Here is a 57,671-nt window from a genome sequence, read left to right as displayed (position 1 = left end):
TTGCAAACGTCTGTAAATTATTGCGATGTACTGTTCATTGCTTTTCGATATTCCGTAGGGGCCATTCCACAAACCTTTTTGAATACTTTGCTAAAGTAATTTGGATCGTTATAGCCGACCTCATAGGCGATCTCTTTTAAGCTGTAGGCTGCTGTACTCATCATTTTTTTAGCTTTCTCTATTCTGCATTCCGTTAAGAAGTCGATATAGCCAATTCCGATCTGCTCCTTAAACAGCTTGCTAATATAAAATGGACTAAGCCCAACTTCGCCTGAGATCATTTCAAGCGAAAGCTCACGATGAGAGTTCTCTACAATAAATTGCTTCATTTTGTGAATCACATCGATATGGGGCTGTTTTCGATTACACTCACAATCCTCCCTCAACCGCAGCAGCAGTCGTTCCGTTTCCAATCTGAGCTCTTTGAACGTATGTATCTGAAATGGATAGAATGGAAGCTCTGTCTCTATTCCATATTCACTTATTTCATAAAATACAAACCATATCCCCTCGAGCATATGCTGTTGCGCACGATGAAGCTTCATACCACTTGCTTCTAGCTGATCAATGACCTGAAGTATAGAGGAAGTCAGTGCATCCCACATCCCTAGTCTTAGCTGCTCCTGTATTCTCTTCTCCTTCTCCCTGCTCCATAGCTTTACGGAGGCTTGGTTATCTCGATGAATGTCAGCATAATAGCTGTACTTCGCCGTTTCATTGCTTGCTGCAGCGGCTAGCAATGCTTCCTGATAGGAATACCGTACCTCATTAAGTGCTTGTCGCGGCTCACCAATTCCAATGCAGATTGACTGCTGCTGCATTCTAAGTTCGGTCATCGAGTTAAGCTCATGAACGATCGAAGCCGCTTGTGAACGAAACGATCGATTTCCTTCAAGGAAGCCGATAATAGGCAAGCAGCCACCTGACATCGCACCAACCCAGCCATTGCCTAATTGTCTAAACTTCAGCTTAACCGCTTGCAGTAATTTTTCAGGCGAATCATATGAACGCAATCGAATGACTAGCACGAACACGTCAGTATTCCATCTCATCGATTCTCCTAATAGATTAATCATTTCATCCAAATGCACTTCATGAACATGGTCGTACAGCAATTGTGTCACGATATCTGCTTCTACAATCGGTATCATTTTATCGAGCTTTTGATGCATCACTGCATGTCGTTCCTGTTCGGCCCGCTCCTGCTGTATCTGCTCTAGCACACGACCTACAACCGCTTGGATCTCAGCGATTTTGCTGGGCTTTAAGATATAGTCCTTCACACCAAGCTTTATTGCTTGTCTTGCATACTCGAACGTATCATAGGCAGTGACCATAATATAGCGAATATGCGGGTAGCTTGCTGATATACATTCGATTGCTTCCAGACCATTCATGACTGGCATCTTAATATCCATAATGATAAGATCCGGCTTAAACTGAGGGACGAGTTCTACCGCAGCCTGCCCATGCTTTGCAAGCTCAATAACAGCATCGGGATAGGCACGCAGCAGTATTGCGCGCATCCCCTCTCGTTCAATCTGCTCATCATCAACAATAAGAATGTTAAGCATCACTGTTCCCTCCTCTATACTTTGGCAATAATAGCCTTACGGTTGTGCCTTGTCCTTTATTGCTATCGATCTCAATCACATTCTCTTGACCATAGAATAGACGCAATCGCTTTACGACATTACTAAACCCTATGCCTGTTGAATGTCCGTCCCTTCTCGGCTCGGCTTCCTCAAGTATTTGCTGAATCCGTTCGGCTGACATGCCCATTCCTTCATCTTTAATCTCCACAAGAATACGATCGCTTGCTTCTCTAATATGTAAAGTAATCGTTCCTCCGTGCTCTAGTGGCTCTATGGCATGGATGACTGCATTCTCTATAATGGGCTGTAAGGTTAAGCCTGGTAGCTGGATGTATAGACAGCTCTCATCGATATGCTCAATATAGCGCAATCGTTCCGTAAATCTTGTTTGTTGGATAAGCATATACTCTCTTAATATCATCACTTCTTCATATAGCGTAACTGGACGATCAAGTCTTTTTAAGCTGTAGCGAAGCAACCTAGCTACACTTGCAATCAAATCGCTCGTCTCCTCCAAGCCTTCGAGGTACACTTTTTTTGATAGTGTATCAAGCGTATTGAATAGAAAGTGTGGGTGGATTTGACTTTGGAGGCTAAGCAGCTGACTTTCCTGCAGCAGAAGCTTATTCGATTGCAGCTCCCTTTCCAGCTGAGCCTTATGCTGTATCTCTGAAAAGAGATTGTTTATATTAACCCGCATTCTATCAAAGGTTTTTGCTAGAAAGGATATTTCATCGTTGCCTGCAATCTCTACCGACGTATCGAATCTACCGCGAGACAGCTCTCTGGCAGCTTGTGTTAGCTTATAGATAGGTCTTGTTATGCTGTATGAGAATAAATAAGTGAATAACAGCAGGATGCACGTAATCATTGCAATCATCGATAAGCCAAGCTTGTTTAGCAGCTCAGACTGCTTAATCATATCGCGATAAAACTGATCATATGTTTTCAGCTCTGTATCGAAAAGAGTTAACGTCATCTCAGATATATAGGTAGATAGGCGCGTCGCATCTGTGAAATCATTTATTGATTCTTCCTTCTTGTTTTCATGTAAGGAGCGTATAGAGCGATCCGTAGAATTTATCAAGCTATCAATTAGATTCAAATAGTTCGTTAAAGTAAATAGATTCGCATCATTTTTCAGCTGAGCAATTTGCTCCTTCGCTTCTGTCAGCATTCTGCGCTCATTGTCCAGCACATAAAGCTTGTCGTTTGATGGAGTTTGTATGTAATTGTTTAGTGTGGTGACTAGCTCCCGGCTCAATGCACTAACCTCATTCATTTGAAGATAACGCTGAAGAATATCATTATATTGATTTTGCATTTTTTGATTATAGTACGTTAATGCGACCCATATGACGACCATACTGCAGACAACGACAGCTACGAGTGTATAGATCTTTTTTTGTATCGTATTCATCCTATATATCCTCAGCTTTCAGCAAACGTATATTGGTATAGTAGCCTTGCGTATCCACTGGAAAAACCTCACGGTTCAGCCATTGCACCATTTTCTCAACGCTTTGATAGCCCATTGTTTCTGGTGATTGCTCGATAAGTCCGCTCAGCTTCCCTTCCTTAAGCAGCGAACGGCTTTCCGCACTATCGTCAAATGAGTAAAGATAGAAATCAGCAATTCTTGCGCGCTTAGCAATTTCCTGGACCATAGCACTTGCATTATGAGAGGTTATAGAAACAAAAGCATCTAGCTTCGGTTCTCGATTCATAATATCGTTCGTAGCGGCAATCACTTCTTCGCGTGAATCACCGGCAATGACGATAAACGGTTCTATTGCTGCTCCTTTATTCAGCTCGGTTAATATGCCAGAGAGACGTTTACTTTGGTAATCCTCTTCTTGATCAGAAAGCATTAGTACAACCTTACCTTTAGCCTCTTGCCCAATGTCAGCTAGCAGCTGCTGTCCGATCATTTGTCCAGCACGCTTATGATCAGAGCCGATATAGGTTCTCCTTAAGCTTTTTTCAATCGAGACATCATTGGCAATCGTAAATACTGGTATACCGTTACCCGCCGCTTTGACCGTTGTTAATTTATTAAATTCATCATGATCAAGCCCCTGTACGATAATGCCATCGACTTTAGAGGCAATGGCGATCTCCATTTTGCGTAAGAAATCTACTTGATTCGTTCCATAGCTGCCCCACACCGAAAGCTCTACTTGATAATCATTCGCAGCTGCTTGTGCCCCCGCTTCTACCTCATTCCAAAACGGGGTGTCCATTTGCTGTGTAATAAGTACGATACGATAAGCGGAGGCTTGCTCCTGACTAAGCTCATCTGGGGCAAGAAGATCGTACCTAAAGATTTGAATTAAGATGGAAAGTGTAAAAATGAACATTACTGCACTAGCGCATGACAAAACAATTATGATGAATTTCCTCATTGCTTCCTTAGCCTCCCCTTGGGTTAAAGCGCTTACATTAAAGTGTACCAGAAACATACAGTTATTGTTAATACGGTAAATGTTTTACTCGACATCATTGTAATGTAATAGAGGCCGCGGAGAATTCGTTCTCACTTCTCTACGTAATGAGCAAGCTGCTTTAAGCCTCATACATTGCATTACTCAGACATTTGTATCTCAGTAGCGAATAAATTGTACTCATCCTTGGCAAACACTACAGTGAATGTGATTAGCGTATTCAGCGAAGCGCTAATAATCAAATTCAATATTAATGCATAAATTGCGGCATTATATATTTACTCATGAATAGTGTTTTTTTGATCATAAATGTATTTTTGCATGGCGAACCGTTCATGTTACAATACAAAAAAACTCAAATTCAACCGTGCAAAAGAAAGGATGCTTCCAATGAATACTATGCCGAAAATGGAAGAGCGTTTACCTCATTTAGTTGAACAGCTAGATGGATGGATCGAGAAAAGCAAATCATTATGTCAGCACGGAAAAGTAGCGTCCTATATTCCAGAGCTTGCAAAAGGCAATCAAGCTGCACTCGGTATTCACCTTATCGATGGATATGGCAATGAAGCAATGGCCGGTGATGCTTCGACTGTGTTCACACTGCAAAGCATATCCAAAGTGTTTTCCTTACTGCTTGCTCTTATGGACCATGGTGAGCAGCTTGTATTCGATAAGGTCGGGATGGAGCCAACAGGTGACAGCTTTAACTCGATGCTGAAGCTGGAGCTTGTCCAGCCCGGCATTCCGTTCAACCCACTTATTAACGCAGGCGCAATTGCTATTTCCTCTCTTATTACTGGAGCTTCTCAGCAGCATAAGCTGGATCGCGTGCTCGATTTTTTCAGATTAATATCAGGCAATGAGCAGCTTAACTACAATGAAGCGGTGTACCAGTCAGAGCTGCAGACAGCTGATCTGAACCGTTCGATGGCGTATTTCCTTAAGGATAAAGGTGTGATCGAGCAATCGGTTGATGACGTGCTCGATGTGTACTTTCACCATTGCTCGATTGATGCGACATGCAAGGACTTAGCGCGTATGGGTCTATTACTAGCTTACAACGGTTATGATCCGATTCGTGGCAAGCAGCTCGTTCCGAAACGGTATGTGCAAATTGCAAAATCATTTATGGTGACATGTGGTATGTATAATGCGTCAGGGCAGTTTGCGATCCAAGCTGGCATACCTGCAAAGAGTGGTGTGTCTGGTGGCATATTGACCCTTATTCCTGGTGCGGTTGGAATTGGCGTGATCGGACCCGCGTTAAACAGTAAAGGAAACAGCATTGCCGGAGTTGATTTGCTAGAGAAGCTTTCCCAGCATTATGATTTAAGCATTTTTTAACGAAACAAAAACGGACGATCAGCTATAAGCTGACCGTCCGTTTTCACAAGTTTTTACCTTGTACATAGGCTTTGATATCTCTTATCATTGCTTGTGCTTTTTTATTACCCCAATAGCCGAGATGATATACTTTTGATCCGATGAGAATTTCTTTGGAGCCAATATTACTTATAACGAATCCGTTATGCGAAATATGAACGAACTCATTGCCTCCACCCTTAATCGAAGATCCTCCAAACAAAGTTCGCAGAGAGCGATGATACGAATAGTTACGCAAGATGTCCATAAATTGTTCGTAAGGCTGTGTCCCAGGTTCGATAATGATATCGGTTTTAAGATGCATGATCTCAACTGAACCAAACTCACCATATACGTTTTCAGAGTATTGGACATACATATCCACATTCTCATCAATGACCTTTGTAAATGATTGTGGCCAGTAAAATATTATTCCACTCGTTACAATTGCAGCTATACTTAAGAATAAAATTAACCTTTTTATCATTCATTCTCCAATCATCAATTACTTATATTTACGAAGCCTACCCTTTAGTCTATGCCTCGAGCAACTGCTGACCAAGCACAAGCTTGCGATATAAGCCTTCCTGCTTAGACAATTCCTCATGTGAGCCAATCTGAGAAATCTTACCTTTTTCAAGCACTACAATTTTATCCGCTTGTGTAATGGTATTAAGTCGATGTGCAATAACAAATGAGGTTCTGCCCTGCATTAGACGCTGCAATGCTTCTTGTATTTTGATTTCCGTAACGGTATCAATGCTGCTTGTCGCTTCATCTAATATGAGAATCGCCGGATTGGCAATTAATGCTCTTGCAATGGCTATCAGCTGCTTTTGACCTTGACTGATGCCCGTACCACCTAATTTAAGCTCAGTCTGATAACCATCCTTAAGTCGCATAATAAAGGAATGTGCATTGGCAAGCCTTGCTGCTTCATATACTTCCTCATCTGAGGCATCAAGTCGTCCATAACGAATATTGTCCAGTATTGTCCCCTCGAACAGAAAAGGATCCTGCAGCACAAACGCCATATGGCTGCGAAGGCTTTCTCGCGTATAGCTGGCTATGTTATGGCCGTCAATCCGAATCGTCCCACCTGTAGGCTCATAAAAACGAGATAGCAGTGAAATTAATGTTGTTTTCCCCGCGCCGGTTGGTCCAACAAAAGCGACCATTTCACCTGCTTTTACTTCAAAGCTTGCCTGCTGAATAATTGGTCTGCCTTCCTCGTACTGGAAGTTTACTCCTTCAAAGGTAACATCACCATTTACAGTCGCCAAATGCTTAGCTGCTTGCTCATCCTTCACTTCTATCGGCTCATCTAGGATTTGAAAGACGCGCTCTGCTCCTGCAATCGCTGATAGCAACGTGTTCCACTGGTTAGCTAGATCGTTAAGCGGTCTTGTAAACTGTCGAGCATACTCTGCAAAAATAATAATCATGCCGACTGTAACAGAATCTGTCCAAAGTGTAAGCAGCGCTCCAACGCCAACAATAAGCGCGAAGTTCATAGAATTAAGCCCGTTCATCAGCTTAGGAATAAATCCTGATATCGCTTGTGCCCAATAACCAGATAAACGAATTTTCTCATTGCGCTCCGTAAAACCAGCAATGACAGCCTCTTCCTGTGCAAACGCCTTTATAATTTTCTGTCCAGACAATGTTTCCTCAACAAATCCATTGAGAGAGCCCAAGCTCTTTTGCTGCATGCGGAACAATCGACTTGTACGGCTTGAGATCCATTTCATCCCGAAAAACATCAATGGGATAACGATAAAGGTCAGCAATGTTAATATCGGGCTAAGGCTGACCATCACCACGATTATTCCTGCTAGTGTTAACGTACTGGAGCAGATTTGAATAAAGGAGCTGTTCATCGAGGAGCTAATATTCTCAATATCATTACTCGCTCGACTCATTAAATCTCCTTGCTGCCGTTTTGTAAAGAATGAGATCGGCAAGCGATGGAATTGCGCAAATAAATCCGTGCGCAGCTTGTAGACGGTCTGCTGAGATACCTGAATCATCCATATGTTTTGCAGCCAAGCGGACAGCGCCTGCCCACCATAGATAAGTGCTGTAAGCAAGAGCATCATAAGTAATCCATCACGTGCTTCCATAATATAATGATCAATCATATGACCGACCATATAAGGTCCTAGCAGTGACAATCCAGTTGCTGCGACGATCATTAGGAGCACTGCAATTAAACGACCTCGATACGTTGCGAGATACCCCCATATCCGTTTGAGTGTATTCCACATTTGATCGGGACGCTTTACACGCTCTGGTGCACGACCAGGAGCACCACCAAGCCCAAGTCCCTTTGACGAGCTCTCATCACCAAAGCCTTCCTGTGCAAGGAACTCACTTGGCTTTGCATAGGAGAATGGAGCGATAAAAAACAGCTTTATTCTACCGATTAAGGTGCGGTGAGCTCGTGTTTGATATTGTTGTTCGTCCACTGTGCTTCACGCTCCTTTCCCCATTGCGATTCAACGATTTTTTGGTAAAGCGTAGATTGCAGCATAAGCTGCTCGTGCGTTCCTTGCATGATCACTTGTCCTTCATCCAGAATTAATATGGAATCAGCACGAACCGTTGTACTCATTTTTTGCGTAATGATCAACACCGTACAGGACAGCTTGCTAATTGCATCAAGAAGCTTACGCTCTGTTTCGACATCGAGAGCACTCGTGCAATCATCTAGCAGAAGAATAGATGGCTTGCGGACTAATGCTCTTGCAATACTTACACGCTGCTTCTGTCCGCCAGATAGATTCACACCTTTTTGACCAATCATCGTTTCATACCCCTGCGGCAGATCCATAATTGCCTCATGAATTTGTGCCTGCTTTGCTGCCCACACTACTTCCTCCATTGTAGCGTCTAGCTTTCCCCACCGTATGTTATCTGCAACCGTTCCTGTAAACAGCAATATCTCCTGCGGGACATAGCCAATGTTGTTGCGGAGCTTGTGAAGTGAGTAATGATCAAGCCGCTTCTGATCAATCGTAATTACTCCTGCATCGGGATCCACCATCCTCGGGATGAGCTGCAGAAGGCTGGACTTTCCAGAGCCGGTTGCCCCCATAATAGCCAGCATACTACCTGCCCTCGCTTTGAACGAGATCTGTGACAGCGTTTGCAGAGAGGATTCAGGATATGAGAAGCTGACATCTGTAAAGCTGATGTCACCATTAATCTGCGAGCTTGCAGACTGGCTCTTTGCATGGTCCTGCTCTTGATCAGCAGATTCAAACACCTCATCGATCCTTTGCATCGAAGCAGATGCCCTTGCAATCGTATTAACAATCATCGAAATCATCGACAATGCCCCGGTGATACGCATTGCATAGTTTACAATCGCGACGATTTCCCCAACCGATACATTGGAACCACTGTTTAATTGATCACGTGCTGCCCACAGCATCAGTAGGATACAGCCGTTAATTAATACAAGCACAACAGGATTAGATAGCTCGGCAAGAATCATCGTTGCAACGGTGCGTGCACGCAGCTCATTGTTCTTCTGTTGGAATTGCTTGCTTTCATAGCTCATTCGCCCAAAAACTCGAATAAGACGGACACTCATTAAGCTTTGCTGCATAACCTTATTGACTTGGTCTAGCTTTTCCTGTACTTTACGGAAAAGTTTATTGTTACGTACCATTAGCCAGCCAAGGAATACAGCTAGAATGGGAAAAGCAATAAGCAAATATATTGCCAGCTGCATGTTTAATGCCATCGCCATAATTAAGCTGCATATGACGAGGAGCGGCGCGCGAAGCATAATACGCATTCCCATAAATACAGCGTTTTGCACCTGATTGACGTCATTGCTAATGCGAGTAAGCAGTGATGCCTCCTCATGCTTGCCGAATACACTGCTGCTCATGCGCTGAATACTTTCATATAGCTTTTGCCTAACATCATAGCCGAAATTTTGACTTACATAGGCTGAATAAAAGGAGCCTATAATTCCAACACCAAATGCTAGAATGGTAGTTCCGAGTAATATGCCCCCCCATAAAAAAATACTTTCTGTCCGCCCAGCGACGATGCCTTCATCAATAACCTTAGACATCATGAAAGGCTGTGCAACCTCAACAACTAGCTCAATTAGCATTAAACTAACCGCAAATATCGCGTAGAGCTTATAGCTTGCTAAAAATCGTGAAAACGTTCGCAACAGCACTCCCTCCTTATATTGCTATTATAAGTCAAAACGGTAGAAAACTTGAATCTTTTTTTATAACTCTAAATATCTTAAGTTAAAGATTATTGACTCACTTAAAAAGCATCGGCTGCGGTCTCCCTGTTCCGATGCTTCTTGTTGTGGTACTTCTATTCATAATAGGTACGAAATGATATATCTCTACTATAGTTGCCAAAGCCTTTGCCGAACAAGGTTAACCCACCGACATGACGCGCATCTTCCTTGACGCCTAGCTTAAAGCTCCAAACATTACGATCGGCCTTCAGATCGTGAAGTGTTACGTCAGAAATTTGCTGACCATCGATCCAGCTGCCCGTGTCATCTATGCGCAATACTTTAAGTAAGCCATATTGATTGACCGGGTCTCCCCACCAGGATGGTGAAAATCTGCCTCGCTCTTCACCAAAGTCACCTGGACTTGTCCACACTCCTACTTCCGTGCCATTAATCTGAAAAAATATGTCTGATGGCCAGTTTTCATTATAGCCTGGTGCTTCCGATCCGAGCTCAAGTGAAATTTCGATTGCTATCATTTTTTGATTCGTAAGCAAATAGTTTGGTATTTTATATTCCAAGTACCCATGACCGAGCCATAAAATCCCTGCATTCACCCGCTCCGGAGTGTAGAAGTATCGCGGATCATCAAACTGCCCGATTACACGCTCCGGGGTCGCTAAGCCACATGTAGGATGTATATCAAATTCCGTATAATGTCCGATCGGTATCGTAACCTCATGACATTTATATTGACCGACGCTTTGAAAAGGAAACTCGATATGAATATCATGCACGGCAAGTGAACACATTTTATGTGTACCGCCATCCTTACGAACCATTCTCGTAGACACAAGTCCCGCCTTTTCAAGCTTCTTAACATGCATCGTCACAATTGCACTGCTTAGCTCTAGTGAGGCGGCTAGCTGTTTTACGTTCATCGAGTCATGCGACAATAGCTTAATCATTTCTAAGCGCACTTCACTTGCCAGCGCTTCATATAGAGGTAACCATTTCTTATCTGTATTAGCCTCAATCATTGCTATCGACCCTTCCCGTTCATCTTCTTAACCGACATATCAATTTTCGATCGATCAACTGTTATCGGTTTCTATTCTTAATAAAGGTTCAATACGCAGAGACTTCAGGACCGTGAAGATGGTACGTCATCAAGCTTCTGCTTTGTGAATTTCCTAATTTCAATATTAACAGATTTATCTATCTCTGTATGCAAACTTTATAATTCCTTAAAAAATCGTTAACAATAGGCTGACAATCACTTGTTACATTTAGTCCGATATATATCATTGGGAGGGAAATGAATGAACTTCAAAAGTGGATTATTAGCGATCGGTCTATCTGTTTCATTGTTAACAGCTCAAGTCCCAACGATCCAAGCCGAAGCTGGCGCACCTACATCGGAAGCCTGGCTGTCTTTTGCTGGACAAGGTGACTTGGAAGCGAGACTAATCGCACGTTATTCAAGTGGTGCTGCATTCGAGGAGGGAGGCACTGAAATTGTCGCCTATGATTCACTGCACCAACAAATGTATTCTGTTAATGGTGCCGAAAAAGCGTTAGATATTATATCTATATCGTCCTTATCCTCTGCAAAGAGCAAGAGCAACGCTATTCATGAAATACAGCTTACAAAGAGAATCTCTCTCGAGCAATTAAGCAAGCAAAGCTTATCATTAAGCGACATTACTAGCGTCGCTATCCATCCGTCGAACGAGTACGTCGCCATAGCAGCGCCTGCCGATCCCGTGACAGATGCAGGCTACATTATCTTCATTCGTCATGATGGAACATATCTTAATCATGTTCAGGTAGGTGTTCTGCCTGATATGGTTACCTTTACACCAGATGGCAAGCATGTGCTCGCAGCCAATGAAGGGCAGCCCAACGACGATTACACGATTGATCCCGTTGGCTCTGTCAGCATCATTAACGTTGAGCAAGGAGTTCAAAGCATATCAGCAAGTGCTGTTACGACAGCAGGCTTCGATAAAGTAGAGGCAGATGGCATTCGTATCGTGAAGCCAGGAGCAAGCTTCAGCGAGGACGCTGAGCCAGAATACATAGTTGTAGCAGATGACAGCAGCAAGGCTTATGTGGCGCTTCAGGAAAGCAATGCTATCGCGGTGCTTGATCTGAAGACAAAGCAAATTACAGACGTACATGATCTAGGAGTAATCGACCATTCGTTGCCAGGATACGCACTCGATGCCTCAGATAAGGACGGAGTAGCAAGTCTAAAAAACTGGCCTGTGCTAGGCATGTTTATGCCAGACGGTATGAGCATGTATACGGTAGATGGTAAAAGCTATATCTTAACTGCCAACGAAGGCGATGCTAAGGATTATGATGGCTTCTCAGAAGAGGCTCGTGTTAAGGATCTAGCTGATCGCATCGCACTTGATGCTTCCTATTATAAAGGCTTTACTCAGGAGCAGCTGGATGCCATGGCAGAAACGATGTTTGCTGATGAGCAGCTTGGCCGACTAAAAACAACGACAAGTGTAGCACTGAACAAGGACGGCAAGCAGGAAGCAATATATTCCTATGGCACGCGCTCCTTCTCCATATGGGATGCTGATACGATGGAGCTTGTATTTGACAGTGGTGATCAATTTGAACGCATCACCAAGCTAGCTAACCCTGCTGGCTTCAATACAGATAATGCTGAAAACAGCGTCGATAGCCGTTCTGACGATAAAGGTGTGGAGCCAGAGGCCGTAACCGTGGGTAAGGTAGGCGACACTAGCTACGCATTCGTAGGCTTAGAGCGTGCAGGTGGAATTATGGCATATGATCTGTCTAACCCTGCAGCTCCTGTGTTTGATCTTTACTTTTCTTCTCGCAGCTATGATGCGGATGAAGAAATCCCATCCGGTGATGTTGCACCTGAGGGCTTGACGTTTATCGATGCAAGCAACAGCCCAACAGGTGAAGCGCTGCTGCTTGTTGCGAACGAGCTTAGCGGCACAATTGCGATCTATGAATTAACGGAATCTGATCAAATTAGATTGCAAATCGTTGCCACAAACGATATCCACTCCCGTGTATATGAAGACGGTGGCATGGGCTACGCGAAGATCGCAACGATCGTAGAACAAGCTCGTGCGATCAATCCCAATACCATTGTGCTTGACGCAGGCGATACTTTACACGGCCAAACCTTCTCTACACTAGTAGAAGGCTCAAGTATTATTGAGCTTATGAATGAAATTGGCTACGCAGCGATGACTACAGGGAACCATGACTACAATTATGGCTCCGATCGCCTACATGAGCTTGGCGAGCAAGCAGCATTCCCGATTCTAGCTGCAAACGTTAAGAAGACAGACGGCTCTTACGCATATGAACCATATGTGGTCAAAGAAATGGATGGAATTAAGCTAGGTATTTTCGGAATTGCAACACCTGAAACTGTCTATAAAACACATCCGAACAACGTAGCTGGAATTACGTTCACAGACCCTGCAACTGCAGCGCAAGAAATGGTCAACACGCTGAAGGACAAGGCTGACGTCATTATTAATCTCGCACATTTAGGAACAGATGGCTCTACGATCGCTGCTAATCGTTCCGATGCTGTAGCTGAAAAAGTAGATGGTATTGACGTAGTTATTGATGGACATAGTCATGAGCTTATCAATCGAACGGTAAATGATGCACTTCTCGTTCAGTTTGGCGAATATGGAGAACAGGTTGGTATCATTACCCTCGTGCTGGAGGATGGCAAGCTTGTCGACAAGCAATCACATTATATTACTGCTGATGATGCGTCAACGTTGCCTGCACACCCTGAGGTAGCTGCGCTTGTTAAGAAAACGACGGAAGCTCAGCAAGTCATTCTTGATCAAGTGATCGGCAAAACCGATGTGAAGCTCATTGGAGAACGTGAGGTCGTTCGTACAGGCGAATCGAATCTTGGCAACCTGATTACGGATGCAATGGTTGCTTCAACAGGTGCCGATGCTGCAATCACGAACGGCGGCGGTATTCGTGCCTCGATCGAGTCAGGTGAAATTACTAAAGGTGACGTTATTACAGTTCTACCTTTTGGTAACTTTATCGTGACAATTGAAGTAACGGGACAAGAGCTGAAGGATGCACTCGAGGTAGGTGCTGGCGGTTACCCTGCAGCTAAGGGCGCGTTCACGCACGTATCTGGCATTACCTATAAAATCGATCCGGAAGCTGAAGCTGGTGATCGTGTTCATAGCGTCACTGTGAATGGCAAAGCGCTTGAGCTAAATCGTACGTACACCCTTGCAACGAATGATTTCTTAGCTGCAGGTGGCGACGAATATACAATGCTGGCTGACAATACGATCATTAATAACGCTGGAACACTTGATGAAGAGCTTATCCGATTCATTCAGAAGCAGGACACCATCTCACCTCAGGTTGAGCAGCGTATTATAGTAGAAGCGAAACAGAAAGACAGCAGTAAGCCTGCTGCCGGTGGAAACGGTAATGTAACGAATGAAACGGTTGCTGAGAAGCCAGCTAAACCGTCCAACAACGCTAACAACTCAAGTAGCTCAAACAATACTGGAAGCAACAACACGCAAGGTAAGCCTGCAGCGCAAGTGAATATGTACATCGTGAAAAAAGGCGATACGCTATCTAAAATTGCAAGGCAGCACAAAACAACGTGGCAAAGGCTTCAGCAAGTGAATAAGCTAAAAAATCCTCATCTGATTTATCCAGGACAACAGCTTATCATTCCTTCCCCATAAGCGAACCAATCGCTTATGCTCAAAAAGCCCCGCAGCTAACTACATGGCTGCGGGGCTTCCTTATTGGTGTCATTTAAGAAAATTTACTCTACGATAAAATGAATAGACGTGTTAAAGTCATAAGCCTCGCTTGGCTCAGAGCCATGAATGAGAAAGCTTGCGTGTGCAGTTATCGTATATCTTCCTTCGGGCAATTGATCATCTGTCAGCTCTTTTACAAAGGCGACATAGTCCGGATCATCCTGCTCCGAGAAACCGCCTGTAAAGGTGTAGTCAATTGTTACAGGTTGATCCTTCTTCAGCAGTGTAACGATATATGGCTGTGGCATTGCACCGTCTATCTCGATATTTCTAGTATGCTCCTTAATGCTGAAGCCAACAGGATACATCGCATGGCCGATCTCAATCTCCTGCTCCCCTTTATATACTAGCTCTGCATATACCTTAATCGGCTCATCTACCGCATACTTCAGCTTATCTGTCGTAATACTGAGCTCATAATCACCCTGTACGGCTTTCGTGCTTAATACGAGCTCTTCATCCGAGAAGCCTACTTGATCTATAACTTCCCCCTGCTCGCTTCCTTGCTGCTTATTTCCTCCATTTGTCGTACCATTGTTGCTATTAACAGCCTCATCTCCACATGCTGCAAGCAGCAGCGTCGCTAATAACACTATTATAAGCTTTTTCATTGCTCTCGCCCCTTCATGTCGCCATATCTACTAAACGAACGTATGGCTCCATTAGTTGCTATTCTGACGATAAAGGAATATTACCCCAAGCTAGCTAACTTTAGGCTAAAAATCAACTGGAATAAATCGTGCTCGTTCGTTTGGGGTTTGATTAGGTCCATGCAGGGCAAGCATGCGCTGACCATCAAAGGTATAAAATACCATCGCATGTCCGCCGTCATCTGTATATACAGGCTCCTTCTGATGCACCCAAGGCCCCGTCACCTTCCCGCTAGACGAAACCGCCAGTCCTTGCGCGTATCGGTTATCAATGAAGCTGGCCCACAGCAAGCATAGCTCGCCTGATTTGTTCTTAAACATAAACGATCCGTCTGTCACATAGATCTTCTCATAATCGAAGCGTGCATGCTTAAATGAGGTAGGCCAAGGTGCCTCTGATGCACGAAACAACAGCTGTGGCTCAGTTACTGCCTCGCTTAAATCTTCGCTTAGCTGGACGATGCACACCTCTCCGTCTCCTACCTGCTGCCACTCATGACAAAATACCATCCAAGGCTTACCTTCATCATCCACATAAAGGGAGCCATCCAAGCAGCACCACTCCTTCGGCGTCACTACTCCGTCACTGTGGAGCTTAAACGGACCGTATAAGGAATCACTTTTTAATACGGCTGTCCCTAGCAGATCATTCTCTCTTCTGCGGAACGTAGCAAACATATAGAAGGAGCCTTTATACTCGTACACTTCCGGCGCCCAAAAGTTTTTATCCGAGAAAAACCCTTCATAATTGCGAAATACTTCAAACGGTCCTTCCCAATCCTCCAAATTCGAGCTCACGTACATCTCAAAGCTTGTTCCTTCTTGCCATATGTTTTTATCGGTAGAGCCATACATATAATACTTTCCTTCGTCAGAACGAGGTACGATAAATGGGTCACGAATTTGAATCTGTGATAGCTTCTTCACGCGCTCAGCTCTCCTTTACTCTAGATAAGCTTAGGTTATATCTATATCGATCAAGTTTAACAAAATCAATAGATAGATTATTCAAATTAATAGGTTGGATGCACGACGCCTGGCTGTCGATGGCACACTAGACTGCCATCCTCCCATAGCCATTCCTCATTACCATTTATTGCGACCTCAACCGTTTTTCCATCATATTGAACCTCACCGCTAATCGTGCCGTATTGCATCCCGATCAAGCTTAGTAGCTCACCCTGTTCATTCAAGACGGCACGCAGTCCCGCAGGAAATACTGCATGAAGCTCGTCATTACGCCATATCTCGCAGCGCTCTTGCTCATTAACAAATTCATAGCGATGCCCGAAGGCTTGGCGGCGATATACGAGATTACCAGTAATCGATTCGCCATGATCTGAATCATACGGCAGAACACCTGTAAACCAAATCGTATGCTCCTTCGTCGGTAATATCCCGGATAGTCGTTCAATAAAATCGAGCACACAAAGGATGGCCGGCGAATACACCTCAGTAAAGCCTTCCGCCCCCGTCCACGGACTAATCGTTTGCGAAAACCGCTTAAAGCGAGTCATCGCTGCTACGATAGGCTGCATCGTCCACAGCTGCTCAACATAACGCTTATGATGCTCAAATGCATGCGCTGCACGTATAATCGCTAAAAAATTCGTTGGTCCTGCCCAGCTGTTGTAGCTTATATTCGGATCAAAGCGCGGATCATCCAGTGCAATCGATGGGAACGGGTATTTCGCAAAAAATTTACGACTATTCAACAAATACTTGCTTAGCATGCGTGCAAACATCTCGTCATCGACAGCCTCGCAAGCAAGCACGCGCAGCAGCACATCTGATTGCACACGAACGAACTGACCTTGACGGTCCACATCGTAGAAAAAGTCATCGACCTCATCATAGCAATGCTTGAATAGTGCCTGCCTCGTCTGCTCTGCTTTTTCATGCCAGATCTTCGCTTCTTCATGCTTACCAAGCTCATCCGCTATCTTAGACAAATATTTGCGCTGACAGTATACATTTGCTGTAAGATCAGGCGCGAGAAATGGTACAAGAGGAGAGTGTGGATTGCATTTCGTCGCATCATTCAGATGCGGTGTATCGGCTACATGCCAAAAGCGTGGAGATAAGTCATGCCCTGTGTCAAATGCGCTGAATGCTTCAATGCAGCCGGTTTGTCTCGTGTTACGATAGGTCATTAGCCATTCATCATATTTCACCATCGCCGCATACATTGTGCTTAGAAAGTCTGCCGACTGTCCATTCAATTGATAATAATGCCATACACAGCGTGCAAGTGGAGTGACAAGCTGAATCTGTCGATAGCTTGCGCCATCTTTAGTAATTTTGTATGGGAGCATTCCGTCCTCACGCTGAAACTTAGCGAAGCCTAGATATGTCTCTTCTGCAACCTGCGGCAGGAATCTTGCAAGCAGCTCTGTATTAATGGTGCCTGTGCTTTCAAGCCAGCAGCCATAATAAATGCCCCCCTCATGCAGAATTGGCCTTTCTGTTAATGTAGGCTTTATACAATCGAGCAGCTTCGTTACTGCCTGCTTGTAAACATCGCTTAAGGCTGATGATTCTGCAGCAAAATAAACATCGCCCGCCTGCTGCCATTGCTCCAATAAGGGCAAGTCCTTCTGCTTATTGGTCGGCTCTATATATGAAGTAATATCAATATCGTTAAGCTGCCACCTTAGCTGGTCCACTCTGTTCAACTCCTCAATATTAATATGGCGCTAAACAAAGCATCAACGTTCGATGCTTTGTTTAGCGCTCACTCCTTCTCTAGCGAAATATGAAAGCTATTATTGTGTCACATTGTTAGCGATAATTTCCTGTGCATCCTTGTAGAAGCTAGCTACCGCTTCCTCTACAGATTTACGACCGAAGCCAATTTCTTGAATAGCAGTCTTCGTCATTTTTTCAAACTCTGCATTACCAGGCAGGTTGTAGCTGATATTGAAAGGTTCTGTTTTTGTAGCTTCCGATACACGTGATGTATAGTCGTAGATAATCTTTTCTACATCACTTGCTTGAGCCTGAAGCACATCGCGATTAGCAGCCGTTACTGGGACACCACGATTGTTGCCAAGGATTGATGCTGCTTCCGAATCATTAATGAAGAAGGAGATAAATTGTGCTACCTCTTCAGGGTGCTCAGTTTTTGCATAACCAGATAGACCTTGAGATGATTCGAATACAACACCTGTTCCTTTCGGACCACGAGGCAGCTGAACCATCGTGAGCTCATCGGTAGTAAGGCTTTGCAGTGAAGTCAATTGGTTGGATGGCAATAGCGTCATCGCCACTTGGCTAGTCACCATTAGGTTTTTAGCAATGTCTTCATTAGGATTAGATACAGTTAATTCTGGAGTCACAACTCCGCCCTTCTCTGCTAAATCAGACCAGTAGCTAAACCACTGTAGCGCCATCGCTTCATCAAAGCCGACCTTTTGTTCATCCATGTTGTACAATTGCTGACCATGCTGCTTGAAGTATATGTCCAGTCCGTCATAGGTAAAGTCATAAGAGCCAAATACTCCATCTCCAAGCTTTCCACTAATTTCTGTGGCGATCGCTGCGTAGTCATCCCAGCTCCAGCCATCCTGTGGAACGGGCATGCCAGCTTTTTCGAACATCGTTTTATTGATTACGATTCCACGTGCATTAGCACCAGCTGATATGTGCAGCAGCTGACCATTTACCGTTCCGTACTGAATCATCGCCGCATCCATATCCGATAGATCAAGTGCGTTGCCAACATATCCATCTAACGGCAGAAGCACTTCCTTTAATGCGTAGTCAATCACGTTACCGCCAAGGAAAAATATATCAGGTGCAGTACCAGATGCTAGCTGTGTATTGAGTTTATCGAAATAACCAGAGGATGGAGCAAACTCTCCTACAACATCAATATGTGGATATTTTGCTTCAAACAGCTCGATCACCTGATTCGTTTTGTCAGCACGCTCCTGATCTCCCCACCACATAATTCGTAGCTCAATATCCTCAGGAGTATCACTGCTGTTATCGCCTGAATTCGTCGCTGTGTTGTTGTTAGCAGGTGATGCTGCTGGTGTATTCGTATTGCCTCCATTGCTTGAGCATGCCGTTACTAGACATATCGTTACAATGATACTTACTAGCAAACTCCATTTTTTCATGATAAAGCTCCCCTTTGACCAAATATTGTTTTCTTGCTTGAATAAAGAATAACGTCTTCATATTCGGTTTTGAATTCTATTATTTCGGGTGATCATATATCATTTTTTTGGCTCATCACCACATTATTTAAATCCAGTAGTTGCTATACCTTCCAAAAAATACTTCTGGAAGAACATAAAAATGAGTGAGATCGGTATAAGAGACAGTGCAGACATCGCTAGCAGCGCACCCCAATCGGAGGAGCCGGATGGATCAAACAACGCTCGTACACCTAACTGAACAGTAAACAAATCAATTTTGCTAATGTAGATCATTTGACTGAAGAAATCATCCCATGTCCATATAAATGTAAAGATAGCGGTAGTAATTAATGCCGGTAACAGCAATGGCAGCATAATCCGGACGTAAATCGAGCGCAGATTACAGCCATCAATAATTGCACTTTCATCGAGTTCACGAGGTATACCGCGTATAAACTGAACCATTAGAAGAATGAAGAACGAATCTGTTGCCAGCCACTTTGGAACAATTAACGGATAATACGTATTGAGCCAGTTGAGTTCACTAAAGATAATGTATTGCGGGATTAACGTGACATGATACGGCAGCATAATCGTTACAATCATAAGCGCAAACCAAAGCTTGCTGAGCTTAAACTTCAATCTAGCAAATGCGAATGCCGCCAAGGAGCATGTAATAATGTTCCCCAGCACGCACAATATGGATATCATCGCAGAATTGAGAAAAAATTGACCAAAGCTAATGCCCTGGAAGCCTGCCCAGCCCTTAACATAGTTGTTAATTGTCCATTCCTTGGGCCATAACCCCGGTTCACTAAAGATAAGCTGATTCGGCTTGAATGAGCTGCTAACGAGCCATAGTACAGGATACAGCATAAGGATACCGAGAACGATAATGAAAAGATGGCGTAAAAGATTGGAATTGGCTATCGCTTTCACCATATTATTTCCCTCCTTGATCATCGCTGTAGAATACCCAGTACTTCTGAGTTGTAAAGACGATGGCTGTTAGGAAGCCGATTATTAACAGCATGATCCATGCCAATGCAGAAGCATAGCCCATATCAAAGAATGAGAACCCTTTCAAGTATAAGTACAACGTATAGAACATCGTTGCATCTAGTGGTCCGCCTCTACCGTCACCGATGACAAAGGCTGGAGTGAATGCCTGAAAGGAATTAATAATCCCCATAACTAGGTTGAAGAAAATAACGGGTGTTAACAGCGGCAGCGTAATATTGAAAAATTGTCGCCCTTTGCCCGCTCCATCAATAGAGGATGCTTCATAGAGCTCTGTAGGCACCTGCTTCAGGCCTGCCAAGAAAATAACCATCGCGGAACCAAATTGCCAGATCGTCAGCATAATAATCGTGTAGATAACATAGTCAGGATGGGAAATCCAAGATGGTCCCTTAATACCAAACCATCCTAGAAAATCATTTACTACACCGTCGCCCGCAAAGATCTGTCGCCATACGATCGCAATCGCGATGCTTCCTCCAAGCAGCGAAGGCAAATAATAGACGGTTCGGTATATGCCTAGTCCACGCAAGCCTTTATTAAGAATCATCGCGACAATTAAAGCAAAGACAAGCTTCAACGGCACCGAAAAAAATACATACTTAAAGGTAAGAAATAAGGAATTACGAAAGGTTTCATCATCACTTAAAATTTTTACATAGTTGCCTAGGCCGATCCAGCTTGGAGAATTAAGCAAATTATACTTCGTTAAAGAAAAGTATAGGGATGCTATCATCGGCCCTAACGTTAAACAAAAAAAGCCAATGAGCCAAGGTGTCAAAAATAAATACGCTGTACGATTGTGGTCACTGGCCAAGCTATTTCTTGCACTCTTTATCTTCATCTGCGTTCCTCCTGTCGAAGTACGATTAACCATACTTCTATAGTAAGAGTGAACGCTGTAAAGCTGAATTCTATTTTTTCGGTCATTCTCTTATAATTTTTTTAGATTATCATCTATTTTTCAGTTCGCTTACGATTTTTGTGTCCGATATTCTGATGGCGAGATGCTATAGCACTTTTTGAAGCGAGAGCTGAAGTAGCTTGCGTTAGAGAAGCCTGTCAGCTCTGCAATATCGCTTAATCCAAGATCCGTCGTATCTAGCAAATGACACGCCTGCTTCATCCTTACCTCAGACACATACTGCACGAAGGTTTTGCCTACCTTCGCCTTAAACAGCTCAGAGAAATAACTCGTGTTATAATTGAATTTTTCTGCTAGAGAGGGAAGTGTAATCTCATACATGTAGTTTTGATCGATATATTGCAGTACCTCATCAAATAGCTCATCGCCACTCTCCTGCTTAATAGAGCGGTGCCCTTCCTGAAGGTAACGTTGAATGTATGCTAATGCTTTGTCTACAGTTGTCAGCTTCAGCACCTGCTCCGGATTAAGCCAGATCGCATAGGTCAAGCTTGCTTGCTCCTGAAGCAACCGCTCGAGCGTTATAAGCACCTCGAAGATGCATCTTACAAACTCTGTATTCGAGCGAAGCATGGCATCGGTTAGTATAGTACGAATATATTGCAGGGCAGAGCTCACATCATCCCTGTGCAGCAAGCGTGACAGCACCTCATCATCCAGCTTGCCAATATGTCCTTGAAGCGCTGTAGCTTGGTGCTGCTTACTATTAAGCAAGCTCCATTGCAGCAGTGCATCCATATAGGCATGATACCAATGTGCAAAGCCGACGACTTCACCGCTCGTTCCGATAACAAGCTCAAAGCCAAGATGCTGCTTTAGCTGGTTCTCATAGCTTTCTATAATCTGTGCGCGCAAGGCTTGTCCATCTCTGCAAACAAGGGAAATGAGCCGAGGATAATTACTATCCCTACATATGAAAACCTGCTCCGTGTACTGCTCTGCTAGCTCACGAGCAATGAGCTCAAAGGGCAGCTGAAACTGTTCTCCTGGGTGTATAGGTTGAGACTCATCGGTATGCTTCAAGCCAAATGTGACCACTTGAATCGGTACGTCATTCCAATCCTCGACCTGAATGAGCGGCGCCTTGCTCATGATCATCGGAGACAAGTCGCCCTTCAGCATATGCAGCATAAAGTTTTCCCTGATCTCGCGAAACCAGCGTTGATGCCTCCTGCTCGACTCCAATGATGAAAGCTTATCATTCCGCTCCTGCTGAATAGTATTCTTCAGCTGCTTCATTATTTGCTCAAGCTCATCGGGCATAACCGGCTTTAGCAAATACTCAACAGCCCGATGACGAATCGCAGCCTTCGTATATTCAAAATCATCATAGCCCGTTAGCACAACTGCTTTCACTGCAGGGTGATGCTGCTGCAGGTGCGATAGCAAGCCGACTCCGTCCATAACCGGCATATTCATATCCGTAAACACCACATCAATGGGTTGATCTTCGAGCTTTTGGATTGCATCCGCACCGTTACTCGCTTCTGCAACGATGTCAAAGCCAAGCTCCTGCCAATCAACCTTCAGATATAGCCCTTTTCGAATCTCTAGCTCATCATCAACAATTAACACTTTAATCATACTGCTCTGCCTCCTTAATTGGTACGTATAAGCTAACCTCTGCTCCGCCAAAACGACTAACTCCTATCTCATAATGAAAGGCATCACCATATACGGCATAGCTTCTTAGCAATACATTATGCAAGCCAATATGCCGATCCTTGTCCTCATATTGCTGCGATTGCCATTGCTTCATCACCCGATGCATAAGCTGATACTTTTCGTCCGCGGTAAAGCCTGGCCCATTATCACTTATTCGAATATGAAGATGATGCTCACGACGCGTAATATCAATCGCTGTCTCAATATAATCATTATGCTGCGAGCTGAATTTGACGGCATTCTCTATGATGGGCTGCAGCATGAATTTAAGGATCAACAGCTCGTCCGTTGGACCGTGAGTCGTAAGCTCGATGTTAGAGCGATCGTGATAACGTACCCGTATAATATCCAAATATTGATGGATATACTTTAACTCCTCTCGCAAATATACGAGATCGTCGCTAACCTTAAGCGAGTAGCGCATCATATGACCAAGCGTCAAAATCATCTTAGACGTTTCCTTGCCACGGTTTTGCAGCGCTAGGCTGCTGATCATTTCTAATGTATTAAATAAAAAATGCGGATTTATTTGCATGACTAACGCTTTATAATCAGCTTTTTGCTTCAATAGCGTCAGCTGATATTCCTTCGATATGTACTGTCTTAGCTGCGAGATCATGCTTTTGAATACCTCGATAACGAATGCAATTTCCATCGTACTGGACCTTTCATTGGCCATCCGATTTTCCGCCTGCACGAAGTCGCCACGCTTCAAATGCCGCATTGCCGCAACGAGAGAATTGAGCGGTCTTGATATACTATGTGAGAAGACAAGAGTTAAAATAATAGAAACGACTAATAGAATTGATACGATGACGATAACCGTATCGCGCAAATTATACAGCTGGGAGTACAGGTCTTTTTCACTTACAATACCGACAAGCATCCACTTCGTCTTCGATAGACGCTTATAGACAATCATCTCCTTCTCGCCCTCCGTATTCGTACGGAATAGCCGACCTTCACTAGAAGTAATCGTTTTCAATTCGTCGAAGTAAGCATACTGATGCTCATCCATCGATTGAGACTGACCTGGCAGCAGCATCTGACCATGACGATCTATTAAGTAGATTTGTCCTGTTTCACCAAGGTGCAGCCGTTCCAGCGGCTCTAGGAAATACGTCTCACTAACATTTATTTTTAAGAAGGAGTTTGCTAGCTCCGGCTTGTACGTATCGAGCGGCATCGTCATACTGACCATCGCGTTCTCGTTACCTCTCGACATTTCTACCATATCACTGCCGGCAGGACTCCAATAACGCTCTCGCTTCGTTAGGTCGACATACCAGGTCTCTCCTTTAAATGACTCGCTGCGACTTATATAATTCTCACTGCTTATCCACAAATTAGGATGTCGGTATATCGTCATATTAGCAAGTGGTGTATAGCTGTTCGTTACTTGCGTCAAATACTCGCTTAGCTCAAGATTTGCTAGCATTTTCGAGCCATCTGTCGCATTGTCAGCCGTATGGGCACGATCCCATATATCGATAACATCGCTGTTGTATACGAGCGAGGCGGAGTCATACACTTGATTTTGCAGCATTTCAACGTAGGTCGCGTATTCCTGCATCTTCTCAAGTGCAGATTCTTCGATGTAGCTACTAATAATCGTTTTAGAGGAATGAAATAAAATAAACGCCATCACACTAAAGGAAGCGACGATGAGCAATATAAAGGTTACCATAAGTTTGAATTTAAGAGATTTCATAGCTTGTCTCTCCTGTCGATCAGGTATTGTACATATTAAAGTACCATACAGTAAAGCGCTTGCAAACTTAAAAATGTGAAAACAAATTCATTTTTTAGCATAACAAAGAAAAACAGTCATGCATAGGATGAACTCCTTGTTGCATAACTGCTTTTCTTGTGACACTGTTGGCTAGCTTATTTATGATAAGATTGCCGCAGCTTATAAATAACGACAACTGCTGCTGTTATTAGTAATAAATTAATAATTACAAACCATATCCATAGCTTTGAGCCGGAATCGGCTTCCTTCCAATGAAAGTACGTTTCATTGCCATGCGCATCACGTACTGTGATCGTAAGTTCTTCTCCAACGTCATCAATGACGAAGTAGCCTGACTCGTCTGGTTCAAGCTGCTGACCATTAGCAATGACAATGCTATCCGTATCGGTAAAGCCGCTTGCTTTATTGCCTTCGAGCTTAGCATGTGTCGATTGCGGCTGAATCATCGTCAGCGTAGGCGGCGTGCGGTCAACGAGATAACGCTTGCTGTAGGAGATTGCATCTCCCGCTGGATCGCTCAGCAGCAGCTCAACTATATGGTCACCTTCGCTAATCGGAACGGTAATCGTTTCTTCTATCACTCCATCCCCCGCAGGCACAAGCTGTTGCTCATAGAGCAGTCCATCCGCACTATCGACTAGCTGCACTAACGTTTCACTAGCTAATGTCAGCTGCACTTGAATATGTGTTGAATGGATCTTTTCATCCTCAGGGATCCAAACTACCGTATCCTTCGACCAGTCTCTTGGCTTAAGGGTAAAGGATGGGATGTCAATAAGGGAGCTCGCCATTCCATCATCATAAGTAAGCTGCAGCTTCCCCGTGTAGGTGCCTTCCTCAAGCGAGATACTCCAAGCATAACGCTTCACTTCACCACTCTCATCTGCTTCAAGCTGCTCAAGCTGCTGGAACATTAGCTCTAGGGCCACTTCTTCACCGCTGTCTGAAGTAAGCCACGCATAGCCTCCGCTGAAAGGCAGCGAAGCAGGAACTTCGAACAGGATACTGGCGGCGCTGCCTTCAGGAATAACCCGCAATAACTTGAACGGTGCAGCACTATAACCCCTTTGCAGCTTAACCGTTACTTCAGGATCAATTTGCTGGCCTTCGCTTGTTTTATTATCAGCGATGATGGAGAGCTTATATTGTCCATCCTCGATCGTAGCAGGCAGCGTAAGCTCTGCCTGTCCTGCGGCCAATGCCTCTTCGCCAACGAGCATCGCTGCTCCTCCAGCTCGTGATTGAAGGTAAAAACGTATACGATCGGTTTGCTCAACATCTCCATTCACGTCCCATTTCAAGGAAAGCGATGATGATGCTTGTACAACGACCTCCGTGTTGAGAGGTGAGCGCCACGTTGTATTCGGCCTGCGCAGCTCTTCCTTCAAGCTAATGCTATAGCTTTGATCCGCTCCCTCGATATGCAGCTTATACGTGCCTTGTGCGGCGGAATTAATAAGCCAGCGACGCTCTCCTTCCTCCATCTCAATATACATATACTTGTTTCCATCATAGTTATTATGCTCAATTTTCGTTCCGTCTGGCAGCTCTAGATCTGCTTCGAACGCTTTATTCGCATCCCCGACGACGACTATCTGAACATTATACTGCTCTTGGCTAATCGTTATCTGCTCTGTAATGGACAATGGAGCAGCCGTTGCAGCTTGAACGGTGAAGAGCAGTGAGCATACAACCGCTATTAATAATATTTTTCGCAATGTATTGATCCTTCTCCCCTACTCCCTGTTATTCGCGATCCATTGACGAACATATGGCTCAGCCGATGCATCATACACGGCAGCAGTTTTTTTTGTTTGTTGCTGAATGTTCTGAAGCAATTCTACAAACTGACCTTGTCGCAGCCAGCTTTTTGGCATTTGGATAATGGCGCGCTTCAGTGGTCTATCCTTATTCAATATAAGTGTTAAACGGTCGTTATAGCACGTCAGCACCTGCTCTTGATGGGCTGTGTATTTCGCATTATAGGCTGCGATCATCTGCTCTCTCCGTGAAGGATATTCTCTGCCACCAATATAGAGACGCAGCTCCCTCGTAATATCGACATGAACGGATTGGATATCCTCCCATCTGAAGAAGGGTAATTGTGCTGCCTCCTCTTGATTGAACGTATTAATCCAGATTCCTTGCTCATTCGTCATCACCCATGGAATGTCATCCGTTGGCTGTGGAATGCGTACACTTTTGGAGGATATGATCGCGGAACGAATGAAGATAATGATTCCGACAAGCACTCCGACTCCAATCGCTGAATCCTTCAACCAAGCAAGCTGTTGCTTTTGCTCAGGCAGCAGTGCTGTGAGCAGAACGTACAAGCCAAATAGCACAAGCCATATCATTGGAGCGACAATACAGCCAACATAAGGCATATTGCGGTATCCCTTGGAGGAGCCGCTCACAGATGAAAACATCCTTGCAAACTCCCATTCGTACGCTTCACATACAAAGCTTTTCTTCATCCTGCTCCTCCTTTAACGATACACTTTAACATCTGCTCCAAAATGAATATGAGGTTCAAATTTCCATGCTTTTGCATACAGGTCGACATACGATTGAGAAAAGCGGCTCGTATTGACGAAGATAATCAGGTCACCTTCCGCTCCCATAACGTCTAGATTACCTCGAACGGTTATCGTTAAGTCCTTGTTATACTTGGAATCTCTCCATAGCAGTCTTGTATTCCCATCTAAATTAATGAGATCAATCGCTGTAGCCGCTTGAATCTCATGCTTATCGATATAGCTTGTAACCTTCCCAAGCTCAAATCCGATAAGCTGCCATCCAATCGCGCCGTTTGCAGCCCAATTTGTTGTACCGATTTTTTCTAGTCCAATCTCACCATTTACACATAAGACGCATGCCGAGTCATCAATTTCGATACCTGGAATTTTATTGACCCATGTAATGACCTTTTGCGCCGGACCATCGATTGCTGTCCCTATCTCGAGCCCAAGCAACCCGCCAAAGCCTTCTCTTCCATCAATGCCCACCTTCAGCATTCTTGCGGTCAGCCCTGTTGTTCCGAGGTTGACTCCTTTATTGCTTCCGATTAGCACCTCTGCTGCTTTTGGCATTAAGCTTTTCTGCCAGCCAAGTCCTATACCGTAACGATTAATAGGCAGGTTAGTAGAATTAAAGGAAAAGGCTTTATAGCTTATATTGAGATCGGCCGCCTCCAGGCCAAGATCGAACTTCGCTGGTCCATGCTCGTAAGCAGCCTTAAGCTGAACGCCTCCCGTTTCAATAATATTAGAGAAATTAAGCTCTGCACCGATCTCCCCGCGAACGATGATGTTGTCTTTTTCGTAGCCCATCTCGAGCGTTGCGTCCGTTGGCAGGAATTTCACCATACGCTTCCATTTATCAAGCAACGGATTATTCAATGCTAGCACATTTGAAAATCCAGCAATTCCGCCCTTCGCTGACAAGGTTCCATCATCACTACCATACTTTGCAGTATAGGTGAACTTTGGCACTAGTCGTACTTCAAGACCAAATTTACCGAGTGCAAACTTATCCATCACATCGAAGTATGCATTGCTGCGTACAACATCGAACGTTTTCTGATCGTTATTAACGGTCATCGTTATATGATCCGGAAAATGCCGCTCCTCCCAGTTATCCAACGACGCTGTAGCTTTTGACAGCAAGCCTAGCTTTGTATGATCTACTTGGACAAGTAAACCGTTAAATGTAAGCTCCTTACCACCCTTCAGCGTCATACTCCCTCTCGTGTCGTACATAAAGCGATCGACGGATGTATTGCCTTTAAGCACAGAGACTCCATCAGAATCCTCGATAAAATCGCCGTAGACTCTAGCATCTCCAAACTCACGGTACTTTTGTTCGCTAGAGTTGGAGGCAGACAGCTGGTAGCTGACCTCCCGCTGATCCTTCGTAATTAACTTCAGCTCATGAAGACCGATGGCAATATTGTTGCTAACTTCGGTCGTTATATGATCATCACTAGATTTTTTAATATCTAGCTCCTTGCCATCAAGCAGCGCCTTGGTCACATGATCGAAGCCAAAACCATTAATCTGAAGCTGTGTCACGCCTAGCTTAGATACTGTAATTCGATTCGGCACCGTATCGAAAATGCCCACCTCAACACCGTTATCTTCCTCCAGCTCACCAAACGTTGGCACTGCTCCATCCTCACCAATCGTGTAGGTTTTAGTTGTCGAGCGCTGATCAGGTCCAATCGCTCGAACACGGTGCAAGCCCTTCTCCATCGGCTGAAGTGTATAGGTGATCTTGTATGAATGCTCAAGTGAAGCTTTAATATCCTCAAAGCTTCCCAGTAAAGCATCCAGTCCCGTAGCCGCAATGTATTTGCCTCCAGTCGCTTCGGCAACATCTCGAAGTGTCTCGTAGCCAGATGCAAAGCCTATCGCGAAGATCGTAATCCCTGCTGCATTGGCACGGTTAATGATCGCTGCTCGATTTTCAGGACGAGAAAAATGATCATCCTCTCCATCGGACAGCATAAATAATATTCGTTCGCCTGGCTGACTCTCCATAACCGACAAGCCCTGATCAAATGCACCTGAAATATTCGTTCCGCCATTACCATCAAGCACATCAATCATGTGCTTAACGTCACCTAATTGATTGCTCAGCGGCGCAAGTAGCTCTGCACCATCATCAAAGGCGAGCAAACCAACGCGTTCGTTGTGTTTCATCGATTGAATGAAATTATGAAGGGCTAGCTTAGCTCCTTCGATTCGCTCACCGCCCATTGAGCCGCTGCGATCAACAAGCAGAAGCAGGTTACGCTCGTAGCTTACGGATTGTCCAATCTTCTCTAATTGAAAGTCGGTAATTTCTGTCGCATTATCGAACAGCTGGATCGACTCCGCCGTTAGCTCCTTCATATTGCCGGCTGTCACATATAAGTCAACCTCTCCAGATTCGTCAGCTTGAATGGATGCAATACGAAGATAGGATTTATTCAAGGCGATTAACTCATTACTTACATATACAGCAAAGCTTTTCTCTGTATCGCTTGGCTGAAGTTCCTGCACTCGCTTACCGTCTAATGACTGAAAGCTTGTGTATAGCTGATTCGTTAATTCATTGCGAAGCTGAAAATCCTCAGTCGACATTTGCTCAGGCTCAGGCAGACTTTGCAGTGATTGAACATAATATTGCTGGGGAACTGTAAGCTGAGCTGGATCTAATGTTAGCTCCTCAATTTGCTGTGAGGCTTCCTCCAATTGCTGTACCTGATAATAATAGGAGGCTAACAGAAATTTTACCTGCGGAATATCCTTATGCTCGTGAGCACGCAGCAATGAAAAGGCTAGCTGCGGATGAATATCGACCTCGGCTTGTATATAAGCCAGCTGGTCATCGACGATTTTCATGGACTCCTCATCGCTTGGGTTAACCTGAGCAGCCCATGCTTCTAATAGCTGCTTCTCATCCTTTTGCTGCTGCAGCTTGGCATCAGCATAGAAAGGAATAACAGACAACTCCTCCTCGCTTAGGCTTACCTTGTTATTCAGCAGCAGCTCGCTGAACATAATCGCTGGCTCCTCTGCGTCTGGAAATTGCTCAATCAGCTGAATAAGCAATTGTTCTGCTATAGCTGTATCGTTCATATATAACGCTGTTTTGGCAAGCTCCATAGCAAGCTCAGCTTGCTCCTTGCTTTGAATGTCCTGCTCCAGCATTTGCTCCGTCAAACGCTCATAGAGAGCTTCAGCCTCATTTAAGGCAGCTGCTTCCATCTGTCCATTCGGAATCCCAACGTGAACTAAATAATCTAATCGTTGATGATCCAGCTTAGCATAGCTTTGAAGCATTAGCTCATCTTCAGCACTTAGCTTGCTTGCTACATGCTGATGTATTTGCTTGACAGCATTTTCTGCAATCGCTGCATAAGTTTCAACTGTAACACTGGACGTTTGTTCATCGCTTGCTGATTCAGCGCCACTAAGCTCTATCGCTTCAGCTAGCTCGTTTCTATCATCTTTACTTAGATAAAGCTCACTCGATGGCTCACTCAGCACCTCATGAAGCACATGTCTCCCCTTCTCAGGCTGACCGGCTTGCAGATATGCTAGGCCTAACAATAGCTTGCTATTGTCAGACGGCGCTTCATTCCAAAGCTCAATCGCGCCAGAGAGCTGTAACTCGGCCGGCTCATGCTGCTGTACATATAATTGCTTGTACACCTTAGTAAGCTGAGATTGCTCTTGTAGCTCGGCTACCTTATCATTCCTTAGCAAATCAAAAGAAAACAAGCCAATAATCACAAGCAGTACAATGGTAAATGAAGCAAGTCCAGACAGCTTTACAGCTGGCCGATACAGCTTAATTGCGATAACTACCGATAGCAAACAGCACACTAATACGATGTAAGTAATAACTATGCCTAGAAGCATAGGGTTTCCGGTAATCAAGACTTATCCCCCCTTCTAGCCAACCAACGCTGAATAATATAGGAAGCAATCAAATATATAGCTGTAATGATCCCTACAGAAAGCAGCGATTGCGTAAAACGAAACCCAATCAATGCCTCATCCATATTGCTCGCTGTGAGGGATACATTGGCATATGCAGATAAAGCAGCAACACCGATAATGATGATGAGTACGGTGCATCCGTAGCTCCATAGCTTATTCATCTGGATTCGGCTCAATGCATATAAAAAAGCAAGCAAAAATGCAGCATGAAACCAATGTAGCCTTAAGTCCTGCTCAATCGTCTTAAGCGATGCTCGATCCGCATCATCTGCTGACGCACCTGTAACAAGGTTGAGCTGCATTGGCCGATCCATACTTAGCAGATTGGCTGCCTCATATCCATCGACATGCCAGGTCGCTCCTAATGAATATATAAATTGCTGCATCAGCACATTCGGAATGATCCCGTACATCGATGCATCGTCCTTATATGCATCCCATACTGCGCCCATTGTCGTCATATGGGTGCTATGAAGCTGACTAGGCTTCGTTGTTGACCAGCTCAGCGTCATTAAAGCAATAATAACGATAAAAAATATAAGCATTGTACGAGCGAATGCTGCGAGGCTTTTAAGCCATTGCGATAGATCCAATTTTTGCGGGACGCTCCAGCGTCCAACGCCAACAATGGAAGCTACAAAGCTCAACAACAGCGCTAGCACAAAAACCTTCCACAGCTCGGCATTTAGCTCAAAGTTATAAATACTGTTACCGTATAAAAGCTCTACCTTGGGCGATAACAGCCATAGCGTCATTCCCATAATAAGCGCATAGCACAAGCTGCATAGGATAACCCAGCATAGCTTCCACAGCTGGTTCAATCGCTTAGCAACGATCGAATATATGAATCTGCTTGCTAATGCAATCAACACAAATGCACAAGCAGCGCTTAATAGCAACGTCATTTGAAAGCTGAACATTAATGGTTCATTCATATCATTGCCAGTGCTTATACCGTACTGACCTTTAATTTCTGCGCCATGCATCAGCATAAGCTGCAGCCAAGCGCCTGGCTTAACGGAATGTATAAAATAAGCCGCTTGTTCAGGAGGAATTTCGATCACATGACTTAGAAGATGATATTGTACATCCTCTTGAAATTCACCCTGCTTTGCAGCCCAGTCTAGCCCAAAGGCTAATCCAATGACTACGATGGCTGCCATGATCCCAGCGATGGCGCTGCTTAATATCATGGCTTTCTGTGGGCTTGTCTGTTGATCGCTTGCTTGGCTCTGTTCCTCTACTTGATCAGCCTCTGCTTGCGTTTTCTCTTGCTCAGCTTGATCTGATTGAGCTATAACTACAGCAGGGGCATCATCCTCCATATGCTCTACTTCTACTTGATCCGCTTCTACTAATGAATCTTCTTGCTCTATGTCTACCTGCTCGACCTCTTCTAGCGGTACTTCATGCTCGGCTTGCCCCGCTTCTACCGGCTGTTCTACTTGCAAAGCATCATTATGTATCGGTACTGCTAAGTCTTCTTCCAAAGCAGAGCTACCATCACTCGGTTGAATCCTCGGTTCCTGCTCTAGTTCTTGCTGAAGTGGAGCACCGCAATGTCTACAAAACTTTCCTTTTCCTTCGTTACCACAAGCTCCGCATCTCATGTATTCTATGTCCTCCGATACTTTTCTAAAGCACAAGTAAAAAGTGTCCTCCATAAGAAGACACTTTTACTAGATTCATTGTTCAATTATCTGTTTTCATCAACATATGGTGAAGCAGAGTAACGGAACACCCCGTAGCCTAGCAGTGCATAAACGGCTGTCGAGATAATCGTCGATAATGAAATACTTGTAAAAGGAAACATGATGTAAAATGCATAGCCCCATAACGCATAGGGCAAGTATCTTACATTCTTAGAAGCTAGCGTTAGCCATGCCCCTAGCAAAAAGGCGTGATAGCCTAGTGAATTTAATGGAATCGTATAAAAGATTACATTCATCGCACGATAAGCCTGATAAGGAAGAATGGTATAAAGCAGCTCACGAATAAATACAATACCAAGACCACCGAATAAGAGCTTTAGCTCTAATGAATGAAGCAATGGATACCACTTAAATGATTGATACCATTTATTCAATTCTTTCAAAACATTAGAAAACTGCTGCATTCTGATCCTCCTTGATATTATTATTGACCTTCTACTGCTGTTCCACAGTTCTCACAGAAACGATCATCTGCTTGAAGCGTAGCCTGACAATTAGAGCAGCTTTTAACAGAAATGCGTTCTGTAGTTGCAGCTGCTTCATGTGGAGCCTCGATTGCTACTGGCTCATTCGCTTGAACCACCACTTCGCTTGGTTCCTCAAATCTATGACCGCAAGAAGAACAGAATTTAGCATCAAGCGGCAATACTTGCCCGCAAACACAATCCTTTTCGTCCTTAAGTGTTCGAATTTTAATTTCTAGTTGTTCGATTTCCTGCTTTAATGTAATAATCGTTGCGCTATTCGCTTTAATGAGCTCTTCTGCAGCTGATTCTGCATTGGAGGTGTAAGCTTCAAAGACAGCTTCGCCAATTTGAAGATACATTTTCTCAATTTCTTTTCGTTTTGCAGCAACTTGTGAGTTAAGTCTCACGACTTCGACAGAATCCTTTGCTTTGTCCGCAGCTTTCGACGCGCTTTCCTTTAATTTGTCAAAAAATCCCATATTTTCCTCCTATAAAGGTGTATTTACTACTATCATACGATATATTTCCCATTTCGTCTTTAGCTTTTCGAAAAAAGACGATGACTGTATATCGCTTTATACTTAAAATAAATAAGCTAAGCCTCTAAGAAGCTTAGCTGTTAGTACATCATATGTAGGGATACTACATTGTATTAATATCGATCCGATGTATTACAGAATCGATATTTAATAAAGTAGTAGGAATTAGTACGTACGAACCGCAACAGGCTTAAAATTCTCTATAAACTGCTCTAACTCTTGAAGCGAATCAGTGAATAGCATCATCGATTTATCCGCTTCACTCAAAAATCCATTATCCGCCATGTCATCAAACAGTTCTTTTAGCTTATTGTAATAACCATTCACATTAAATAGTATACAAGGATTTTTATGTTGACCTATTCTCGCCCAAGAGATAACTTCTGAAATTTCTTCTAGTGTACCTGGTCCACCTGGAAGTGCAACATAACATTCACCAAGTTCAATCATTCTATTTTTTCGTTGAGACATCGAATCTACTATTTCTAACTGAGTTAGATTCGGGTGACATAGTTCGCGTTCCACTAAAAAAGTAGGAATAATACCAATAACTTCACCATTGTGCTTCAATACTTCGTCAGCCACAATTCCCATAAGACCCGCTTTACCACCACCATACACTAGCTTGTGATTGTTGTTAGCTATCCAATTCCCGATCAATCGTGCTGCATCAGCGTAAGCGGGATTGTTACCTACGCTTGCGCCACAATATACTGTAATATTCAAACTGTTCTCTCCTTTCTGCTATATTAATCTTATCATAATGAGATTAGATCTATTGGTTATTAATATAATGAAAAGAAGCTGGGACAAAACCCCACCTGACAAACAAAGAAAGCCGTTGAAATTTTACGACGAGTAAAATTTCAACGGCTTTAATATTTTTTAAATACAAAAAGAACACCATCTGTTAAAATTAAGTCACCACAACCAAATCCAACAAGAAAGGTGTTCCTTATGTTTAAAGATTATAACATGAATCAATTAGTTTTGCCTCTAGATTTAGAAGTTAAATTACAAGAAAACGACATTGCGTTTCATATCCATCATCTTGTAGAAAGTATTCCAGATGAAGCCTTTGCTTCATTTCTTCGTCATTCAGGTTGTCCAGCTTATCATCCACGCATGATGCTCAAACTTATTTTATGCGGCTATACTCAGTCTGCTTTTTCAGGTCGAAAAATCGAAGCATTAACGAAGGACAGCATTCGTATGATGTGGTTAGCCCAAGGGTATGAGCCTAGCTACCGCACCATTAATCGTTTTCGTATTCATCCTGAAATGAAAAACCTCATCCGTCAATGCTTTATTCAGTTTCGTTGTCAACTCGTTGAAGAAAGGCTCATTGATCAGGAGGCTATTTTTATTGACGGTACAAAGATCGAAGCCAATGCGAATAAGTTTACATTCGTTTGGAAAAAAGCCATCGAAAAGCATCACCGTAGACTCATTGAACAATCCAATCAGCTCTACAATGAACTGCTGAACAACAAGATCATTCCTGAAATGGCACGTGAACAGGATGAACAGCTTTCCAATGAACAACTACAAGAAATCGCAAAAAAACTAGAGGAAGTTGTAGAGGACTATACACAAACCATCGCTCATACAGAGGACATCGCTGAGCGTAAGCAGCTACGCCGTCAACGCAAAACACCTAAGCAAATGGTCAAGCAGGTTCGAGAATGGATTGGACGTAAACAAAAATATGAAAAGGATCTAGACATTTTAGGTGCACGCAACAGCTATTCTAAAACAGATCATGATGCCACCTTCATGCGTATGAAAGACGACTACATGAAAAACGGACAACTCAAGCCTGGTTACAACGTCCAAATTGCAACCGAAGGGCAATACACGTTGGCCTATGGCATTTTCCCTAACCCAACCGATACAAAAACGTTGATTCCATTCCTACATACCATTGAAGAAGAATACTTTGAATTACCTCAACATATTGTTGCGGATGCAGGCTATGGCAGTGAACAAAATTATGATCATATTTTAACGAAGATCAACCGTACACCTCTGCTCACGTATGCTCATTACTTGAACGAGCAAAAAAGAAGATTCAAGACAGACCCTTTCCAAACGAGTAATTGGGAGTACGATGCAGAGCAAGATCACTATCTGTGCCCCAATGAGAAGAAACTTCTATTTCAGCGCTATGTTACGCGCAGAGACCGCTCAGGCTTTATGCGAAAATTTAAGCTATATGAATGTGAAGAATGTACAGGCTGCCCATTCCGTTCTACCTGCACCAAAGCACAAGAGGGAACGAATCGTACGCTCATGATCAATGAAACATGGGAGCAGCAAAAAGCCTATGTGAGAGAGAAGCTTTCAGAAGACAAAACAAACAAGCTCTACCGCCAACGAAAAATTGACGTAGAGCCAGTTTTTGCCTTCTTGAAGGCTAATTTAGGTTTCACTCGTTTTATGCTTCGAGGGAAATCTAAAGTCGAATATGATATTGGTCTAGCATTATTGGCTGTTAACTTGAGAAAGTATGCGGTGAGGACGTAAGTTTTCACCCATAAGTAACAAGCAATATGCAACAGGGATGAAATCTGAATCGATTTCATCCCTGTTTTGTTTATGAGAAGCTAGTTTTGTCCCAGCCTCTAATACTCCAACCTATTCATTTATTGTGGCTCAGGGTCACTTAGCAAATCAGCGTACTTTGAATTTTTCGCAATGAATAGATGTAGCTTATCTCCATAGCTAATAATCAATTGGCGCACAAGATTCTCAGTATAATCTGCACCTTGAAACTTATAGCCCGCTTTGGCGGAGGTTGCTTCATAATCACTCCATAATAGTTCTACCCATAGCATGGCCTTCTCCTCAGGTAGATTCGAATTTTTATCCATTAATAGTTCTGTTAGTCGCTTTATATTGTCCAGCATAATGTAATAGTCTCCCTTAGCTTACGCTCAAGTTTATCTTCTTTCATAAAGTATCATCATACTAGACTTTTTCTAAAATTCAAAGCGTTGTTTATGAGATTTGAATACTGTCAGAAATTTCAATAGAATTAGCATATACACGAATGCAATTACACTTATCGTTGCTACAAACGATCAGTATTGATTTAATATACCAATGAGGTGAGAAGTTGAACGTTGAAAAAGAAATCGAGCAATTAAAATATCAGATTAAGCTGCTAAAATTTATGGTGAATGCAGATGATTTTCCTTTCTATATGTATGCATTGGATCATAATTTTTCGGAGAATCAAGTTAATGCTTTGATGAAGGTTCTACTCGCAATGAATTATCGATTGAACCAAAATGCTGAAGAGAGCCTACGCGAATATCATGAATTTAACAAAAACGACGATCAGCTTAAATCTCTATTACATAGGTTTGGCATCGAAATCAATGAGATCTACAAAGAGGAGCTCCCTAGCATTACAGAGTTTAAGCATTACATACATCGTATATTTGCTCACAATGACATTAATGCGAAGCACTTGCTATTGAGTTTACAGAGTCAGCACTACGGAAAGCTGTGTGAGTACCTGCTTCATCAGCTAGAAGATAAGTAACTCTCGCCTCCCCCATCTCATATCTCACCTTATCCACTCATACATTAAGAGTAGTACAGTTCGGATAAGGAGGCTTCGCTATGACATCAGACGATATCAAGCAGCTGGAACGAGCAATTGCGGAAATTACAGAGGTTGCGCAAGGCTTTGGGTTGGATTTTTACGATATGCGCTATGAGATTTGCCCTGCGGATATCATTTATACATTCGGTGCCTATGGCATGCCGACGCGGTTTAGTCATTGGAGCTTCGGGAAGTCCTTCCATAAGATGAAGATGCAATACGATTTTGGCTTAAGTAAGATTTACGAGCTTGTTATCAATTCTAACCCGTGCTATGCCTTCTTGCTTGAGGGCAATTCTTTAATTCAGAATAAGCTAATTGTCGCCCATGTACTCGCACACTGTGACTTTTTCAAAAACAATGTTCGCTTTAGCTTAACGAATCGTGATATGGTCGAAAGCATGTCGGCCACGGCCGATCGCATTCATCAATACGAGCTCATACATGGAACCGATACGGTAGAGAAGTTTATTGATGCCATTCTAGCTATCCAGGAGCATGTTGATCCTACCGTTATTAAGCCGTATCAATTGGATAAGAAACGGTATATTGAAATGGCGATGAGAGAAAATGAGCGCGCGCCACAGAAGAGCGAAACGCCTTCTCCCTATGAGGAGCTGTGGTCTCTTGATGAAGAGACAAAGCAAGCGGAGCGAGCAAAGCGAGAAGCTGCGCTGCAGGATGCCAAGCGCTTCCCGCCTCGCCCCGAGAAGGATCTAGTCTGGTTTATTGAAGAATACTCCCCAATTCTAGAGGATTGGCAGCGTGACATCCTTACGATGCTGCGTGACGAGATGCTTTACTTCTGGCCACAGATCGAGACGAAGATCATGAACGAAGGCTGGGCTTCGTTCAGCTAAGGTGGTTAGAGCTCGCCCTTGAATGCTTTGGATAGGATTGAGTTTTCAACAACATCTATATGGCTATTTTCTTCAAATTTTGAAATAAACTCATTTTCGAGACTTATTAACTTATCTAACATAGATACTATTACTTTCTGTTCTTTCAAAGAAGGAACAACTAGTTGTAACTTTTTCAATTGTCCAACATTTATCCTTGGTGATGTAGTTTGTGAAATGTTAGCAAATACTTGTTTAAGAACTAATGGAGAATTTAACATATAACATAAAAATCTAGGAATAATTATTTCCTCATTAGCTCTAAACAATACGACTCGCTGAGCTAGACACATACTTCCTTCTTCAACAATCCCTGCATTACCAATTGTACCTTCTCGACAATAAATTATATCTCCAATTTCAGGAATAACCCTTGATGTCCTTGCATTAAATTCCTCAATACTTACTCTCCTTGCTGCTATTAAATTTATCTTCATAAATCCAACATCCGAAGTCCTAATTGCTGGAATTCCTTCATCGATGTATTGAGGTGTTGAATGGGGACAATCAAAAATCCCAACACATACATCCTCTAAACTTTTAGTTAACCAATTAACGGTAAAACCATTTACACTTTCTTCTCTCCACTTTTTCGTCAATTCTCCACTAAACGCCTTATCTAAAATCGCTGCACGACGAAGTTCAAATGTTTGTTTAGCTTCTTCAATCAATTGTTTAGATTGATTAATTTTATCCAACATTAGTTCAATTTTTTCGGAAATTCGTTTTTGTTCGTCTAGTGGTGGAAGGGGGATAGGGATATTATTCATATTTGCTTGATTTAATTTTAATCTAGTAGTTCCATTTACGAATCCTTTATAGTTAAATGAATTTAAATAATGTAATAGGTATCTATTATCTCCACGTTCTTTGATAGCCCTAAGTAAATGTACATGATTATTAGCCCAAGCTTTTCCTTTTATCATATAAGCCTTAGGTTTGTTCGGCTCAAAAAATGGTGCACCATCCTCACCTAACAAAACCAATTCTTCATCAGTTAAATAGTCATCTATCCAACCTACTTGTCCAGTTGCACCATAGTAAGGAATATCTCCTTTTCTTGTTTCTCGTTCTTTTGCGTTAATTGGTTTTCTATATTTATCTAGACACTCAGCAAGTCCAGGAACTAGCCTAACCCACTGCCAATGACTAGGTATCTCATATGGCTGTTCCTCAACAGGCACTAAAGCATCTTGTAACAACTCTTCTTCTGTCTTAACTTTCTTCTTACTCATGCTTGTACACCTCGTTGCCCTCTGCTACTTTTAATTCCTCCGTAGAAATTTGCTCGTACTCAACTTTAGATGCATCAATATTTTTAAGCTCTGATACAACCTCATTTAACAAACCAATTGCTTCTTCAAGCTTTGCGATTGCCTCTTCGGCAGAATTAATCGGATCAGGTAGATTATCATACACAGATAGAGATTCATCAGCAATTAAACCGATATCGAGGCTATCATCTTTTTTACGAATTTCATCGCGTGTAAAAACATTAAAGCGTTCATCTTCAACTTTAGTACGATCCTCGGCTGTATATGCCTTAACAAAGTCATCAAAGTGAGTTGTTGTTAAAGGATTACGCTTACCGAAGCTTGGCATATTCGTGCGAAGATCATACACCCATACTTCCTTCGTGCTATCTTGATCCGTACGTTCACGAGTGAAGAACAATACATTTGTCTTAACACCTTGAGCATAGAAAATACCTGTTGGAAGTCTCAGTATGGTATGAAGATTACACTTATTCATAAGGTCTTCACGAATTTTGGCACCGACACCACTTTCGAATAGTACGTTATCTGGCAAAACAACTGCTGCACGAGCAACACCATTTGGCTTTAATGAACGATATATATGCTGTAAGAAATTAAGCTGTTTGTTCGTTGTTGTAAATGTTAAATCATCCCGTGTTGGACGCTCTCCACCTTGCTTAGTACCAAACGGTGGGTTAGTTAGCACCACATCGAAGTCTTTTAACCCTTGTCCATCAGACGTTAATGTATCTCCTAAATAAATATCACTATGAATATCATGAAGCATGGCATTCATCATCGCTAAACGATGTGTATCTTTTACAAGCTCCATACCAGTAAAAGCTTTTGTACGCTGGAACGTTGCTTGTAACTCATCTAGGTCATAGTAATCATCTGTTTTGCTTTTCACATGACGGTCAGCAGCAATCATAAACCCAAATGTACCAGCTGCTGGGTCATTACAACGCTCTCCTGGCTTAGGATCTACTAGCTTGACAATAACATCAATAAGCGGACGTGGTGTGAAGTATTGTCCCGCTCCAGATTTTGTTTCACTCGCATTTTTCTCTAATAATCCCTCATATAAATCCCCTAAACCTTCTTCCTTCGCACTGTACCAATCTAGCTGGTCAATAGAAGTAATAATCTTCTCTAGGTTTTTAGGCTCATTAATGTTAGAAGATGCATTTAGATAAATTTGTTTTACTGTTTCATTTTCGCTTTTACCTAGATCAAGTAATAATTGACGATAGAAATCATGAAGCTCTGTACCATGCTTTGATGTTAATGCATCCCAACGATATTGCTCAGGAATAATCACACCATGGTCAGTTTCTTCTTTTCCTGTTTCCTTCATCATTTTCAAAAATAAAATATACGTTAACTCTGTCACGTATTGGTGATAAGTAATCCCGTCATCTCTTAATACATTACATAAATTCCATAATTTTTGTACAATATCTTGGTTGCCCATCTATGCTTGCTCCTTTTGTGGTGGTGTATATAATGAAAAATTAATTCGATGCACGATGCTATCTATCTCACCGTCGAATATTTTGTTCAACTGGCGGTAGCCGCCTGAACTTCTAAATGGCTCTACATCAAATGCTTTCTCTGGGCTTGGATCTAGAATCGTTTCCTTGAGAAGCTGCTTCTCTATGCGTTTAAGCCAGTCTTTCTGTACCTTCGTCCAAACCTTCATCTCGTAGATTTGCTTCATCGCACGCTGTATGCGCTCTTCATGGCTAATTAACGGATCACCAAGCGCTTTTTGACGGATAAAACTAATAATATCCGCAGCAATATCCTCTTGCTTAGCATCTCGCCAAGCAGATTGAAGGTAGTTTTCAGAATAACCATGCTGATCAAGCGCTACTTTCAACTTACGAAGCTCATCTCTCGTAAGGTCACTTGGACGTGTACATATAATCGACAAAGCAGGAATTAAGTTCATGTTTTCCTTAATAAACCTTTCAAAGCTTTCTAAATAATCTTCTGGCTTTTCAGCTTTACCATAGCCTCTTGTTGTGCCAATAAGCTTATCCTCATGTGTAGATATGAACACACGCCCAGCACGTTGTTTGTTTTCATCGATAAACTGGACGAGTAATTTATCTGTTGATAATTGCTCACTCATTTGATGAGGAGGTAACTCTTTAATCTTGTCGATAAAAGCATCAATATCTAAACCGCCAGATAATGACTTAAACTGCTGCTTATGCGTATCGTTCCAGTTGCGTTTCTTACGCTGTATCTTAGCTATAATTTGCTCTTGATGCTTTTGACTCTGCTCTGAGTCAGAAATTTGCTCAAGCTCCTCAACAAGCTCTTCAACTGTTATGCTTGGCTTTGCGACAACTGGCTTCATATCCGTATACGGCAGTAAACTTTCATAAATACCTACTGCATCATAGATCATAAAGTGATCCTTGCCAATCTCATCGCATTTTCTCGTTGCTCGCCCAAGCATTTGCTCATAAAGAATACGTGAACGAACGCGACGTAAAAACACGATATTCGAAATACTTGGAATATCGATACCTGTCGTTAATAAGTCTACGGTAACAACGATGTTAGGGAGACGCTCATTTTTAAATAACTTAATCGCTTGTAATGGCTCTTTAATTGAGCCTGTAATTTTCATTACGGCATTATCTTCGACTGATCCATATTGCTTTTCTAGCTCTTCCTTGAAGATACGTACAATCATATCGGCATGGTCATCTGTTGCAGCAAAAATCAGTGTTTTTCCTTCTGAGGAAGGATCAATATGTTTAGTCAGCTCAGCCAGTATAACACGATTAAAGTTTTCTGTAATAACCATTTTATTGAACTGGGTGACTTCAATATTCACTTCATCTTCAAGCACTTCTTTATCCATTTGTCCCGTAGAAGTGTCATATACAGCAACCTCTTCTCCAACTTTCCATGTGATGCCATTTTGCTTAAGCTCAGTTTCAAATTGTACGGGAGGCTCATGGTCAATAAGATGACCATCAATCACTGCTTCACGATAACTATATGTGAACACAGGACGATTAAAGATTTCTGTTGTATGAAGCGCTGGTGTTGCCGTAAGCCCGATTCGCACTGCATCAAAATAATCTAAAACTTTACGATATTTACTGACGTAATCATTGTGATCGCGGAATTGAAATTCCAAGTCTGACATGCTCTTATCTAAGGTGTAACCACGATGTGCTTCATCTACAATAATACAATCATACTGATCAATCGAAGGTTTATCATCTTGTTGTTCGTTAAAGAACAGACGCTTAACCATACTTTGCACCGTTGCAATATGTACCTTCGTTTCAGGATTTACTTCTTTATCCTGCATTGATTGCAATTCGAAGATTTCCGTGAATGTGCGCATATTTTCTAGTTTAGAATCTTTGAATGCACCTTCTGCTTGCTCACCAAGTGCAGAACGATCGACTAGGAATAGTATACGATTAAAACGTCTATGTTTAATTAAACGATAAATAAGTCCGATTGCCGTTCTCGTTTTCCCTGTGCCTGTCGCCATAGCAACTAATATAGCACGTTGTCCACTGGATATAGCGGACTCAACACTAAGGATAGCATTTTCCTGATAATCACGTAAGTTCAAATAATGTAAGGAATCTTGCTCAAGCCCCTGCTCAGCCTTCTCAATATCTTGTTTAAGTAATTGTTTAAGCCCATCAGGTCTATACCAATCAAACAAACAACGAGCATGATTCGTGCTTTTACGGGCGTCAAGAAACCATATGCCAGACTGTTCTTTATATTGCTCGATATATTCACGTCCATTGGTTGAGAATAAAAATGGAACCTGGTAGTCACCATAAGGTCCAAGTAATTGCTCATCGCCACGAACAACCACTTGTTTCGCATAGTCTTTTGCTTGTCCAATGTCAGCGGAAATAGGCTTACCATAGCGTTTTGCTTCAATAATACCAACGAAATCTAGTCCGATAAATAGTGCATAATCAGCTATACCACGTTGTAACTTCCATTCAGCAATAGCGAGGTTCCGTCCTTTTTCTGGGCGTGTCCCCTCACTAAAACGTAGCTTCTGTGAGTCTACTTCCCAGCCAGCTTCTCTTAAACGTGTATCGATAATTATACGAGTTTCTGCTTCATTAAGTTCGATTAATGAGACACTGTTCTTGGCTCTAGACTTTCGTTCTTTCTTCGTTTCTGGTGCAGCTTGTTGCTGGTTTTCTAATAAATGCTGAAGCTCTTGCTCTAGTTGTTGTACTTTATCTTCATATGAACGGGTAAGCTGCTCTAACTGCTGGGTTACTGCTTGTTTTTGCTCTTGAATAGGCTCTTGATAAGCAGGGGATTGGAAGCTCCAATCACCGTATACTTCCATGAACCATAAGGATAATTTAAACGCTAACCTAAGCTGTGCCTTAGCGTCGTCAGTAGTTCCATATCCCGCTTCATGTGAAGCACGATTGCCTGTCATACGGATCGTATGTAATATGTCTAGCACTTCTTGAGGAAGTAGTTCCTGTTGTTTCAATTGGTTCAAGCGATCATGTTGATTCAACTCTCTTGAATCAACTATTTCTTCCATAGCAAATATGTACTTGGTGATTGTCTCACCAAATAATCTTAATTTCATTAATGAGGTATGTGGATCTATATAAACATTGCGCTCCGCCATTTCACCAAGCTGAGCTAATATCGACCATTTTTCTTCTAGAAAGCTAAAGTTACTACTCATACAATTTGCCTCCTCCAAAAGAACTAGTTAGGTTAATCTTAACAGATTTGGGGAGAGGAAGCATTAGGTTAAATATGACCTAAAAAACAAAATAGACATGTGGAGATATTCCACATGTCTACTAAATATCTAACTTTATCTACTAATCTCTAACAAACTTATTCAAAATACTGTCTAGTTCAACTTTTGTATTTATCGTTCCATCCACAATTTGTTGTTTACCAATAAATCTTCTTAAACAAGTAAGCCCAGCTAAATGTGATTGTTCTCCTCCGTTAGAATTACAATATTGAGTAAGTACAATAGGTCTTATTCCTAATTCAAATAAATCTGTTGCAATTTTTAATACACAACAATCAGTATCGATTCCCATTAAAAAAACTTGCTCTGGGATTCTACCCTCGTTTAGTTGACTTAACTTCTGAATAAAATCCGTGTTTACACAAGTATAAATATTCTTTCTTACAACTATGCTCGCTTTTTTTTCTATCTCACCGTATAATTCCCTATCATGTTTGGATTTTAATCTTTCCCACCCTAAGATTCTACTGTACACACTGTTATCATTATTTTCAAACTTTGTAGCAATTACGATATCGAATAAATCTGTTTTTAATAATTGATCTATTTCGTGAGCAGTATTTTCTGTATTAGGATACCTAGTAAATCCATTTTGAACATCAACTACTATTACAATTTTTTTCATCATTTATTTCCTTTCCTGATAGTAAAAAATATTATTGTAATTAAAATAATGAATAGCGTTACTAATACAATTATACCCTTTTCAGTGATACCATTTTCAACAATATCTTTAAGTGGTTCATAAATATTTATTAGAGTAATAAAGACTAAAAGCATTTCAGTAATTAGAGCATATTTTGTTTTCTTTTTATCAATCTTCACTTCTTCTATATTTATTATTGTGTTTAATAAAGTCTCTAATTTTTCTGAGATTACATTAAAATTTGATGTCTTTATAAAAGATTCTATGATTTTTATATCACTAGTATGCATATTTGCACTCACAATATTCTTTATATCCACATTAATTAATTGTATCAAACTTCGATGCTCTTCTAACTCCATCCTTGTATACGATTTATTTTTAATATTGTCCATTAAACAATCAAACAAAAACCATACTGACTGTATCTTTGACTGTATTGACAACACTTTATCAATAATATCTTCATTCTTTGTAAGAATAATTACTCCAGACCAAGATGAACAGATAATTGAACCATCTAATTTTATTTCTTCCAACTCTCCAACTTCATTTATATTGCTTATTTTCCTCTTAATTCCCTCAGATTTCGTTAAATCTAATACGTCATACAAACTATAAGGATTCATAAGTAATTTCACCTGTTTTTGAAGTGAAGGAGTATCCTCAAAATTATTTGACCATCTCGAATCAAGCCTCAACAAATAAATGGTTAAAACATATGAAAAACCTAGTTTTTTATACTCACTATTTGAGGAATAATTTCTTGTCTTTAATTTTATTTGTTCCCAGGCAACTCTCATAAATTTTCTAATTCTGCGAAGGTACTTTAAGTTAAACATGTCATCTGAACAATCTTTTAGTATATTTGATTGTTGTCTCTTTCTTATGTAATAATAATTAAAAGCTAGGTCTTTAGAAAACCCTTCGTTACTGTCCCAACAATACTTGTATTCGTCTACATTATTATCTCTAATAATAAATACACCAACACCGTAATTATAAATTAAACATTCTATATCGGAGGTTAATTTATACAGTATTGATCCATCTTTTTTCAGACTACTACTTATTATCATCTGTTGTTCAGTTAACATTTTAGTTAATGATTCTACATATTTATTAAAAGATGAATTTTCAGTCTGAAATTTTTCAAAGGATGCCCCTATATCAAATGGTATTAAATGTATAATGTCATAATTAACTAAATTCATATTAACTTTCCTTATCTCCTTGTATAGGTTGTCATATTTATAGGATTAACTTAGTAACTTTCAAGGTGTATTTTCACACAAAAATATTTACCTAAATAAATTTAAACTAACAATTTCATAAACATTTCAAACGCGACATATTTACCATCCTAATTTTAACAGAAGTAATTACAATTAACATCAATTTAAAATATCATAATCACTTAAGGACAATATATAATTCCTTAAGTGATCTATATTTTTTACTATTATTATTTATGTGTTGCTTGACTAATCACATCCAACACATCCTCAATTTCATCCATATGTTGCAATTTCACTTCAACCTCTCCATTACCCCAGCGGCTTGTATTCGAGATATCCTTACATATTCCCTTTGGATCATGAACGTCTTTATACGGCATATTTATACTGAATCGTAGACACTTCTTCTGAGGTTCAATATCCACAAAATTCGTATCAAGCTTATACGCGATATACTGCTTCTTCACTTCCTCGCGTACTTCAGAACTTAACGCAACAATACGTTCACGCAATTGCTCATACACTTCAAGCAATCTCCCTTTAAGAAACGGAAACTGCTCCTCAACATTCTGATTGACAGGAAGTAGCTCTTTATTCTGGACATATTTAGCATATAACTCATGTGGTACATCACTCGGAAATATCCAAATCTCTGTTGCTTGTCCTGCTAATGCTGTCGCACGTTGTTGAATCTGTTCAGCATTCCACTCAGTCGAAGTAGAAAGCATACGGTTCAGCCTAAGCGGACTATCCTTAAAACCACCTTGGATATTCTTTTTCTCATCAAATGGACGATCACTAAGTTCACTATTATACGCCGTTAATGTAAGATTTCCTAATGTATGCAGGTACTTATCATGTACCTCCTCCCAGTGGTTACCCAGCATACGTTTCCAACTTTGTGACAGGTTCTGATTTTGTGGCATGACGTGCTCTAAGGTTAATTCAGATGTATCCACTATTTCCTTACGATTATGATTTTCAAGCTTATTCAACAGGTAATTCCGATTTCTAAAGTTATATATATCCTTAGTAATTAAAGCTTGCTTAAACTCAGCGTCATCTGGAAATCTCCGATAAGAATCCCTCGTTAATAAGATAGCTCGTACTATGTTTAACTGCTCACTTTGATTCAACTCTCTTTGCAGCATTAAGAAGGTTTTTGATAGCGTGTTCGTAGGAATTTCGCATACAGATCGCCTAAAAATGTAAGCTTCAACTGTATATAATATTTGAAGAAAATCCTTCTTACTAAGTATCTGATTTATATAATCATCATAAAGCTTCAATAGTACTGGATAGGATACTTCTACATTCAATGTTTTCAAATCTGCAAAGCATTGTCTTAGATCCTTGTCCTCCTCCTTCGAGTACACTATTTTTAGATAGTAACCCGCGTAACGATAAAGCTCCTTCATGATCTCTTCAACGGTATAGTTCCCCTTGTAATAAGACTTAAAACTTGTATACACAACATTAATATTTGGAGTTTTACCTGTTTTCACTGTTATATAATCTCTCACAAAACGATCAAATAAATTAATATCCTCATATTGAAAGAAAAACTCTTCGATAGGATACCAATATTGATGATATAACCTATTTCGCTCGCTATCTGTCATATTCATTAGGAGAAGGTTACGTATTAAGTCTGCCTGGGTTAAATCGATTCCTGTTGAGTTCAAACTTTCAAATATTAGTTGGGGATCATCATGTTCGATATTAAGTGCTATATCCACCATAAACAGCTTTGATATCCCTTTATAATAATCAGATGGACTTATCTCTGACTGCTTCAGATAATCAACTATAAATTCATAATTGTCTACAAGTCTCCTTGAATGGTTAGAAGGAAGCTTCTCTCCTGTCAATATAGCGTTCAGCGTTTTACGATCTGATTTAGATAGCTGAAAACGATAATACTGTACCCCTTCTTCCTCAGCGTTGACAAGGTAATAGCTCATAATTTTTTTCAACGTCATTTCCTGCTCTTGACCTGTTTCCTGCATTCGCTTTCCTAGTGCTAACATAATCAACATTAATGTAGCGATTCGTTGCTGCCCATCAATGACAGATAACTGCGTAACTGACGAGATGTGATACAAGGAGTTTTCTATGTACACAATTGAGCCAATAAAATGTCCTGCAATTTTAGGGTTTATTGCCGCTCGCTCAATATCTTCAAGAAGCTGCTGGCACGTTTTCTTTGTCCATGTGTAGCGCCGTTGATAAATGGGGATGACAAATTGCTTGGTCCCCTGCAAAAATTTTAAGAAGTTAGTCTCAGATGCTTTCATATTTTGTTCCTTCTTTCATATGGTTTAATAGTGGCTAAATGAATCAGTAATTCATAAGTTGGGGGGAGCTCAATGAGCGAAAGTAATACTCAGAAACGAAGAGGTAGACCTCGTAAGCAATCTCCAGTGCAGGATAAAGCTGTATTGAAACCTGATAATAACAACGACATTGATGCGACTTACATTCTTTTTACGACAAGCTATGAGCCAATCGATTCAATAATACTGGAAGAGGGGCTGACTCAAACCAACATCAAAGCATCCAAGCCTAAATCGCCTTTTTCCATACGATTCATTGCTTCTCAAGATGAACCTTAAGGAAAGCAGCTTAACGACTGCTTTCCCTATTTATAGCGTCCTTAATTTGATTTCAATTTCATTTTCGCCATGCAGAATTACAGCTTCTACCACATTGGCAACTAATGCCTTTGCTTTTTCGACTGGGACATGCTCTATCGCATCTATAATCGACTGCAACCGATGGTTAAGATGCTCCTCTAGCTCCTTTAGCCTTGCTTGTTCGATATCCTCTAGTACCTCTTCCGTCGCTTCATTCATTACTTTGTCTAGTCTCAGCTTCTCTTCAGACAAATCTTCCAGGTCAATTAACCCAGCGGTATAGGCTTCAACCTTTCGTTTATAACGAATTTTTGCTGATTGAAGCTTTTTTTCATGCTGGGCATTCATATCTGCCCTTACCGTCTGTTGCGCAATCAGTTTTATATCGTAAACAGATTGATGAAATAATTGCGCTATGCCTTCTTTGAACATAGCCTCCACATGATCTGCGCGATATTGCTTACTCGTGCATGTCCCTTTATTCTTGTTAGCGGAGCAGCGATATACCCGATACTTTTTGTTGACAGATCCTGCATAGCCTATCGACATCCCCGATCCACAATTACCACATCGCAATAATCCACCTAGCAAATGTGGACTTGACTTCGCTCTTGGAGCAATCGATACTGCATTCATTTTTCGCTCCGCTCGATGCCATTGGTCCTGCGATACAATAGGAGGGATTGCATGATCTACGGTAACCCAATGGTCGTCATCCTTTTCTTTGCGTTTCTTTTTGCTGGAATCTACCCGATTCCACACAAGTGTACCTTTATATGCAGGATTGGAAAGTAACAACTTTACTGAACGAATCGACCATTCTTTTTTTTGCTTGGAAGGAATCCCTTGTTCATTTAGCCGCTTAGCAATAGCAAAGTATCCTAAGCCTTCATCCACATACCATGTAAATACCTCCCTTACTACTCCTGCCTCTTGTTCGTTAATCGTAAGCACTTTATCCACCAGGTCATAACCATATGGGCTCTGAGTCAGCCACTTACCCGAGTGTGCAGCATGTAACATGTTTTCAAATACACGCTCCCTAATGCGTTCTCTCTCAAATTCAGCTACTGCCCCTAGCACTTGAAGAGTTAGTCTGCCTGACGGTGTATTCGTATCAAAGGATTCACTGATTGAAACAAACGACACATCGTATTGTTGAAATAAATCGATCATATTTAGCAAATCAAGCAGCCTTCTGCTCATACGGTCCAGCTTCGTAACCATAATTCGTGAGATGCTGCCTTGCTTAACTTGATGTATAAGCTTCGTCAATTGAGGACGTTCCAGACTTTTAGCTGAATAGCCATCATCAATAAAGGTTAATGTCTCCTCAGACCACCCCATCGCTTTGCAATAGGCAAGTAAGCGCTCCTTCTGTTCATCTAAGGACACCCCTTCACGCGCCTGCTCATCCGTAGAAACCCGACAATAAATGGCTACTCGTCTGATTTCATTCGATTGATTCGTCACATGCTCAATAAAACTCACCCCCGTACAACCATTCCTTAGTAGCCTATGAATGATTTTCAGACAATATGAAATTAACTGGGTTGTCCTCTCTTGAAACAAGCATAGGCTAGTAGCGAGGTGAGGATATGAAGCCATTTACGGTTAGATTTTCAAGCTCACAGCATGGAAACCTTATAACTTCAACATCTTCTGAACAGTTGTTATCACCCTTTTCTGAATCGTTATTTACAGGCTTAATGCAATTCGAGCAACAGCTTTTGCAAGAAGCGGCATTGCACTTATTAGATCAACAATTAACTGAGAAGCAACGAGTGGAAAGCAGAATTAAAGTTAGCATTACAATTGATCAATCAAAAAAAGCTAACCCCATATTCAAGAGTTAGCTTGGCAATGTATGTATGAATTTATTCATCACGGTGAACAGATGTTTACTATTGTGAATACAACATGAAAATTATGGACAATATATCCTTCAAGTTATCCTCGTACTTGATAGGCTTGCAAACCCTTTTCAAGTATATGTAGTAAGAAATCAGCCTTTTCTGGAGCTTGCTGTTGCAGCGCTTGCAACAGTGAGCATGCATGTTGAATGCGCACGTCCACCTCTAAGGACGGATTTGAAGACAGATAGCTGATTAACAGCTTCTCCTGAATTTTACTCAGCACAGGTAATTGAATGGTTTCTGTTTTTCCTTTTTCCAGATTGCTTAAATAGGCTGGCGATACATCGAGCTCTTTAGCAAACTGATTAAGACTAATACCTTTAAGCTCGCGCAGTTGACGAATTTGTTGTCCAAATTCCAACATGAATCACATCCTTTGCCTAAGGAGGCTACTATTATGAAACAACAAGAAACTACGTTTACTATTTCACTTATTGAGTATGACGATCATTCTTCTAGTACGATATGGAAGCAAGTGCTTGTCGAATACCTGCTTGAACATTACTTAGAATCCATGCTTGAGCAGATGGAGGCTGAAGAATAATGACGACTGTTCTTTATATGCGTTCCTCGACCAAATTGCAAAGGCACTCGATTGATATGCAGAAAACGATGGCTTACAAAAAAGCACAGGAAAACAATGCTGCATTCTACAAAATATACGTGGATGAGCATGTTTCAGCCACTCTATTGAATGTGTTCCAACGACCAGGACTTCGCGAACTGCTTCAAGCGATTGAAAATGGTCAAGTCTCCACTGTTTATGTTTACAAGCGTGATCGCCTTGCGAGAAATGTAGAGCAATATCTTAAAATCTATGACACTTTCAAAAAACACAATATCTCCGTAATCTTTACCTCAGATGATGAGCCGCCTATGCAATATACACCTATTCATCAATTCATTGAGCTGATCTATGCTGGCATTGCTGAACATGAAAGTGTACAAATCAAAGGTAGAATTCAAAGTGCAAAAAACGCAAAAATATTAAATAACCAGCACCCAGGAGGTGCAAAACCCTATGGCTATACATTGAAAAACAAAAAACTAAATATTGTAAAATCAAGAGCTAAACGATTACAAAACTTATTCATTGCAATATGTGATACGCAAGCTACCGATCTCAAGCAATTTTACGAAAGTATTCAAGGTCAGCCATGGTTTGATTCCAAATGGAAATATGAAAATATTCGAAATTATATTGAAAACAAGCGATACAAAGGTCTCACACCTCTTCTTATTAACGATGAAGAGACAGAACATGAAATAACAGATGATGAAACTCATCCTCATAGAAAATATGTATTTAACCCTGAACAAATAATTATTGAAGAAAAGCTGTGGGATGCTGCAAATCAAAAACTTGCCACCTTATATAAGAAAAGTGTCAATAAAGCATATCCTGCAACGCATTATTTACAGGGATATCTTATTTGTAGCAAATGCAAAAAAGAGTTAATCGCCTACACTTTAAATGACAGCATTGACATATTCTTTCGCTGTGACAAGCATAGAACTAATCTTCAATATGCATCTCATTTAAGTAATGCAATTCTAACTAGCATGACAGAATGTTTAGAGTATCTCTTTCAACAACGTTTTAGTGAAATTGTTCAGCAAGCACTGAATCTACAAAAAGCAAATGTGTTAAAAAGAAAATACGAGCTAAAAAGACAAATTGATTCACAAGATGCCTTGGTGTCTAACAAATTAAAATCATTAATTACAAATAAGAATGTCAATCTTTCCGAAGTTCAACAAAACGAAATTGTACAACTTAGCATACAAAAAATAGAGCTAGAACAATGCTACAAGAAATCCGAATCACATCTAAATAAGCTTTCATCATTGCAAAAGCTGATGAGTTTCGAAAAGCCCAAAGGTAAAAATACACCAACCGATTTATTGTCGTATGTAAAAGCAATGCCTTCTGCTGATATTCAAAGTCTAATAGAGAATATGATTCAGAAAATAGTCATATGGAACCGTAAACTAGATATTTATTTATACAAACCTTACCATAGAAGGTGATACCATGAGCTTAATGCATGTAATAAAAAAAGGGATGAAGGCTGCCTTCTATGCTCGTCACTCAACAGCCAGTCAAAATATAAATACTCAAAGAGCGTTTGTTCAGAAGTTTGTAGAGCTGTATAGCTGTGACATTGCGGTTGAGTATTTAGATGAAAATGTATCAGCTAGAAAAAACAAACTTGAAGATAGATCTCAATTAAAAAAGCTACTAGATGATATCGACAAGAAAATCTTCGATTTTGTCGTAGTTTATCAACAGGACAGACTTGCTCGTAATCCGAGTGAGCATTTATTTTTGCGTTCCTTACTATCAGAAGCAGGCATCCCTGTTGTCGTCGCCAGTACACACGCACTCTATGATTCAGGTGATCTGCTAACCAATATTTTCAGAGACGGCTTATCTCAATTTGAAGTAGAGACTCTCCGTATTCGAACAAAGGACACCATCGCTACTTTACATCAACAGGGGTTATGGACAGGTGGCAAGGCACCCTTTGGTTACACATATGATAAAGAGCATAGAGTGTTGCTTTCCGTGCAAGAAGAGCTATCTATCGTAAAAGATATCTTTACTGCACTACGGCAAAAGCTCAGTTTACAGTCCATTTCTGAACTCATAAATCAAAAACACAATCGCACAGAAAACAAAAAGCTGCACAAACAGTTCATCAAACGCATCATATTTAATCCAGTCTACGCTGGATATCTTGTTCATCATCGTACTAATAATATTGATGAATGGAACCTTGTAAAGTCTGATCGTATCTATTCCCCCGTCATGACACTTGACGAATGGAAGCATGTATATACGCTGTATTCGCAACGCTCAACTGAGCAAAGAAAGGATATCATTTCGAAATCTCCTTTTTTTCTACGTGACAGACTATACTGCTCTATATGTCATGCAGCGCTAAAAGTAAAAAATCAGCAATCAACAAACAAAAAGACTGGAGCAATCTATGGTGACTCCTGGTATATATGCCGATCCGCACTCTGCAATTATAAAATAAGGATTTCCACCCTTCATCAAGAGTGCGAACGATTGCTCTCACTATTAATAAAACACCACAGTAGCGAACTTGTCCAACTTGCAGAGCAACAGCGACGTCAATTGCTCTTTGATCTGGATCATAAGCAGCAAATACTGAACAAACAAATGGAAGACAATCAGGAGCTACAATGTTTAGTGGAGCAAAAGCTAAACGACATACTCCCCAAAAATAAAGCGCTCATTATGAAGCCCAATATTAATGAGCAGCTTACATTTATCGAAGTCTTAAGAGACTATTTGCGTAAGCTACAAAATGAGTATAATGAGCTCTCACAACAATTAGATGAAGTAAAACGAAGTATAGAGCTTTACGAAGCCTCAAACTGCAAGTTGGAGCTAGAGCAGCTGCTTGTGTCTCCTAACTTCTCCGTTAAAAAAGATGGGCGATTCCATATTGAACGAATTCTGCTTAATCTAATTGAAAAAGTAGTGATCATTCCAGATCTTAGCAGTCTCAACAAAAAGGTAATGGAAAAGGCTCACCTAAGCGTAACCATCAATTCTAGCGTCATACATTCAACATAAGGAACTTGCGATTGCAGGTTCCTTTTTCTATTTCTTAGTTTTCCCAAAATATTAGGGATTTATAATGCGGGCGCGTTATTGCCTCGATATGAAATATGTTTTTCCGCTGTTTTTATATTTTCTTTAACCGTAAAGATATATAAAACGCCACTTTATATATTTTGTGGTTGTAAGTAACAATGCTGAATAATTTGCTTGTTTTAAGTGAAAAAGTATCGAATTTTTCTCGAAAAACATTTTTTAGTATGTAGGAAAGTGACGTTTTTGATGAAATTAGTGATATAAAAAATCTCGGTAAAAGGTAACGTACCCGATCGGGTGTGTTACCTTTTACCGAGATTTTATCAATGTTATGAAAACGCAATTATTATTATTGTACTTGCTTACACTTATTTCACACTACATGTAAAACAAATCTATCATGAAGTAAATAATTACAAACAGAATTAGCTTATATACAAATTAACACAGCATATTTTCATCCTTTTCATCAGACAGTTTATTGGAACTTTCCAAAAAAATAATATGGTAGATTTTCAAATAAATTAAGCGTTCTTCTTGTGAAGAAACATTATCTCCAAAAATATATCTACTGTCTGGCTCAATACCAAAAAATATTTAAATTACACTTTTAATTTACTTAACTAGATTAAATGTTGTAAAATATTGTTAACACTACTTAAATTAAGGGGGTTATGTTTTTGTTAAACGAGACAAAAAAACCAGAGATGCAATTAGCAACAGAACAAATACTTAATGAACGCCAAAAATTCATTATTCTAGGATTAACGGGTAAAACTGCTTCTGGCTGTACCACTACTGCTAATTTGCTAAAAAAGACTTTTCAGCAACTAAATCCACCTTCACCTAAGAAAAATAATTATTCTAATAATGATGAAAGAAAATATGAAATAGTATACCAATACGCCTCAAAAAAGTGGAAACCTTTTGAAATCATTAAAGTTAGAGATGTTATTACTACCTTCATTTTAGATTACGATATTGATATCTTAAATACCTTTCTTATTACTTCCATAGCCGATAGCAAATATTCAAAAAATGACTCATCTTATTTAACTAACTTTGAGTGCGACTATTTAATAAATTTAGCGGATTCAAATGATATTGATACTACACCCTTTGAATATCTAAAACAACTAGTAACGAGAAATCCAAAATCAACCATACAAGAGTTATTTCACCTCGAACATCCCATAAAGAAATTAGAATCAAACGGAATAATCACTCAAGATGAAATAAACATGTTCCTTTATAGGATTGATACTATAAAAAAAATAATTGATTTCATTGATAAAAATGAAAATAAAAAAATACACCGAATTATTAGCGATTTTAATCTTTTAGTAAAAGAAAATTTACGAAAAGCGATACAAAATTTCACAAACGATTTTGCATCTAGTTTTAGGTTTTTAAGAACTTTTAGAAATCATATTAAGAAATTTTATAGTTCAGACAAAGAAAGAATTGATACTGAAAATCTCATTAACAACCCTGAATTATATTTATTGATAAAGTTTTACTATTTTGAGTTATTACCTTATCTATCTAAGAAATTAGAAAATGCCTTCTCAGAAATTTCACCTAAGCTATTTTCTAAAGTTCTACAAAGGATAGGAAATAATATTCGTTCGTCAGGTACTCCCTATTCAAGCAAATTTAATTCAGAACAGATATTTGCTTTATCAATCAGACTAAATAACTTAGTTAAAATGATTAGAGATGGAAATAGAATTTATCCGCTGATACAACAAAAAAAAGAAGTAATAATTTCATCCATCCAATCAATAATAAATAATTTAGATGAAAGTAGTCAACGCTCGCTAACTCAATTTACTACTCCTACTTCAGTATCTGTTGATGATGAAAAACCTACATTAGCTAATCAAGATGAAAAAAAACAGCTCTCGTTAACTCAGCATGAATCTAATAATCAAATTACTATTGATGGAAATCAATCTATGCTAAGAATAATACAAAAACTTATTGAAATATTCTTGTTTAAAAACCCAATTATCGAAGCACAAAGTATAGTCAATTCGAGTCCTATTAACAACATAGATAAAACCATAGAACATTTACTTAATAAGCTCCAAACAACATATGTTGATGATTTTTTAAACAATACTAATTCAACAAATACATTTATAGTAATTGATGCTTTTCGAAATCCATATGAAGTTTCTTTTTTCAAAGACAGATATTCTGGTTTCCATTTAATTTCAATTAATACGGATGAAAAAACTCGTTCAGATCGCTTGATGAATCAGAAAAAACTTAATATAGAGGATATAAAAGATATCGACGCAACTGAATCCCCTTCTAAATTAAATGGTGTTGAAAAATTTACAAACCAAAGTATTCCTGATTGCCTTCAAATATCAGACATACATTTGTATAATCCTCAAAATGAAAAGGAAGGATTGAATTACTTAAAAATACAACTAGTAAAGTATATCTCCTTGATACAACATCCAGGTTTGATTACTCCGACGCACGAAGAGCGTTGTATGCAGATAGCACTGACTGCAAAGGTAAACTCAGGTTGCCTATCTAGACAAGTTGGTGCAGTTGTAACTGATTCTAACTATTCAATTAAGTCCATTGGTTGGAATGATGTACCTGAAGGACAAATTTCATGTAGTTTAAGAAATATGGAAAAGTTATTACGTAATGATGATGTAGATTCATTTTCTGAATATGAACTAACTGACCCGACTTTTAGACAATACATTGTAGACAATACATCACATAAGCTTACTAGAAATACTCAGGATAACAATGAATCGAATACTCAGGATCGTTTTTTTTCCTACTGTTTTAAGGACATACAAAATGGTATTGATGGTGAAAAAAATCAGGTACATACTAGATCATTACATGCAGAAGAGAATGCATTTCTACAACTTTCAAAGTACGGTGGCGAAGGAATAAAAGGCGGGTACTTATTTACAACAGCTAGTCCGTGTGAACTTTGTTCAAAAAAATCCTATCAATTAGGAATAAGAAAAATATATTATATTGATCAATATCCTGGAATTTCGAAAAAACATATCTTAAATAACGGTTCTCTAATTCCTAAACTACAATTATTCAACGGTGCTGTTGGGAAAACATACCACCAAATATATACACCTATTATGGCACTAAAAGACGAATTGTATGAGTTATTTGATATTAAGTTTAAACCAAGGTTAATTGAGTAACCACCTTAACAAT

41 protein-coding genes and 1 pseudogene are annotated in these 57,671 nt (G+C 40.8%); 11 read left to right on the top strand and 31 right to left on the bottom strand.

From position 1 onward, the window contains the following. Positions 1–17: 17 nt before the first annotated feature. From NSQ99_RS20375 to NSQ99_RS20365, 3 genes are read right to left on the bottom strand one after another with little or no spacing between them, the layout of a single operon-like run. Positions 18–1,574, bottom strand: a complete 1,557-nt coding sequence (locus tag NSQ99_RS20375; RefSeq protein ID WP_340838897.1) for a response regulator — start codon at positions 1,572–1,574, stop codon at positions 18–20. Further along, entirely contained in the window at positions 1,567–3,015 is a 1,449-nt protein-coding gene (locus NSQ99_RS20370; protein ID WP_340838896.1) for a sensor histidine kinase, read from the bottom strand. Before NSQ99_RS20370 ends, NSQ99_RS20375 begins: the two co-directional genes overlap by 8 nt. A gap of 1 nt (position 3,016) precedes the next feature. Next, positions 3,017–3,955: a sugar ABC transporter substrate-binding protein gene (locus tag NSQ99_RS20365; protein WP_340838895.1), complete on the bottom strand. Its 939-nt coding sequence runs from the start codon at positions 3,953–3,955 to the stop codon at positions 3,017–3,019. Between the two features lie 483 nt (positions 3,956–4,438). On the opposite strand from NSQ99_RS20365, the gene glsA reads away from it, so the two are divergent. After that, positions 4,439–5,386, top strand: coding sequence for a glutaminase A (glsA, locus tag NSQ99_RS20360; protein WP_340839216.1), 948 nt, complete (start codon positions 4,439–4,441; stop codon positions 5,384–5,386). A gap of 43 nt (positions 5,387–5,429) precedes the next feature. Here glsA and NSQ99_RS20355 read toward each other — a convergent pair whose 3' ends face one another. The 4 genes from NSQ99_RS20355 to NSQ99_RS20340 form a co-directional block, all read right to left on the bottom strand. Next, positions 5,430–5,891: a hypothetical protein gene (locus tag NSQ99_RS20355; RefSeq protein WP_340838894.1), complete on the bottom strand. Its 462-nt coding sequence runs from the start codon at positions 5,889–5,891 to the stop codon at positions 5,430–5,432. A gap of 49 nt (positions 5,892–5,940) precedes the next feature. Beyond that, entirely contained in the window at positions 5,941–7,821 is a 1,881-nt protein-coding gene (locus tag NSQ99_RS20350; RefSeq protein ID WP_445670571.1) for an ABC transporter ATP-binding protein, read from the bottom strand. 8 nt (positions 7,822–7,829) lie between these two features. Further along, positions 7,830–9,605 (bottom strand): ABC transporter ATP-binding protein, encoded by a 1,776-nt coding sequence (locus NSQ99_RS20345; RefSeq protein WP_445670561.1) that lies wholly within the window; start codon positions 9,603–9,605, stop codon positions 7,830–7,832. Positions 9,606–9,754: 149 nt separating this feature from the next. Further along, a complete protein-coding gene (locus tag NSQ99_RS20340) occupies positions 9,755–10,657 on the bottom strand; it encodes an ArsR/SmtB family transcription factor (protein WP_340839215.1) in 903 nt (300 codons plus the stop codon). A gap of 285 nt (positions 10,658–10,942) precedes the next feature. On the opposite strand from NSQ99_RS20340, the gene NSQ99_RS20335 reads away from it, so the two are divergent. Beyond that, complete coding sequence (locus NSQ99_RS20335) at positions 10,943–14,371, top strand: choice-of-anchor I family protein (RefSeq protein WP_340838891.1); 3,429 nt, start codon at positions 10,943–10,945, stop codon at positions 14,369–14,371. 83 nt (positions 14,372–14,454) lie between these two features. On the opposite strand, the gene NSQ99_RS20330 is transcribed toward NSQ99_RS20335, so the two are convergent. The 15 genes from NSQ99_RS20330 to NSQ99_RS20260 all read right to left on the bottom strand — a co-directional run bounded on the left by NSQ99_RS20330 (position 14,455) and on the right by NSQ99_RS20260 (position 34,545). Next, positions 14,455–15,063 carry a hypothetical protein gene (locus NSQ99_RS20330; protein WP_340838890.1) on the bottom strand — a complete coding sequence of 203 codons (609 nt, stop codon included), beginning with the start codon at positions 15,061–15,063 and terminating at the stop codon, positions 14,455–14,457. Positions 15,064–15,168: 105 nt separating this feature from the next. Next, the gene (locus tag NSQ99_RS20325) at positions 15,169–16,029 is read right to left on the bottom strand and encodes a glycoside hydrolase family 43 protein (RefSeq protein ID WP_340838889.1); all 861 of its coding nucleotides are present in this window, start codon (positions 16,027–16,029) and stop codon (positions 15,169–15,171) included. 86 nt (positions 16,030–16,115) lie between these two features. Then, the gene (locus tag NSQ99_RS20320) at positions 16,116–17,768 is read right to left on the bottom strand and encodes an MGH1-like glycoside hydrolase domain-containing protein (protein WP_340838888.1); all 1,653 of its coding nucleotides are present in this window, start codon (positions 17,766–17,768) and stop codon (positions 16,116–16,118) included. A 99-nt stretch (positions 17,769–17,867) separates the two neighbouring features. Then, positions 17,868–19,226: an ABC transporter substrate-binding protein gene (locus NSQ99_RS20315; RefSeq protein ID WP_445670559.1), complete on the bottom strand. Its 1,359-nt coding sequence runs from the start codon at positions 19,224–19,226 to the stop codon at positions 17,868–17,870. Between the two features lie 123 nt (positions 19,227–19,349). Further along, on the bottom strand, positions 19,350–20,189 hold the full coding sequence (locus NSQ99_RS20310; protein ID WP_340838887.1) for a carbohydrate ABC transporter permease: 840 nt from the start codon (positions 20,187–20,189) through the stop codon (positions 19,350–19,352). A gap of 1 nt (position 20,190) precedes the next feature. Continuing rightward, positions 20,191–21,111: a carbohydrate ABC transporter permease gene (locus tag NSQ99_RS20305; RefSeq protein ID WP_340838886.1), complete on the bottom strand. Its 921-nt coding sequence runs from the start codon at positions 21,109–21,111 to the stop codon at positions 20,191–20,193. 129 nt (positions 21,112–21,240) lie between these two features. After that, on the bottom strand, positions 21,241–22,776 hold the full coding sequence (locus NSQ99_RS20300; protein ID WP_340838885.1) for a response regulator transcription factor: 1,536 nt from the start codon (positions 22,774–22,776) through the stop codon (positions 21,241–21,243). Further along, positions 22,769–24,568, bottom strand: a complete 1,800-nt coding sequence (locus NSQ99_RS20295; protein ID WP_251668673.1) for a cache domain-containing sensor histidine kinase — start codon at positions 24,566–24,568, stop codon at positions 22,769–22,771. Before NSQ99_RS20295 ends, NSQ99_RS20300 begins: the two co-directional genes overlap by 8 nt. Positions 24,569–24,744: 176 nt before the next feature. Further along, positions 24,745–26,328 (bottom strand): hypothetical protein, encoded by a 1,584-nt coding sequence (locus tag NSQ99_RS20290; RefSeq protein WP_340838884.1) that lies wholly within the window; start codon positions 26,326–26,328, stop codon positions 24,745–24,747. Positions 26,329–26,346: 18 nt separating this feature from the next. After that, positions 26,347–27,087 carry a hypothetical protein gene (locus NSQ99_RS20285; protein WP_251668668.1) on the bottom strand — a complete coding sequence of 247 codons (741 nt, stop codon included), beginning with the start codon at positions 27,085–27,087 and terminating at the stop codon, positions 26,347–26,349. 12 nt (positions 27,088–27,099) lie between these two features. Next, positions 27,100–31,038 (bottom strand): vWA domain-containing protein, encoded by a 3,939-nt coding sequence (locus NSQ99_RS20280; protein ID WP_340838883.1) that lies wholly within the window; start codon positions 31,036–31,038, stop codon positions 27,100–27,102. Then, positions 31,035–32,711, bottom strand: a complete 1,677-nt coding sequence (locus tag NSQ99_RS20275; protein ID WP_340838882.1) for a hypothetical protein — start codon at positions 32,709–32,711, stop codon at positions 31,035–31,037. The genes NSQ99_RS20280 and NSQ99_RS20275 overlap by 4 nt, the downstream gene beginning before the upstream one ends. A gap of 86 nt (positions 32,712–32,797) precedes the next feature. Then, on the bottom strand, positions 32,798–33,217 hold the full coding sequence (locus tag NSQ99_RS20270) for a hypothetical protein (protein WP_251668663.1): 420 nt from the start codon (positions 33,215–33,217) through the stop codon (positions 32,798–32,800). Between the two features lie 20 nt (positions 33,218–33,237). Next, positions 33,238–33,759: a zinc ribbon domain-containing protein gene (locus tag NSQ99_RS20265; protein WP_251668662.1), complete on the bottom strand. Its 522-nt coding sequence runs from the start codon at positions 33,757–33,759 to the stop codon at positions 33,238–33,240. Positions 33,760–33,984: 225 nt separating this feature from the next. Beyond that, a complete protein-coding gene (locus NSQ99_RS20260; protein ID WP_340838881.1) occupies positions 33,985–34,545 on the bottom strand; it encodes an LOG family protein in 561 nt (186 codons plus the stop codon). Between the two features lie 231 nt (positions 34,546–34,776). Here NSQ99_RS20260 and NSQ99_RS20255 point away from each other — a divergent pair, with 231 nt between their 5' ends. Then, positions 34,777–36,345: an IS1182 family transposase gene (locus tag NSQ99_RS20255; RefSeq protein ID WP_340834972.1), complete on the top strand. Its 1,569-nt coding sequence runs from the start codon at positions 34,777–34,779 to the stop codon at positions 36,343–36,345. Positions 36,346–36,464: 119 nt separating this feature from the next. On the opposite strand, the gene NSQ99_RS20250 is transcribed toward NSQ99_RS20255, so the two are convergent. Further along, the gene (locus NSQ99_RS20250; RefSeq protein ID WP_340838880.1) at positions 36,465–36,728 is read right to left on the bottom strand and encodes a YfhJ family protein; all 264 of its coding nucleotides are present in this window, start codon (positions 36,726–36,728) and stop codon (positions 36,465–36,467) included. A gap of 209 nt (positions 36,729–36,937) precedes the next feature. On the opposite strand from NSQ99_RS20250, the gene NSQ99_RS20245 reads away from it, so the two are divergent. Both NSQ99_RS20245 and NSQ99_RS20240 read left to right on the top strand, forming a co-directional pair. Beyond that, a complete protein-coding gene (locus NSQ99_RS20245; RefSeq protein WP_340838879.1) occupies positions 36,938–37,369 on the top strand; it encodes a DUF1878 family protein in 432 nt (143 codons plus the stop codon). An 80-nt stretch (positions 37,370–37,449) separates the two neighbouring features. After that, positions 37,450–38,286 (top strand): annotated as a pseudogene (locus NSQ99_RS20240) (SpoVR family protein); the annotation flags it as partial. A gap of 11 nt (positions 38,287–38,297) precedes the next feature. Here the strand turns inward: NSQ99_RS20240 and NSQ99_RS20235 are convergent. The 6 genes from NSQ99_RS20235 to NSQ99_RS20210 form a co-directional block, all read right to left on the bottom strand. Next, the gene (locus NSQ99_RS20235) at positions 38,298–39,566 is read right to left on the bottom strand and encodes a restriction endonuclease subunit S (protein WP_340838878.1); all 1,269 of its coding nucleotides are present in this window, start codon (positions 39,564–39,566) and stop codon (positions 38,298–38,300) included. Continuing rightward, positions 39,559–41,061 carry a class I SAM-dependent DNA methyltransferase gene (locus NSQ99_RS20230; RefSeq protein ID WP_340838877.1) on the bottom strand — a complete coding sequence of 501 codons (1,503 nt, stop codon included), beginning with the start codon at positions 41,059–41,061 and terminating at the stop codon, positions 39,559–39,561. Before NSQ99_RS20230 ends, NSQ99_RS20235 begins: the two co-directional genes overlap by 8 nt. Further along, positions 41,062–44,307 (bottom strand): type I restriction-modification system endonuclease, encoded by a 3,246-nt coding sequence (hsdR, locus tag NSQ99_RS20225; protein WP_340838876.1) that lies wholly within the window; start codon positions 44,305–44,307, stop codon positions 41,062–41,064. Between the two features lie 142 nt (positions 44,308–44,449). Then, entirely contained in the window at positions 44,450–45,016 is a 567-nt protein-coding gene (locus NSQ99_RS20220; protein WP_340838873.1) for an isochorismatase family protein, read from the bottom strand. Then, on the bottom strand, positions 45,013–46,248 hold the full coding sequence (locus tag NSQ99_RS20215; RefSeq protein ID WP_340838871.1) for a hypothetical protein: 1,236 nt from the start codon (positions 46,246–46,248) through the stop codon (positions 45,013–45,015). The genes NSQ99_RS20220 and NSQ99_RS20215 overlap by 4 nt, the downstream gene beginning before the upstream one ends. Before the next feature lie 251 nt (positions 46,249–46,499). Further along, on the bottom strand, positions 46,500–48,569 hold the full coding sequence (locus tag NSQ99_RS20210) for a DUF262 and DUF1524 domain-containing protein (protein ID WP_340838870.1): 2,070 nt from the start codon (positions 48,567–48,569) through the stop codon (positions 46,500–46,502). A 72-nt stretch (positions 48,570–48,641) separates the two neighbouring features. Here NSQ99_RS20210 and NSQ99_RS20205 point away from each other — a divergent pair, with 72 nt between their 5' ends. Then, on the top strand, positions 48,642–48,887 hold the full coding sequence (locus tag NSQ99_RS20205) for a hypothetical protein (protein ID WP_340838868.1): 246 nt from the start codon (positions 48,642–48,644) through the stop codon (positions 48,885–48,887). Positions 48,888–48,917: 30 nt separating this feature from the next. Here the strand turns inward: NSQ99_RS20205 and NSQ99_RS20200 are convergent, their stop codons facing one another. Further along, complete coding sequence (locus NSQ99_RS20200; protein WP_340838867.1) at positions 48,918–50,399, bottom strand: recombinase family protein; 1,482 nt, start codon at positions 50,397–50,399, stop codon at positions 48,918–48,920. A gap of 107 nt (positions 50,400–50,506) precedes the next feature. Here NSQ99_RS20200 and NSQ99_RS20195 point away from each other — a divergent pair, with 107 nt between their 5' ends. Next, positions 50,507–50,764 carry a hypothetical protein gene (locus NSQ99_RS20195; protein ID WP_340838864.1) on the top strand — a complete coding sequence of 86 codons (258 nt, stop codon included), beginning with the start codon at positions 50,507–50,509 and terminating at the stop codon, positions 50,762–50,764. A gap of 94 nt (positions 50,765–50,858) precedes the next feature. On the opposite strand, the gene NSQ99_RS20190 is transcribed toward NSQ99_RS20195, so the two are convergent. Then, on the bottom strand, positions 50,859–51,188 hold the full coding sequence (locus tag NSQ99_RS20190) for a helix-turn-helix domain-containing protein (RefSeq protein ID WP_340838863.1): 330 nt from the start codon (positions 51,186–51,188) through the stop codon (positions 50,859–50,861). Positions 51,189–51,221: 33 nt separating this feature from the next. Here NSQ99_RS20190 and NSQ99_RS20185 point away from each other — a divergent pair, with 33 nt between their 5' ends. The 4 genes from NSQ99_RS20185 (at position 51,222) to NSQ99_RS20170 (ending at position 57,658) form a co-directional block, all read left to right on the top strand. Then, a complete protein-coding gene (locus tag NSQ99_RS20185; RefSeq protein WP_340838862.1) occupies positions 51,222–51,368 on the top strand; it encodes a hypothetical protein in 147 nt (48 codons plus the stop codon). Next, positions 51,368–52,855 carry a recombinase family protein gene (locus NSQ99_RS20180; RefSeq protein WP_340838861.1) on the top strand — a complete coding sequence of 496 codons (1,488 nt, stop codon included), beginning with the start codon at positions 51,368–51,370 and terminating at the stop codon, positions 52,853–52,855. Before NSQ99_RS20185 ends, NSQ99_RS20180 begins: the two co-directional genes overlap by 1 nt. A gap of 4 nt (positions 52,856–52,859) precedes the next feature. Beyond that, positions 52,860–54,434, top strand: coding sequence for a recombinase family protein (locus NSQ99_RS20175; RefSeq protein WP_340838860.1), 1,575 nt, complete (start codon positions 52,860–52,862; stop codon positions 54,432–54,434). Between the two features lie 701 nt (positions 54,435–55,135). Continuing rightward, positions 55,136–57,658 carry a hypothetical protein gene (locus tag NSQ99_RS20170; protein WP_340838859.1) on the top strand — a complete coding sequence of 841 codons (2,523 nt, stop codon included), beginning with the start codon at positions 55,136–55,138 and terminating at the stop codon, positions 57,656–57,658. Positions 57,659–57,671 lie beyond the last annotated feature (13 nt).

It is taken from the genome of Paenibacillus sp. FSL W7-1287, assembly GCF_038004245.1.
Classification (GTDB): domain Bacteria; phylum Bacillota; class Bacilli; order Paenibacillales; family Paenibacillaceae; genus Pristimantibacillus; species Pristimantibacillus camelliae.
Note: the sequence above shows the minus strand (reverse complement) of the source record. Positions and strands in the feature narration are given on the sequence as shown.

Excerpts from the sequence above, each read along its gene's own strand:
- NSQ99_RS20250 (WP_340838880.1), bottom strand. The coding sequence starts at position 36,728 with ATGCTGGACAATATAAAGCGACTAACAGAACTATTAATGGATAAAAAT.
- NSQ99_RS20195 (WP_340838864.1), top strand. The coding sequence starts at position 50,507 with ATGAAGCCATTTACGGTTAGATTTTCAAGCTCACAGCATGGAAACCTT.
- NSQ99_RS20215 (WP_340838871.1), bottom strand. The coding sequence starts at position 46,248 with ATGAATTTAGTTAATTATGACATTATACATTTAATACCATTTGATATA.
- NSQ99_RS20330 (WP_340838890.1), bottom strand. The coding sequence starts at position 15,063 with ATGAAAAAGCTTATAATAGTGTTATTAGCGACGCTGCTGCTTGCAGCA.
- NSQ99_RS20185 (WP_340838862.1), top strand. The coding sequence starts at position 51,222 with ATGAAACAACAAGAAACTACGTTTACTATTTCACTTATTGAGTATGAC.
- NSQ99_RS20190 (WP_340838863.1), bottom strand. The coding sequence starts at position 51,188 with ATGTTGGAATTTGGACAACAAATTCGTCAACTGCGCGAGCTTAAAGGT.
- NSQ99_RS20305 (WP_340838886.1), bottom strand. The coding sequence starts at position 21,111 with ATGAAGATAAAGAGTGCAAGAAATAGCTTGGCCAGTGACCACAATCGT.
- NSQ99_RS20265 (WP_251668662.1), bottom strand. The coding sequence starts at position 33,759 with ATGGGATTTTTTGACAAATTAAAGGAAAGCGCGTCGAAAGCTGCGGAC.
- NSQ99_RS20230 (WP_340838877.1), bottom strand. The coding sequence starts at position 41,061 with ATGGGCAACCAAGATATTGTACAAAAATTATGGAATTTATGTAATGTA.
- NSQ99_RS20295 (WP_251668673.1), bottom strand. The coding sequence starts at position 24,568 with ATGAAATCTCTTAAATTCAAACTTATGGTAACCTTTATATTGCTCATC.
- NSQ99_RS20175 (WP_340838860.1), top strand. The coding sequence starts at position 52,860 with ATGAGCTTAATGCATGTAATAAAAAAAGGGATGAAGGCTGCCTTCTAT.
- NSQ99_RS20365 (WP_340838895.1), bottom strand. The coding sequence starts at position 3,955 with ATGTTCATTTTTACACTTTCCATCTTAATTCAAATCTTTAGGTACGAT.
- NSQ99_RS20235 (WP_340838878.1), bottom strand. The coding sequence starts at position 39,566 with ATGAGTAAGAAGAAAGTTAAGACAGAAGAAGAGTTGTTACAAGATGCT.
- NSQ99_RS20275 (WP_340838882.1), bottom strand. The coding sequence starts at position 32,711 with ATGAGATGCGGAGCTTGTGGTAACGAAGGAAAAGGAAAGTTTTGTAGA.
- NSQ99_RS20255 (WP_340834972.1), top strand. The coding sequence starts at position 34,777 with ATGTTTAAAGATTATAACATGAATCAATTAGTTTTGCCTCTAGATTTA.
- NSQ99_RS20310 (WP_340838887.1), bottom strand. The coding sequence starts at position 20,189 with ATGGTGAAAGCGATAGCCAATTCCAATCTTTTACGCCATCTTTTCATT.
- NSQ99_RS20300 (WP_340838885.1), bottom strand. The coding sequence starts at position 22,776 with ATGATTAAAGTGTTAATTGTTGATGATGAGCTAGAGATTCGAAAAGGG.
- NSQ99_RS20375 (WP_340838897.1), bottom strand. The coding sequence starts at position 1,574 with ATGCTTAACATTCTTATTGTTGATGATGAGCAGATTGAACGAGAGGGG.
- NSQ99_RS20210 (WP_340838870.1), bottom strand. The coding sequence starts at position 48,569 with ATGAAAGCATCTGAGACTAACTTCTTAAAATTTTTGCAGGGGACCAAG.
- NSQ99_RS20205 (WP_340838868.1), top strand. The coding sequence starts at position 48,642 with ATGAGCGAAAGTAATACTCAGAAACGAAGAGGTAGACCTCGTAAGCAA.
- NSQ99_RS20180 (WP_340838861.1), top strand. The coding sequence starts at position 51,368 with ATGACGACTGTTCTTTATATGCGTTCCTCGACCAAATTGCAAAGGCAC.
- NSQ99_RS20335 (WP_340838891.1), top strand. The coding sequence starts at position 10,943 with ATGAACTTCAAAAGTGGATTATTAGCGATCGGTCTATCTGTTTCATTG.
- NSQ99_RS20285 (WP_251668668.1), bottom strand. The coding sequence starts at position 27,087 with ATGAAGAAAAGCTTTGTATGTGAAGCGTACGAATGGGAGTTTGCAAGG.
- NSQ99_RS20370 (WP_340838896.1), bottom strand. The coding sequence starts at position 3,015 with ATGAATACGATACAAAAAAAGATCTATACACTCGTAGCTGTCGTTGTC.
- NSQ99_RS20270 (WP_251668663.1), bottom strand. The coding sequence starts at position 33,217 with ATGCAGCAGTTTTCTAATGTTTTGAAAGAATTGAATAAATGGTATCAA.
- NSQ99_RS20220 (WP_340838873.1), bottom strand. The coding sequence starts at position 45,016 with ATGATGAAAAAAATTGTAATAGTAGTTGATGTTCAAAATGGATTTACT.
- hsdR (WP_340838876.1), bottom strand. The coding sequence starts at position 44,307 with ATGAGTAGTAACTTTAGCTTTCTAGAAGAAAAATGGTCGATATTAGCT.
- NSQ99_RS20355 (WP_340838894.1), bottom strand. The coding sequence starts at position 5,891 with ATGATAAAAAGGTTAATTTTATTCTTAAGTATAGCTGCAATTGTAACG.
- glsA (WP_340839216.1), top strand. The coding sequence starts at position 4,439 with ATGCCGAAAATGGAAGAGCGTTTACCTCATTTAGTTGAACAGCTAGAT.
- NSQ99_RS20315 (WP_445670559.1), bottom strand. The coding sequence starts at position 19,226 with ATGAAAAAATGGAGTTTGCTAGTAAGTATCATTGTAACGATATGTCTA.